Here is a 57671-nt window from a genome sequence, read left to right on the forward strand (position 1 = left end):
AATGCCTAAGTACCCTATTTACACGAACTTACTAAGTGATGAGGCTCAAGGAGTTATAGGTCATGTGCATGATAAAACCAAGCCTGCACTTAGACTCCTTCAAAAAGAAGGATTTGAGCATAGAGGTTATGTTGATCTGTTCGATGCTGGCCCAACAATCGAGGCAAAGTTAAACAATATCAGAACGGTACAAGAGTCTTATATTGTCCCTGTAAATATTGTCGACTCTGTTAACGGTGAACAAACCTATGCTATTTCAAATCAAAAACTCACTAATTTCAAAGCCGTGTTTACAGATAACGTATTGTTAGACAAACAAGCGCTATCACTCACGATTGCGCGTGAAGAAGCTGAAGCTCTTAGCCTAAAAAATGGCGATACAGTAAGAATTTTTGCGCTATAAAACGCAAACAATTAATTAAAATTGGTATGAGATTATGTGTCGTGCTTAATCGATACATAAACTGAGCGGCTAAGCCGTCAAATTAAGGAACCATTATGCACAACAATGTTGACACACTATTTGATAACCTTTGGTCTAACTATTTAGAAGTTACACCTTCAGCAATTAAAGTTCATGACCTACTAGGCTCTACACAACAGTCTGACGTTATCAATGATCATATTGCTCTTCGTACTTTCAACATAGAAAAAGTAGGTTTAGAAAAGCTAGCGGCACATTTTCTAGCGGTTGGTTACAAAGAATGTGGTGAATACCATTTCGAAGCAAAAAAACTATACGCAAAACACTTCGAGCATACTGATCCAACTAAACCTAAAGTATTTATCTCTGAATTACTTGTTGAAAAGTGTTCTGAGTCTTTACAGAAAATTGTTAAAGAAATGGTCGACCAAATTGATGAAGATGCAGTAACTGCAGACAATTTCTTATACTCAGGTACACATTGGCAAGTAAGTAATGAAATTTACAAAGCTTTACTTGAAGAAAGTGAATATGCTGCATGGATGTCTGCATGGGGCTATCGTGCTAATCACTTCACTGTAAGCATTAATCATTTAGCGAACTTTGAGACTATTGAAGCGGTAAATACATCTTTAAAAGATGCTGGTTTTGAATTGAATGCTTCAGGTGGCGAAATCAAAGGTTCTCCAGAAGTACTGTTAGAGCAATCATCTACATTGGCCGATCACGCAAATGTTGTATTCACTGATGGTGAGTTTGCAATTCCAAGCTGTTTCTATGAGTTTGCACTACGTTACAACAAACCAGATGGTGAAATATATACTGGATTTGTAGCTGCATCTGCTGACAAAATCTTCGAAAGCACAAACGCTCGTTAATTCGTTGAGTTTAGTGGGAACTTAATGATAAATTGAGTTCCCTTTCCAACAATACTCGAACAATTAATCGTCCCGTTTAATTGCTGAGAAATAATGTTATAGACCAAGTGCATACCTAAACCACTTCCACCATTTTCTCTATTCGTAGTAAAAAACGGATCAAAAATACACTCTAGCACATCACTAGGCATACCTTTTCCATTGTCTGAAATCAAAATACTGACTTCATTGCCTGATTGAGACAGTAAAACATTAACTTCACCAGACTCATGTTTCCCAAATGCATGAACTAGCGCGTTTTCTATAATATTTGTAATAACTTGCGCTATCGCACCTGGGCTACAAAGCACTTCTATTTCAACCGGGTTAGGTTCAAGGTGAACCTTATGCGACGAGTTTTTAATCCTTGGCTTTAAAGTACGGATCACATCTTCTAAATAGGCATTCAGCTCTATCTTGCGTAGCAATTCAGAAGATTGGTCTACAGAGACTTGTTTAAAGCTGGCAACCAATTCAGCAGTTCTATGTAAATTACTTTTAAGAATAAAACAGCCTTCTTTGAAATCAGAAATAACTTTAATCAATTGGTGTTTTGTTAACTGACATGATTGCAACTTCTCTTCGAGATGTACCACTTCATCTTCAACAAATGAAGCGGCTGTGATGGCAACGCCAACGGGAGTATTAATTTCATGGGCTATCCCAGCAACTAATCGTCCGAGTGACGCATGCTTTTCTTGTTCAATCAATTTTTTCTGTATCGTTTGCAATTCAGAAAGCGCCTTTAACGCTTCTTCAGTTTTGTAATTAAGCTCATCTGTACGCGTTTTGACTTTAAGCTCTAGGTCTATGTTGAGCTTATCTAACTCACTCTGTGTCTTAGTAAGCGCAGTATTAGCTTGATTAATTTCTGCTATATGTGTGTTGACTTGCTGATAGACAAAATTTAGCTCAGTAATTATTGGCGTGAATTCGTTTTGCTCGTCATAAACAATGTTTTGAACGGTTACTTTTTCGTTATCAGTATGCTTTATAGAGCCTTTAATCTGACTAAGCACTAAATCAAAAGGCTTGAAAAGATGCTTCATGATAAAAATAATCAAGACAATGAAAGTGATACCTATAATTGCACCTCCCAATAAAGTGACTTGAGATACCGCTCTCACTTCTTTATCAATGTCTTTATGTGGGCTGAAAAAGCCCAATATAAAACCGCTTTTTGTCTCTAGAAAATACAAGTCATACAGCTTACCGTTTATTGGTAAGCTTTTAAAAGTATTGAACTTAGTATTTGATGAGCTACTATACAGTGGCTTAACCCATGCTTCATCGGGTGTCGTTTGCATCACCAACTCTGATTTTAAAGGAAAGCTGATAATTCTATTTGATGCTTTATGGATTAACAGTGGTGAAGAGTTATCAGTAATCTTCACTGTTTCTAAAAATGCAGTAAGTGCAGCCAATGACCAATCTACTGTTGCCATACCAATCATATCGCCATTGGTTAAAATAATAGGCGCGTCGACTGTCATCATCGGAGCCAAGCTACCTGCTTCGTCAACATAAGGATGAGTCCAGACAACTGGAAGCGCATTTTCTGCAGCTTGTTTTCCTAACTGATACCAATCTTGACTATGGTAATCATATTGCTCACCACTTAACTCCCAGCTAAATACTATTTGGTTATTATCTCGATATACATAAGGTCCGAAATATTGTGTATCTTTGAACATTTGCATAGGTTCAAACCAAACACCACCACCTAAGGCAAGTTCAAAAAATGAAAAGTGCTGTTCTAAAATGGTACTAAACTTCTGCTTTAATTCTGCTTTTTCAAATTGCGACTTATTGTGCTCAAGATAAAGAGAGAGGCCGTGTTGTGCTAGGTTGTAGGCGCTTTGTTCCATCAATGAGATTGTGTGGTCTATTTTATTAGCGCTAGATTTAAAGGTTTGTATGATTTCTTGTTCTTTTACATTAGATAGCGCTCTGCTGTAGTAAACGTTACTAAAAAGTACAATTGACGAATAGGCCAATATTTCAAAAATTACCACAAACAGTAAAATACGTGTTTTGATATTTAAAGTAGGCATATTCACTAAACGAGATTGTATCTGTTTTAAGCATATATCAAAGTGAAAGATGCGCTATTAATATAGCCAAATTATTATTTCTCTAAATGCAATTTTATTTTCTCTATTGAAAAAGTAAAAAAATCTTCTGCAAGAATTAAATTATCACAATAGTATTGCTTAGCTTCACGCCTTAAACTTTCAAGTCCATGCTCTCCATGATATCGGACACTAAAATGAGTTAGAATTAGCGTTGGGATTTGCTGAAGCTGCGCAAATTCTGCAACTCTTTTCGCATCTGAATGGCCTGTATGAAAACCCACCTTGTGAAGGTCACTATGTGTAAAAGTTGACTCATGCACTAACACATCAATATCAGAACACCAATCTGCGACAAGAGCCGGTCTTTCATTATCTCCGCAAACAATGACTCGACGCGTTTGCCAGCTTTGAAATGTGTAATCTTTACTTAAAAGTAGCTCTGAACCCACTACAACATCGTCTCCTTTTTGCAATTTATTGTAATGTGGGCCACTTTCAATGCCTTCTCTTGTCAACTTTTCAATTTTAAGTTTTTTTGGGATCAGTTTTTCAGAAACCTTAAAACCAAAGCTGGAAACTCTGTGCTTTAAGGGGATGACTTCAATATCACAAAAATTGAAATCAGATGAACCTGCCATTTCACTAATATCATGCGTAATTAAATCAAAGGAGAGTCTGGTATCCGACATCTGAAAAGTTGCGTGCAACCATTCAATAACTTCTTTGGGAGCGATTAGGTGAACAGCAGATTTTTTGCCATTCATCGCCATAGACGACAATAATCCGGGCAAACCATAGCAATGATCACCGTGTACATGGCTAATACAGATCACATCTAAATGAAAAAAAGAGAGAGAAGACTTTAAGAGTTGATGCTGTGTTGCCTCGCCACAATCAACCATAACCCATGATTTTGTTTTATCAAATGAAATAGCTGTGGACGATGTGTTTCTAGTTTGACTAGGTACACCTGATGAAGTGCCGAGAAAGTGAATATGCATATTAAAGACGGTAAACGTTTAGTTGAGCCTATATTGCCAAATTGTCAGGTTTTCGTCATGGTGTTTGTCCTGTTTTTACTGTGAATTAACGGTAAAAAAATGATTTCAAATTAAAAAAGTGATAGGTTATGCGGCAATTTTAGTATTGAGTATTTTTCATTATGTCGAACGCAGTTGAGACAAAGCCTGAAAATCAACAATCAACAGAACAAAAACCACAGGGTTTGTTTAATCGCTTTTTAGCAACTGTTGAATTTTTAGGTAATTTGTTACCCCACCCTATCACGCTATTTGCTATGTTTTGTATTGCCATTGTTATTTTCAGTGGTATAGCAGATTGGTTTGGCTTAAGTGCCATTGACCCTCGCCCTGAAGGTGCTAAAGGACGTGATCCTGATGGGGTCATCGAAGTTGTCAGTCTGTTAAGTGCTGAAGGTCTTCAGCGCATCGTTACAGGGCTTGTAACTAACTTTACAGGCTTCGCACCGTTAGGCACTGTGTTGGTTGCACTTCTGGGTGTAAGTGTTGCAGAACACTCAGGTATGCTTTCTGCTGCAATGCGCGGTATGGTGATGGGTGCTTCAAAGCGCCTAGTTACTTTCATGGTTGTTTTCGCCGCAATCTTGTCAAATACAGCATCTGAATTAGGCTATGTTGTTTTAATTCCGCTTGCTGCAATGATTTTCCATAGCCTGGGTCGTCACCCGCTTGCGGGTTTAGCTGCGGCATTTGCCGGTGTTTCAGGTGGCTATAGTGCAAACCTTCTACTTGGTACAATCGATCCCTTACTTGCCGGTATTACAACACCTGCTGCACAGATGATTGACCCAACTTATGAAGTCGGCCCTGAGGCGAACTGGTACTTCATGATGATTTCAGTTTTTCTAATTGCCACTGTTGGTACATTGGTTACAGAGAAGATTGTTGAACCGCGTCTTGGCAAATACAACCCTGACGAAGCAAGCATCGACTTAAGTGAAAACAATATTGAAAAATTAAGTGCGAAAGAAAAGTCTGGTTTGAAGTGGGCTGGTGTATCACTTCTTATAGTGTCTGCGCTTCTTGCATTAACCATCGTGCCTGAAAATGGTATTCTACGTCACCCTGAAACTGGTGAAGTAGCAGGTTCTCCATTCCTAAAAGGTATCGTAGTATTCATCTTTGTTACCTTTGCAATCCCTGGCTTCGTATATGGCCGTGTTGTTGGTACCATGAAGAATGACCGTGACGTCATTGACGCAATGAGTAAGTCAATGGGCTCTATGGGTATGTACATTGTACTTGTATTCTTTGCGGCTCAGTTCGTTGCTTTCTTTAAATGGACGAACCTTGGTACTATTTTAGCAATTAATGGCGCAGCACTTCTTCAAGCGCTTAATTTAACTGGCCCTGAAGTATTTGTACTGTTTATTTTTATGTGTGCATTAGTAAACTTAAGCTTAGGCTCATCTTCTGCTCAGTGGGCTGTGACGGCTCCTATCTTCGTACCAATGTTAATGTTAATTGGTTATGCGCCAGAAACTATCCAAGCCGCTTACCGTATTGGTGACTCAGTAACTAACTTGATCACGCCTATGATGAGTTACTTTGGTCTGATACTCGCAGTTGCGACTAAGTACAAAAAAGATATGGGTATCGGTACGCTAGTAGCGACCATGCTTCCGTACAGTATGTTCTTCTTTGTTGGTTGGGTTGCACTATTCTACATCTGGGTATTTGGCTTTGGCTTACCTGTAGGCCCTAACTCGCCGATTTACTATACGCCCTAGTCGTTAGCTAAATCAAAATTTTATACTACTAAACGGCAACTCAGGTTGCCGTTTTTGTTTGTAATGTGAAGCATTTTCTTGATTAAACTGATTATCTCACCTAGGTTTTTCAAGTACCATTTACTGAAAGGACACTGCTATCGAAAAACTCTAACTATTTAGGTGAAGTATGTATACTCTGTTTTACTACCCTTGTAATGCCAGTCTTGCCCCTCATTTTGTATTAACAGCAATTAATGCGCCATATCAACTAGAGCTTGTAGACAGAAAAAAACTGGCTCAAAAGTCAGCCCAATATTTATCAATCAACCCGACAGGACGGATCCCAACTTTGGTTGATGATGAATTTGTTCTATTTGAAAGCGCAGCAATTTGCTTATACCTTGCAGAAAAACACCCCGAAGCATCTCTTATTCCTGCAGATATAAAACAAAAGGCTATTTTCAATCAGTGGTTGATGTATTTAACTAGTACACTTCAAACTGAACTGATGACTTACTTTTATCCAGAAAGACACACACAAAACGCATTAATTTACGATGACATTGTTAGAACACAACAAACAAGATTAAAAGATGTATTACAGATCATTGATAAACAACTCAACGACAATACCTATTTAGTTGGTGAATCAATTACAGTCTGTGATTACGTTTTATTTATGCTATGTATTTGGGCCGACGAAATTCAAAATCCCCCATTGAGCTTTAATAATCTAAATAGATATTTAAAAACCATGGCAAGAGATGATGCAATACAGCAAGCATGTAAAATTGAAGAGATAAGCCTCTCGGCATATGCTATTTGATCATTGAAGAGAAAACTAAAAAAGGTTGCACTTGGCAACCTTTTGAATATTTTACTTAAAAAGAATTTATTTACTCAACTTTAAAGACTTACCTTTAATCTGCTTTCTTACATTCGCGATACGCGCTCTGTTTTTCGCTCTCGCTTCACCACTTGCCTGATTACTAGGGCGGTTAGTTTTTGGCTTTCTACGTTGATGTGAAGGTTTTTTAGTTAAGTTTTTAATCAGACTTTCACGGCTACTTACTTCATAACCAGGTAAATAATAGCGCTTAATTTGCTGCCCAATTAATTCTTCAATATGTAGTAATACTTGCTCTTCTTCACGTGCAACGAATGAAATTGCTTGGCCCTGCTGACCCGCACGACCTGTTCTACCAATACGGTGAACGTAATCTTCTGCAAGATAAGGAAGATCATAGTTAACCACGCGAGGCAGACCTTCAATATCAATTCCGCGCGCAGCAACTTCAGTGGCAACTAATACGCGAACCTTGCCTTCTTTAAACTCACGTAAAGCACGACGTCTAGCACCTTGCTTTTTATCGCCATGACACACAGTGGCAGGAATACCATCAAGGTTTAGCTCTTTAACAATATCGTCAGCAACATCTTTCATGTTCACAAATACAAGAACTTGTTGCCAATTCTTTTTACCAATCAACTCAGAAAGCAGCTCTTGCTTTCTACCTTGTTCAACGGGATAAACAATATGCCTTACCGTTTCTGCTGTCGTGTTTTCAGGTGTGACTTGCACAAACTTAGGGTGCTTTAAAACTTGACGTGCAAACTGTTTCATTGCCGTTGGGAAAGTTGCCGAGAAGAATAATTGTTGTTTATCTTCATGACATAGCTCTATTACTTTTTGGATGTCAGTAATAAAGCCCATATCGAGTAGTCTGTCTGCTTCATCTAACACTAAATGCTTTACCTGAGACAGATTTACACTCCCCAGACGTAAGTGATCAAGAAGCCTGCCTGGTGTTGCAACCAAAATATCACAGCCAGCGTTCAATTGTTCTTCTTGACCAGCAGTATTCACACCACCAAATAAAGCAACCACATTAAGGTCAGTATATTTTGCAAATTGCTTGCAGTTATTTGCAATTTGTTCTGCTAACTCACGAGTTGGCGCTATGATCAAAGCTCTAGGGTGTTGTTCAGCATGTTCAAAAATATTCTGTATGATTGGCAAACTAAAAGCGGCTGTTTTACCTGTACCAGTTTGAGCTGTAGCAAGTACATCATCCCCTTTTCTTACAACAGGGATAGCAGCTTGCTGAATTGGTGTAAGGGTGTGAAATTCTAATTCGTCTAGTGCTTGCAGAATAAGCGGAGAAAAACTAAAAGATTTGAAATTCATAACAAAAACCTGCGGCCAATCATTAAAAGGCCGCAGATTATACGTCAATTAGTGAGTTCTAACAAAGAATAATTGACTCAGAGTCTAGTAAACTTGGTGAATTACCAACATAACTACCCGTTGCTAGTTCAGAAATTAACTGTAAGCCTTGTTGTTGTTGAGATGTACTTAATGGTACGTAAGGCAATCTGAAGATAGGCTTTACTGCACCTGTCATCATAAGCGCCGTGTTTATTGCGATCGGGTTAGGTTCACAGAATAACCAAGAGATTAGTGGTTGCAATGACTGGTTCAGATCGTCATTTCGTTCATTCATCAAACTTCTAAACTGCTTAGGCACAATATTAGAAGTAACTGAAATGACACCATGTGCACCATGTAAATGTCTTGCATCGTGTGCTTCATCGTCATTACCTGACCAGCATGCAATACCTTGTTGTTCATAGTGAGCAATACGCTCATTACCCGCACACTCTTTAACACCAATAAAATTGTCATGCTTCGAAAGAGGCTCAATGATATCTGGTGTTAAGTCCTGCCCCGTTCTTCCAGGTACGTTGTAAATAAACGCTGGGCCAATCTCGAGCACTTTTTCGAAGTGTTTAACAACACCTTCAACTGAAGTGCGACCATAGTAAGGGTTTATCTGTAATGCAGCATCCATTCCCGTTGCAAAACCATATTCTGTTGCTTTAACAGCTTCACGGGTATTATTACTGCCCGTATTACCGATCACTAAAATTTGTTGGTTGTACTTACTTACAGTGTGCGCAATTAACATTAGGTGCTCTTCCCAATTCATTAATTGGCCTTCACCAGTTGTACCACCTACGATAATACCGTCGACACCCGCTTCAATTTGTTGCTCGACTAATTTGTCGTAGGCAAGTAAATCGATTTCGCCAGATTCTAAGTAAGGAGTTTTTATCGCGGTGATCAAGCTTGCTTGTTGTAGTTTTTCGTTAATCTGCATGTTTACAAGTTTTCTTATTCCAAGTGCCAATATTCTTACATAAAACAGTAGCAGTTCCGAGCTTTCTTTAGACTGAATGACTTGTAAATTGGTTGTATTACTGATTAAATACAAACACTGTATATTAAACCAGTATCACTATGAGCTTACTTAATCATTTCAATGAGAATTTTTATCAAAGTATAGAAATATGCCAGTCTGCGAGAGTCAATGAAGATATCTTATTTGAGTGGCAAGAGTCAGGTTTGTTTCCAGCGAGTAGTTTCGTTATAGAAAATAAACTTCAAGTCAATTCTTACTTAGGGATCACAGAGCATACAGAGCAGATTGAATATTACCCGAGAGGATACCTAGCTTGGGCTCAAATACTTATTAAGCATAATATAGAGTCTTCAAGCCAAGCATTCATGTACTTTGGGAATCTGTATCAGCAAGCTTTGACTCAATTAGTACATGGCTTGCCTGAAGCACTTATCGGATCATTTACAGAAGATCTTGAAGAATCGATACAAACAAGTTGGCAATATTTCTTAGTAGGAAAATACGGCGCAATCTGTTTAACAGGAAAGATAGAAGAAATCGTTGCTATTGATCTATTTAAGTATGTTATTTCATTTTTAACTGAAGATTTTAGCTTAGACATACTCGATGAGGAGAGACGAAAAATCCTTCATGTTGCACTCAGACAACTTAATAACTCAGTTGCTCTAGACAATCCACTATTACCAAAACAGCTTATTCGACAGCGTTATATTGAGCGGTTAATAAAGCAATATGATTTATCGGTAAGATGAGCTCACGACTCTAAGTGAGCTCTCATAATTTCAAATGCCTTTAATACTTTTAATTTATCTTCGCAAAGACCGTCGTACCAAGCATCAAAGCTTTCATCATCTTGTTCAGCTAACACAACATATTCTGCAAGTAACTCAATGATGTCACTATGAGAACAACTCAACTGATCAAGCTGTTTGTTAATGCCACTGTGATCTTTATTTTTGAGCGAATCAATCACGGTGTTATCCAAGTTATTATTTAGCTCTTCCATTGTTGCTTCCCTTTAAAACTTACACCTTATTTATAACAGGCCTACAACGAATAGCTAGAGACAAGGTGTTTGTTTGCGCAACAAACCATCAAAATCGACAAATTTACCTAAAACCCATTTGCAAATAGTTTTCATTTAGAATAACATGCGAGATATTATAACAAAACAAAAGAGCATTTTATGAAACCTAATATTCACCCTGATTACGAACAAGTGGCATTTCACGATACTTCTATCGATAAATACTTCATTGTTGGTTCGACAATCAAATCTGATAGAACAGTCGAAATTGATGGCGTAACTTACCCATATGTACCGATTGATGTTTCAAGTGAATCACATCCTTTCTATACAGGTAAGCAAAAAATTACAGCCTCTGATGGTCGTGTTGCTCAATTCAATCGTCGCTTCAAAAATCTTGCAAGCAAAAAATAAAAGGAAAACTTATGAAAGTACTCAGCTCTTTAAAGAGTGCAAAAAATCGTCCAGGCTGCCAAGTTGTTAAACGTCGTGGTCGAGTGTTCGTAATTTGTAAAACAAACCCTCGCTTCAAAGCCGTTCAAGGTATGAAGAAAAAGAAAAAATAAAAAAGCGGCATTTATGCCGCTTTTCTCTATCCAAATAATAGCTCCCAAACACTTGGTGGCTCGTGTAGCTCATGATATTTCTCTCGAAGTACATCAACTTTCTTTAATTTCGACTTAGCTTTAGCAATTTCACCCTTTTCTATAAAGCGCTTTGATTCTTGTAATACTGTGATGACCTTATCTAATCCTTCGATTGATTGTTCTTTTAAATCAGCTTTGAAATTAGCCTTTTTACTTTTTTGAATCAAAATAATCATTTCATCTATTTGACTGATTATTTCTTTATCGTCAGTTGAACGAACTGCCTTTTTATAAGCATGGCCTATGTTTTTCATTGTTACAGATAAATCGCTTGTCTGTGCAGAAGAACTAAAACTGAACATACTGACTGACAAAAGCAATAGAACTAAATACTTCATATAAACTCCGAATAATCGAGTGGACATTATAAGTTTTCTAGAAAAATAAAAAAGCGGTATGTAAAGCCCCTTTACATGAATAAATAAGTTGCAGACAAAACTAAGCAAACACCCGTTATTTGCTTGCGAGACAGAGTTTCTTGATAAAATACGCGACCGATAATCACAGCGAGTACAATACCAATTCCGCGTTTAATGGCCTCTACAACACCAGGGTTTAGATATTCAAGCGCAGCAAATTGAAGAAATACAGCACCAAAAAAAACCATTACAGCAATAAGCCACCACTTAAAGTTTTTAAGTAAAGTCCACCATTGATAATCAATTCGTAAACTAATAGACAAAACAGCAATAATTATGGATGTCAGAAACATGCCATGGAACGAGCTTGAGCCAAAGGTTAACGCTTGTTTATCGAAAACAATACAGGTGCCCCATGCAATTGCAGTTATTAATGCATACAAGCTTGATTTGTCACGTGTATTAATTGATGTGCCAGCAAGGAGCATGGTTGCAAGCACAACTAACACAATGCCTAACCACTCGAATTGAGAGAGTAGTTCGTCAAAGAAAAAGAATGAGAACACAGCTGAGATAAACGGTGTACAAGCAGTAATCGATAATACAATTGCAAGTTTGCCTTTTGATATAGCTAACATAAAACAAACACTGCCTATTGCAGCGAGAACACCACTTATCGTTGCAGGAAAATAATAAGAGTTGCTCGGCAATTGAAACCCTTGAAATCCCCACAATAAGAAGAACAAAGGCAGAACACTGACACTCATTGCAAGGGACAAGAACTTTGGATTAACATGCTGGGCTAGCTCTTTTCTTGCAATATCAAATAAAGACCAGCAAAGCGCACTTAGAAAAGAAAAAATCATATCTTGTTTAGAACTTCTGAAAACTTATTTTGCATGAATGGCGTTATTTTTTTATGTTCAGGTTTCCAGCCATTTAAAAAACGATAGAAATCAGACCATACTATTGGCCATAGAGTACGCCATTCACGCTCTAAAAGTTCATACTCTTTTTTGCTCATGGTATTAGAGAGTGCTTTGTTTAGGCTTTGAAAGTATAAATTGAGAATAGATATTTCATACTTTTCACACGCTTCACCATTAAACACACTGGTCATAAATAACATGACATCTTGTAACCCAATACCAGAGCCGACATATTGGAAATCATAGCCAAGTACATTGTAATTTTTATCAAATGCATAGTTTGCTAACTTAGAATCGCCATGTATTAACGTCTTATAGCTAGCCTTATAAAGTGAGTCTGCCAAATAAATTGCCTGATATTTTAAATCAATGAATGCCATCTTTTCAAACTCATCAGGTCTTGTTTCAAGATGCCAATATCCGCCTAATGGAAATGGTTCTGATTTGATAAGGGTAAGCCCTTGAGCGTGAAACTGGGCTAACCAATTAACAACTGCATAGATATGTTCAAGTTTATGATCATCTATATTTTGAAAACTCTTTGATTTAAAATCTTCTAAAATCAAAACATTTAAAGCCCCTATTCTCTTGGCAAAGTAACAATAGGGTCTTACTTTCTCAAAAGCTGTATGACATGTCGGGTCGTTGTAAAAATTGATTTCGTTCAGATAAGACTTATCTTTTCTCTTTTTGGCAAAATCAGTTTGTGAAATGACTTGGTGATTTATGTTTTCAGGAATTTCACTGAGTTTAACTATCACTGGCTGTGAATTAAAGAAACCTGATTGAATTTGTCCACAACCACTCCAAAGTGAAATAGATAAATCTGTGAGCTTAAGCTCAGGTATGTACCTTTCTAAATGACGTGTACGCAAAGCAATAACTTTTAAAATACTATTAAACTTAGTTTATTGTACGCGCCTAAAATAAAAACGCCCAGCTAATTGCTGGGCGTTGTACTCCACGATTGTTAACTGGCCTGCTGAATCTCAGCATTCAACGGACAATCATCAATAAGGTTTAAGTCGAAATCAAACTCATCAACTCGAATCGCTTTTTCACGTTTCTTGTTGTAATCAATTAACTTGGCATATTGCTCGCTAGTAATGACATTTGCGGCTAAAGCATTATCTAATGTGTCAGCAAAACGCACACCTGGTTTTACTTGTTTCGAACGAAGTGATTTTTTAAGCACTTTAAGTAAATCAAGACAAGCCATTTTCGCCTTATATGCCTGCTCATTAATGTCGTGACCATCACCAGCAGTTGGTTTAACTAACTTAGTGATTTGTGACTTAAACGCTGTGTCTTGTTGTGCGGCTGCCGCTAGCTCACGAATTAAATTATCATCAATCTTTGCCATTCTGTGGCTAAATTGTAATGTTGCCACACGTAAGAACTTACGAGCAAAACTTGCAGGGAAGTTATCTAAGAATTTATGCAATGCGTTTTCAGCATTTTGTAATGCCCAGCGCGTTGCATAATGGAAATAAGGGGCAGCTTGTGCACGCTCTGACTCAGATACTTTCTGCTCATAGTACTTAATTGAAGCCATAGCTGCGTAAAGGTAACTCATTACGTCACCAAGACGCGCAGACAACATTTCAGCTTGTTTTAACTTTCCGCCTAGTACCAATAATGAGAAATCAGCAAACAGAGCTAAACGAGATGATAATTGCATAACCGCTTTTTCATATGGCTTAACTTCAGACAATGAACTCTGACTGCCGGCCATAAATGGCATTAAACCTAAGCCGAATGCACGTAAGCCATTCGAAATACCGTAACCCACAGTTTGACGGAATTTCTTATTAAATTTCTTATCGGCATCAGCTTCTTCGCTATGAATAGCTTCAACCATTTCTTGAAGATGCGGGTGACAACGCATAACACCCTGGCCAAAGATCATAAGGTTGCGAGTTAGAATGTTTGCGCCTTCAACAGTGATTGCGATTGGTTGAGCAACATATCCGCTTGCTAGTGTATTCTGAGGACCGTTTTGTATAGCTTTACCAGCAAGAATATCCATTGCAGAGTCAAGCACATCACGACCAATTTCAGTCATATGATATTTTGCGATTGCAGTAACAACTGATGGTTTCAGGCCCATGCCTAAACCTTCCGTGGTTAACACACGCATAGACTCTTGAAGGTAGGTTTTACCCGCAATGTCAGCAAGCTTTTCTTGAATACCTTCAAATTGACCGATTGATAAACCAAACTGCTCACGAACAGCGGCATATTCTGAAGCTGACTTAAGTGCTACCTGGCTTGTTGAAACACCTAAAGCTGGTAGCGAGATACCACGACCGGCGCCAAGACAACTAACAAGCATCTGCCAACCACGACCAATGTTTTTCTGTCCACCAATGATGTATTCCATTGGAATGAACACTTTGTTACCGCGTGTTGTACCATTGTAAAAACGGATACCCATAGGGTCGTGACGATTACCAAGCTCGACACCTGGGTGTGATTTTGGAATTAATGCACACGTAATACCAAGCTCTTCTTTACCACCTAATAGACCTTCAGGATCAAATACTTTGAATGCAAGACCTAGTACTGTCGCAATAGGGGCTAAAGTGATGTAACGCTTGTCCCAAGTGATCTCTAAACCCAGAACTTCCTCACCATTATGCGTACCCTTAGTGACGATACCTTGATCTGGTATACCACCGGCATCAGAACCTGCTTCAGGGCTGGTAAGTGCAAAACACGGGATGTCAGTACCATTCGCTAAACGTGGTAAGTAATGAGCACGCTGCTCTTCAGTACCATAATGCATTAATAACTCGCCCGGGCCTAATGAATTAGGCACCATAACAGTTACAGCTACAGCTGAAGATTTAGTCGCGATTGTACCTACGATGGTTGAATTAGCATAAGGGCTAAACTCACGGCCACCGTAAGATTTTGGAATGATCAAAGAGAAGAAGCGTTCTTTCTTTAAGAAATCTAAAATATGTTCAGGTAGATGCTTACTGTTCTGAATAACAGAATCATCAATCATAGCCATTAACTCTTTCACTGGACCATCAATGAAAGCTTGCTCTTCTGCCGAAAGTGTCGCCTCAGGTACTGCACGAAGTGCACTAAAGTCAGGCTTACCTTGGTAGATTGAACCTTCTAACCAAACATCACCTGCGTCTAGCGCTTCTTGTTCTGTAATTGAGATACTTGGTAATACTTTTCTAAATTGTGTTCTTAAACTCATAACTAACTCATCAGACCAGTTGAATATACCTACATTACGGCACAAAAAACGCGTTAGATCAATTACTCTATGCAATAATTTAACAAGAAAATTACTATGCCTTTGCATATGGTAGTTTAAGTCATTGAAATAGTTAAGCTTACACGTGTAAGCCTAACTTAGAAAATTTTTGAATATAAATATTTGAACTTACAAATTTTGGTTATTAAAACAACAAAAAAATTAAACCAAATAGGAGATAGAAACTTTATCTTAAATTTTAGTCTATAAAATCAGTCACTCCTCATTTTAAGAGCTAAAACATATAATTTTAGGTACTTATCTATTGACGTTAGATTTTCAAAAAAAGCTAGAATTGATTTCCAACATAACATGACTGTTTACTTGAACAATGGCGTTTTAGTATTAGACTAAAGTCTAATACTTATGAAAAAAGAGGTGTCAAATGTGGCTTAAATCAAAGCTTAAATTACTCACCCTTTTCATAGGCATGCTGACGGTTACTTCTGCTTTTAGTTTCATGAATGACGAGTATGTCACATGGCGAGATGCAATGGCCTGTGAGGCTAAATGCCAATTGTTTGGTTGTAAATCAGGAAATTTATTTGGTCAAAAGGATGGTCAATCACAAGCATGTAGATGTGAGGGTGAACAAGACTATCTATTAATTTTAGATTAGAAAAGAAAAACGGCGCTACGCGCCGTTTTTGGTTCAACAAATTTTACTTTGTTAAGTCATCGAAGAACTTCTTAACACCATCAAAGAAGCCTTGTGCTTTCGGTCTGTTTTTACCGTTGTCTGCACCCATACTCTCTTCTAACTCTTTTAACAGCTCTTTTTGTCTGTCATTTAAGTTTACTGGTGTTTCAATTACTACTTTACAAATTAGGTCTCCAACTGAGCCGCTGCGTACAGATTTTACACCTTTGCCACGCATGCGGAACATCTTACCTGTTTGGCTTTCAGCTGGAATTTTAAGGTTAGCCCGGCCATCTAAAGTTGGTACTTCAATTTCGCCACCAATAGCTGCTGTAGTGAAACTAATAGGAACTTCACAATACAAGTTATTGCCATCACGTGTGAAAATCGGATGTTCGCGCACAGAAACCTGGACATATAAGTCACCAGATGGCGCGCCATGCATGCCTGCTTCACCTTCACCGGTAAGGCGAATACGGTCTCCAGTATCAACGCCAGCTGGAATTTTTACTGATAACGTCTTCGTCTTTTCAACACGCCCTTGGCCATGACAGCTATTACAAGGATCTGAAATAACAGAGCCCGTACCTTGACACGTTGGACATGTTTGCTGAACAGCAAAGAAGCCTTGGCGCATTTGCACTTGACCCGCACCATGACAAGTAGGACAAGTCTTAGGTTTAGAGCCCGCTTTAGCACCACTTCCGTCACATGGTTCACAACTTACCCAAGTTGGCACCTTGATTTCAACTTCTTTACCACGAACAGCCTCTTCAAGGCTAAGTTCCATATTGTAACGAAGGTCTGAACCACGTTGTTGACGTGATTGACGACGACCGCCGCCACCAAAAATATCACCGAATACGTCACCGAAAATATCACCAAAGTCACCATGGCCTCCGCCAAAGCCACCATGGCCGCCACCACCATTTTGATCAAACGCTGCGTGGCCGTATTGGTCATACATCTGACGTTTTTGACTGTCTGTGAGTACTTCGTACGCTTCTTTTACTTCTTTAAACTTGGCTTCTAAATCCGCATCACCCTCAGTTCTATCTGGGTGATACTTCATTGCTAAGCGTTTATAAGCTTTTTTTATGTCACGTTCACTGGCGTCTTTTGCAACACCTAACACTTCATAATAATCACGTTTAGACATAGTTTTGTTACTCAGTTAAGGGTAGTTTTAACTACCAGAACATTTATTATTACAGATTTTGAATAGACTAAGGGCGCATTTTAAATGCGCCCTTGAAGTTCAACAATTACTTGTTGTCTTTTACTTCTTCAAACTCTGCATCAACTACGTCGTCATCTTGTTTAGCTGAACCTTGCGGCTGTGCACCCGCGTCAGCGCCTTGTGCTTGTTGCGCCTGTGCATTTGCTTGAGCAATCTCCATAAGCTTCTGAGATTTCTCTGCTAGCGCTTGAACTTTAGCATCGATTTCTTCTTTGCTTTCGCCTTTAATTGCAGTTTCTAGTTCAGAAAGTGCGGCTTCGATTGCAGTTTTGTCTTCTGCTGGTAATGCGTCACCTGCTTCTTCGATTTGCTTACGAGTACCGTGAACCATTGCATCAGCTTGGTTACGTGAAGCAACAAGTTCTTCGAACTTCTTATCTTCTTCAGCATTCGCTTCAGCATCACGAACCATTTGCTCAATCTCATCGTCGTTTAGACCAGATGAAGCTTGGATAGTGATCTTTTGCTCTTTACCAGTGTCTTTATCTTTCGCTGATACATGTAAGATACCATCAGCATCAACGTCAAAAGTAACTTCAATCTGTGGAACACCACGCTGCGCAGGACGAATACCTTCAAGGTTGAATTGACCAAGAGACTTGTTGTCACTTGAACGCTTACGCTCACCCTGTAACACATGAATTGTTACTGCAGATTGGTTGTCTTCTGCAGTTGAGAACGTTTGCGACTTCTTAGTAGGAATAGTCGTGTTCTTCTCAATTAGTGCAGTCATTACCTGACCCATAGTCTCAATACCAAGTGATAAAGGACAAACGTCTAGTAGTAATACATCTTTTACGTCACCCGCTAATACACCACCTTGAACTGCAGCACCTACAGCAACCGCTTCATCAGGGTTTACGTCTTTACGAGGCTCTTTACCGAAGAATTCAGTTACTGTCTTCTGAACTAATGGCATACGTGTTTGACCACCAACAAGGATGATGTCGTTTACGTCGCTAACAGAAAGATCTGCATCAGCAAGTGCACGCTTTAATGGCTCAATTGATTGAGTTACTAAATCTTCTACTAAAGACTCAAGCTTAGCGCGAGTTAGTTTTACGTTCATGTGCTTAGGACCAGTCGCGTTTGCTGTCACATAAGGTAAGTTAACTTCAGTTTGCTGTGCACTTGAAAGTTCAATCTTCGCTTTTTCTGCAGCTTCTTTAACACGCTGCATTGCAAGCGGGTCATTCTTAAGGTCAATACCTTGATCTTTTTGGAATTCAGCTACTAGGTAGTTAATAACACGGTTATCGAAGTCTTCACCACCTAAGTGCGTGTCACCATTTGTAGCAAGTACTTCAAACGTGTGCTCGCCATCTACTTCATCGATTTCAATGATTGAGATATCGAATGTACCACCACCAAGGTCATAAACAGCAACAACATTGTCGCCTTGTTTTTTGTCCATACCGTATGCAAGTGCTGCAGCAGTTGGCTCATTGATGATACGCTTAACTTCAAGACCCGCGATACGGCCAGCATCTTTTGTCGCTTGACGCTGAGAATCGTTGAAATAAGCTGGTACTGTGATTACAGCTTCAGTTACTTCTTCACCTAAGAAGTCTTCCGCTGTCTTTTTCATTTTCTTAAGCACTTCAGCTGAAATCTGAGGTGCAGCACGTTTTTCACCACGTACTTCTACCCATGCATCACCATTGTCTGCTTTAGTAATAGTGAAAGGCATGATGCCAATGTCACGTTGTACTTCTTCGTCTTCAAAGCGACGACCAATTAAACGCTTGATTGCAAATAGTGTGTTTTTAGGGTTTGTAACCGCTTGGCGTTTAGCTGGCTGACCTACTAATGTTTCACCTTCTTCAGTGAAAGCAATGATTGACGGGGTTGTACGATCACCCTCAGCATTTTCAATAACGCGTGCGCTATCACCATCTAGTACTGCAACACAAGAGTTAGTAGTACCTAAATCGATTCCAATAATTTTACCCATGAATCTTCTCCGACTTCAAAATTCGTTGTTCGTTTCGATGACTAGTAAATAGGGGCAGTGTTTTTGAATTCAAGCGTAAAAATAAAAAAAAATGCATTTTTTTGAAATTATTTTTCTTTTGCCTGTTTTGTAGGCACTTTTTCTTCTTTAAATACCAAATAACGCAATTACCTTGCTTTGTTTATTGCTGTAAATCAAACTCAGTAGATACTTAAATAGAATAAAACTTGCTATATATGATCCTCGCCTGCAAACATTGTGACTCATTAGTTCGTGTGTCTTCACTTGGAGAACATCAGCGTGCAATTTGTCCTTGTTGTAAAAATGAGATAGTCAGTTATCAAGCTAATCAACAACAATGGTTGATTGCATTCAGCCTTACCAGTTTATTATTCCTGTTTTCTAGTCTTTATCCCTCTTTTGTAAGCTTCAGCCAACATGGACTAGTTCAAGATATAAGTTTATGGCAGGCCTTTAGTTTGCTCGCAGATAAATATAGTGTCGTTCTTTCTGGTATTTTCGTGTTCAGTACATTTTTAATCCCACTGTTTGTATGCTTACTTGTACTATTAACTAATAGCCATTATTGGCAAGACCTTAATCCTCATAATGCACGATACCTAGCACGTTTACTCAATAAGACAAAAACGCTTAATCTCGCCGATATATTCCTAGTAGCCGTTTTAGTCAGTGTTTTTAAATTAATGTCACTCGCTGATATTGGGTTTGGTCTTGGCTTTTGGGCTTATATTTTATTTGTAGTGTGTTTTATAGAGACGTTGTCTCTTATAAATGAAACTGAATTATGGGAGAGGCAGCAGATGCTGTTTCAACCCGCACTGCTTCATGATGGTAAAAGCGCGAGAGCACAAGCGCTCAAACAATGTTTAACTTGCTCTCAGCTTACCAGAGAAACCCATTGCCCGCGGTGTTATACTAAAACTTATTTCAGAAAGCCAAACTCAGCGCAAAGAGCAATTGTTTGGATGTTAACTGCAACGGTCTTTTTAATCCCAGCAAACCTGCTGCCCATTATGAATACCGTTAACCTAGGCAATGAAACACCGGCTACCATTTTCTCTGGCGTAGTTGTTATGTGGCAATCAGGCTCCTACCCAGTCGCTATACTAATATTCTTAGCCAGTGTTTGTATTCCGATTATTAAAGCTGTGGCATTGTTCTACTTAATAATACAATCGAGAAAGTGTACCGACCCGAAACGAGCAAGCACAATTTATCGTTGGTTGGAAATAATGGGTAAATGGTCAATGATTGATGTTTTCGTCGTGATTATTTTGGTTTCTTTGGTACAACTTGGTACTGTGCTCAGTGTTGAACCACAGATTGGTATCGTATTTTTTACTATCATGGTGTTATGTCAGATCGTTGCCGTGAATAGTTTTGACCCTCGGATCTTATGGGACAAGTTTCACAATCATGAATGAACATGCTTATATTGAGTCAAAACCAAAATTTACTGTGATTTGGATTATTCCAATCATCGCACTGCTGATAACAGCTTGGATGTTATTTAAATACCAAGCAGATCAAGGTCATACAATTTATGTGAAAATGACTACTGCAGATGGGATCACAGCAGGTAAAACAGAAGTTAAAGTAAGAAATGTTAAGGTCGGTTTAGTCAAAGGACTTGAATTGGATCTATCTCAAAATGGTGTGTTAGCTAAAGTACAAATCGACAATCAATATGGTGACTTACTGACTGAAGATGCCAAATTCTGGGTTGTTAAACCACGCATAGACCAATCAGGCATATCAGGTATGAACACCTTACTCTCAGGGGCTTATTTAGAGTTAGAGCCAGGACAAAGCCAGAGCCTGTCATATTTATTCACTCTACAAGATGAACCTGCTTTAATAAGTAATGATATAGAAGGTAAGAGATTCAAATTAACCGCGAGCTCAGCAGAAGTTCTTGATGTTGGAACTTCTATCTATTTTAGAGGCTACCGAATAGGTCAGATTGAATCCGGTCGATTTGATGTTGATACCTTGTCTATGCATTACGGCATCTTTGTCTTTTCTCCATATGATAAACTGATCACTAACAACACTATTTTCTGGGTTAGTTCAGGCGTTGATTTCAGCCTCAATACATCCGGCGTACAATTTTCAACTGGAAGTTTATCAAAGTTAATCAAAGGCGGTATATCTGTTGATTACCCTCCAGAACAAAAGCCTAATGATATTGCAGTCGCGAATAAAACTTATGCTTTGCATAAAAACTATTCTCAAGCACTAGAAAAACGCTTTGATGATTTCGACTTTTATATTGTCGAATTTGAACAGTCAATTCGTGGTCTGAATGCAGGTGCACCTGTGGAATACAGGGGAATGAGGATTGGCACTGTTGAACAAGCACCGGCCCAAATAGAGAAAGATGGAGAACCCATATACTTTGAGCAAGACAATACACAAGTGCCGGTTCTGATAAAAATTGAATATGGCAGAATTTATAAAAATGAGCAGTTAGCAAAACAATATTGGCAACAAAATATAGACAAATGGATTAATTCTGGATTAAGAGCATCACTAAAAAGTGGCAATTTGTTAACCGGTGCGGTATATATAGATTTTGATTTTTATAATAATGCTAATGAGATGAGTTATGTCACTAAAACTGACATATACCCTGTTCTTCCAAGCATATCGAGTGGTTTTACTGCTTTATCGGAACAAATGACAGCCTTAGTTAACAAATTAAATAAGCTGCCATTCGAACAAACCACCAACACATTAAACAATACATTAGTGGCATACCAATCTCTTGCCGAAGAATTAAAGGTAATGATCCACGAACTAAATAACAACGAGACTGCAGATAAAGTGGCTAAAAATTTAACACAATTAGAGACAACACTTACTCAACTAACTAGTAGCTTGAAACAATTTGAATCCACATTATCTAGCTACCAACAAGAGTCTGGAGTTGTTGATCAGTTAACAAATACATTACAAGAGCTAGAAAATTTATCAAATACACTTAAACCTCTTTCCAAGGGGTTAAATGAGCAACCAACTATGCTGATATTTGATAAAAACATTCCAAATGACCCAATTCCAGAGAAGCGATAATGCGTAATTTAACTATTCTATTGGTACTACTGACGTTAACAGCTTGCTCGTCAGGCCCGAACATTCAGTTAAAATATTATGACTTTGCGTATCAGCTAGAAGATGGATTAACGAGTTCTGATCTGACGAAAGCTAAATATCTACATATCAATCAAGTAAAGATCCAAGGCGTTGCAGATCAACAGCCTCTTATACAGATACTAAGAGACAACTCAGTCAATATTGCCAACTATCACTTTTGGTCTCAGCATCCAAAATATACTTTGACCGACTCCTTGACACGTGGCTTAGTCAAGAAAACGTCAGCTTACACTGTAATTCCTGCCGGAAAAACAACGCCTCAAGATGGTGAGTTTATGCTCCAAGTGAAAGTAACGAAACTTGCTGGCCACTATGAGTTTGGTTCATTGATTGAAGGCCAGTGGTTTATTTATCAGTCTAATGCTGATGGAAAGAAATTATTAAATTCTGAGTTATTCTCAATTTCAACCCCACTAGAAAATTCAGGATTTGATGCGCTCATCAAAGCACATCAATTTAGCTGGGAAAAGCTTACTGATAAAATATCTGAAATCATTCTATCGAAATCTATTTAAGTGTAAGTTGATACAGATTACTCACACCCTGTTCTTCGTTTAAAATAACTTGTGTTTCAAAGTTGAACTTACATTTTTTTAGTAAGTTTGTGCTTGCCCTGTTTTCAGGATCAGTGAGTGCACAGAGATATTTAAGTCCTAGCGTATTGAGCGAGTAATCAATGACACATCTTGCCGCTTCGAGCGCATAACCAAAGCCAGTAAACTGATCTAAAAACGCATAACCAATATCTGGGTAATGTAATGCTGGTCTTTTGTATAAGCCACATACACCAATTTGCCTGAAATCTTTATCGTTGCTTTTAAGACACACAATATAAGGTGAAAAAGTATCTAACTTATAAGGTGTTAAAAAAGCGGTTTCAATGTAATGTTCTGCATCTTTATGAGTTTTAATGCTTTTATCAGCTATATTCTTTTTAAAACTATCTTGATTCAATAATTTAAAAATAAAACCGGCATCATTTAAAGTTGCCTCTCTTAGCAATAATCTTTCTGTATTCAATTTCACGATAAAACCCTATTCCTTTACTCTTGGATATGCCAAATCAAAACTGTATACAATCTACAGCAAATACTATTAGTTAAACAACTAATTATCTAATGTAGATAGTATTTCTTAAAACTACCGGTTATTAAAATTAACCTTTCTGTAACGTTTTGTTCTTTTATTTTAATCTGAGTTTGATAGGATGCAGTGGCTATAAAAACAACAGAACAGGTTAAGTAATGAATACTGAATCACCTATTTGTGATTTCGGCCTTCATCAAGGCGAGAAATACACTAGTTTGCCTGCAAGCTTTTTAAACTGGATGGTTGAAATTGACCATGAGAAATGTGCATTTGCAAAACAAGAATTGCTAAGAAGAGAAACTGCTGCGCTTAAAAGTTGCTCAAAAAGAAATTAGTGCCCACCTGTAGCGCTTTAGAGCATATAGTTTAAACTAAGCGCGTAATTACTTCACACGGGTTTATTATGCGCAAATTATTAGCTCTCTCGGTAGCTATCGCACTTTCAGGGTGTGCTACCTATACAGATCAGCAATCAAAAGCTGAATATCTTACTATCCTTCATACTAACGATAACCATGGACGTTTTTGGCAAAACGAAAAAGGTGAATATGGCATGTCAGCAAGAAAAACACTTGTTGACAGGCTTAGAAATAAAGCCGAAAAAAATGGTCATGCCGTGTTATTACTTTCAGGTGGCGACATAAATACGGGGGTTCCAGAGTCTGACCTTCAATATGCAGAACCTGATTTCAAAGGTATGCGTTTACTTGGCTATGATGCTATGGCAATCGGCAACCATGAATTTGATAATCCATTACATATCCTTGATAAACAAATTGAATGGGCTCAATTCCCTATTTTATCGGCGAATATTCTAAATAAAAGTGATGCGTCTCATGCATATCAACCATATTCAATTATAGAAAAAAATGGTCTTAAAATTGGTGTTATAGGACTTACCACTGTCGATACTGTCAAGATTGCCAATCCCGAGTATGTAGGCCATTTGGACTTTATCAAACCGAGTATCGCTGCAAAAAAAGTTCTGAACAATATTAATAATAAATATGACGATATCGACGTTACCATTGCAGTTACACACATGGGTCATTACCACGACGCAAAATATGGTATTAATGCACCCGGCGACGTCACTTTAGCAAGAGAGTTGCCAAAAGGCGCGCTAGATATGGTCATTGGCGGACACTCTCAAGAACCCGTTTGCGTAGATACACTAGGTAACCCAGATAAAGGTTTTGCACCAGGAAAAGCTTGTAAGCCAGATAATCAGAATGGCACTTGGATCATGCAAGCCCATGAGTGGGGAAAATATGTTGGTAAAGCAGAATTTAAAATCGAAGGTGAAAAAATTACGCTCGAGAATTATCAGCTAATTCCTGTCAATTTAAGAAATGATACTGGTGAAGTGATCGGGGAATATATTCCAGAAAATCAAGACATGTTAGATCTATTAAGGCCATTCCAAAAAATAGGAAAAGGTCAGCTTGATTTACCTATCGGTTTTACTGATGCATATTTAGATGGTAAACGAGATACTGTGCGATTTAAGCAAAGCCCATTAGCACGCCTAATTATTAAAGCACAAAAAGAATCAGTAAAAGCAGATTTTGGCCTGATCAGTGGCGGGGGTATACGTCACAGTATTGAAGCTGGCGAGATCAGTTATAAAGACGTTTTAAAAGTTCATCCTTTTAAGAACAGAATTACGGCAATGAATTGGATAGGTAAAGATCTTATTGATTACCTTGAAGTCGTTACTTCTTTCCCGATTGATGCTGGTGCTTATTTACAATATGAAGGTTTAAGTTTTGACAGAAAAGATGGAAAGTTAATTAATGTGAAAATTAACGGTCAAGATTTAGAGCCTAACAAAACCTATAGAATGAGTATAAACAGTTACAATGCAGCAGGAGGTGATGGATATCCAGTACTTGTCGGACGAGAAGGGTTTGTTCCCTCAGAGCGAACTGATGCTGAAGTATTAAAAGCCTATATCGAAAAGTACTCTCCTATTAAGGTAAACGAACTATAAGTTCTAGACGTCTTGTATATCAATCAATGGATGCCAGAACATATCTGGCATCTTCAACAAATTACTTACCCCTTATCTCATAATCACTATCTAACAAGTCCTTAAGACCGTAGCTATGTAACTTTGAGCGTGACCCTTCACCATGAGCTTTAGGCGGATAAAGTTTTGCTTTTAATTCAGGGCTCTCTCTTAAAATTTCGTCAAGTGCCGCTCTAATTTCGCTCAGGGTTTTTTCTAAGCTATTAGAGAAATTTGGCCTTTTTCTAACTGTATGTCCTAGAACGGATAGTCTATGAAAATACTTTTCAGCAATAGTAAGCAACTCAACTGGCACGTCCTTATTTAAATGAAGATTTAAATCAGGGTAAGCATGGCTGAATTCGATCATTGCCAGATAAAAGCAAAGTGGCTTATTGGCTAATTGGCTTTGAATATCACTAGTACCCTCTATAAATAATGACTTTGAATATAAATCAACTACTAACTTCGGTTTTATAGTTTCTACCGAAGCAACTCGTTTTTTCACTCTGTTTTCAATGTGTTTTCTAAATACTTTGCGGTAAAGTAATGCGTTAGCAAAGGTAAGTAACATCACTATAATGTATGTGTATTTAACATGGCTTGTATCAGCAATTAAAACCAAATAGATAGTTTTGTAATTTGCAAACAATTCCAAAAACGTTTTATTACTTGGCTTAACAGTAGATATAGATTCAACTTTTACTCTAGAATCAAGCAAATCGAGTTGTAGATTCAATTGCTCAATATAAATATCGACTTCTTGCTGATTGCCTGCATAGTTAAAAAGTGGTTCAGCTAATGGTAGGCTGCTGACATCGAGTGAGACACGCTTAGCTACTTGTTCGCTTTGCAGTTCAACCGCTTGTGCTATTTTATTCTCTTGGCCCAAATAAAATAGCAAGCTTAACAAAACAAAAACGGCTGCTGTGAAAATATAAATTGGTTTTATGTTTATCATTATTTTTCACCAATAAATTTGTAAGGTGAAAGATCGCACTGCCAGAACTTTTCTAAAGATTCAAAATAGGCACTGCCTACTGATTGCGCTATTTGTGTTGTGATTGTTTGAACGGCACAGGCGAGATCTGTATTGTTTTCTGTCAATTTAAGGTACCAACGGCTGCCAGTAATATTATCACCAATGGGAATAATATAGTTATGAGAAAACTTTTCGTCATCAGTCTTATCATTCCAATAAGACGCGATAATATCTACTTCATTATTTGCAAGCTTTTCTCTTAATGCGGTGTGAGAGCTAACATAGGTAATATCTAGGTTTTTTATATCTAAATCTAATTGCTTAAATGCCTTCTTTGGCAAAATATGGCCAGATCTACTGGTTGGATAATCAAGCAAACCAATACGTTTATCAAGGAAATACGCTTTTTCAAGTTTAGGTTTTTCTTTATTAGAGATAAAAAATGCAGAGTAACTTGAATAACCAATAATCGGTGTGTAATTATGTGTCGCATCGGCACGAAGTGCTTGCATAATACTGTCTTTGCTCAATATGAGATCTGCGATACCTTTACCAAAAAACTCGATTTGTTCAGCTAAACTTCCCCCCCAAAAAGCTTCAACATGGCCAAATTGACGTTTTACAACACTGTTTTGACAAAGCGCCGGAAGTATTTGCTCAGCAAGTTGTTTTGTGGGTACTTTTACTCTAAATACAGCTTGGTTTTCACTTGATGAAGTTAGGCACTCGAATTTATGTTGCTGTATAGGCACCAGATGTATAGATGTATCAGTAATAACCAATTGTGATAATAGCCAAACTAACCAAGTGCTTGCGATAACAGACAGGAACAAGATAGTTTTTAACGATAATTTATATTTTTTTAACAAAACAAAAAGTAAGTTTATTGATAACCTGGCCATTAGAGCAAGTTTACTTACTCATTACAATAGGTAAAATTATTTAAATTTCATAAACTATTGATTTAGCTACTTTGTTAACAAGTAATGATGAATAAACTTGAGTCCTTTATTCAATCTATAAAAACACGGACAATTGACCTTAATAAGATTACGATTTACACGGGCTAACCATGTTAAATTTGACAACAGTAACTAAAACACTTGCTTTATCACTGACAATGTTAACAGCACTTAGTTCACACAAAGTAATAGCTTGGGGCCAAAACGGTCACAGAGTGATTGGTGAAATAGCTGATATGCATTTAACTGACAGCACTAAATCTGCCCTACAGCCTTTACTAGCAGGTAGTTCGCTTGCACAAATTTCAACATGGCCTGATGAAATGCGCTCTAATCCGGAGCACTTCTGGCGAAAAGAATCCGGCAAATGGCATTACATTAATATTAAAGATGCAAAAAAAATGCATCAATATGTAAACACTTCTATTGACTCCAGAGATAAAGTTGCACATATTTTAGACGGAATTTATTATTCTATTAATATTTTAAAGAGCAATAAGAGCGACTTAGAATCTAGAAAGTTTGCTTTAAGCTTTCTAGTGCATTTGGTAGGTGATAGCCATCAGCCTTTCCACGCTGGACGCTCTGAAGACCGTGGAGGTAACTTAATTAAGGTATCTTTCTTCGGTAAAGAAACAAACTTGCATAGCACGTGGGATACGCATCTTATTGAAAATGAAAATTTATCTTTCACTGAGTTTGCAGATTTCATAAAAACGTCAAATAAAAAGACTATAAAGGCATACTTAAATAGCCAACCTGCTGATTGGTTGGTTGAATCGAACAAAATATCTCACCGCGTATACGGTGAAAACGAAACAAAGCTCAGTTATGGCTATGTATACAAACATATGCCTGTTGTCAAAAAGCGCTTATCACAAGGTGGTATTCGTTTAGCCGGGCTTCTTAATCAAATTTTTGACAGTAACGCAAAGCCGCTAACTGAAGCGCTTATTAAAAAGCGTAGTTAGTGGCATGCAAAAAAGTAAGTTAAATAATCTCAACACGGGAAACAATAAAATGAAAACTCAACTACGCAAAACGGCACTATCGCTTGCAGTTATTGCTGGCATCGGTGCAAGTGGCGCTGCGTTTGCTAACGAAACCTCTTCTGCAGTGAAAGGTCAGATCGTTGGTCCTCAAGGTAATCCAGCTGCTGGTACAACAGTAACTATCATGCACTTACCTTCTGGTTCAACTAAAGTGGCAACTGTAAATGATGCAGGTTACTTCTCAGCAAAGGGTTTACGTGTAGGTGGTCCTTACCAAATCATCGTTGATTCAACGACTTTTGAAGATCAGCTTATCGAAAACGTATATCTTTCTCTTGGTTCTGACTACCCAGTAAACGTTCAGTTGAAAGCTCCTTCAGATATCGAGCAAATCGTTGTAACAGGTCGCCCAATTAGCCAGATGTCTGGTGGTACAGGTCCAGCTGCGACTTTCACACTTGAAAACCTTCAAGAAGCACCAGCTATTAACCGTGACCTTCGTGATATCGTTCGTGCAGATCCACGTGTTTACGTAGATGAGAGCCGTGGTGCTATCCAATGTGGTGGTGGTAACCCTCGCTTTAACAGCCTTACACTTGACGGCGTTCGTATGAACGACAACTTTGGTCTAAGTTCAAACGGCTACCCTACTGTTCGTGCACCTTTCTCTTTTGATTCAATCGACCAAGTTGCTGTTGAACTAGCACCTTTCGACGTTCAATACGGTGGTTTCACTTCTTGTAACATCAACGCGGTTACAAAGTCTGGTGGTAACGATATCAGTGGTGGTATGTTCTACGACTACACAAATGACTCTATGAAGGGTGATAAGGTAGAAGGCGTAGACATCGACAACGGTGATTACTCTGAAAAGCGTTACGGCTTCCACGTTGGTATGCCTCTGATCGAAGATTCATTATTCCTATTTACTTCTTACGAGAAGTTAGAAGGTGTTGAGCAATTTAGCTACAGTGCTTTAAACAATACTGTAAGCCAGTCTGACCTTGACCGTATTATTGCAATTACAAAAGACAAGTATAACTATGACCCGGGTACAATGGTTCCTAGTATGCCTGTTGAAGATGAAAAACTTCTAGTCAAGCTTGATTGGAACATTAACGACAGCCACCGTGCTAACGTTGTTTACAACTGGAATGATGGTTTCCGTTTATCTCAGTCTGACCAAGCAAGTGATGAGCTACCGCTAAGCAACCACTTCTACGAGCAAGGCGCAGAGATGACGTCAATCGTAGCGTCACTATACTCAGACTGGACTGATGAACTTTCAACTGAAGTACGCATCGGTAAAACTGATTTAGATGGTCGCCAAGCATCACTAGATGCTGCATCTGGTTTTGGTGAATTCCAAATCACAACCGAAGACGAAGGTACAGTTTACATTGGTCCTGATGATTCTCGTCAATCAAATGATCTAGACTGGGATAACTTCACGCTTAAATTAGCGGGTACTTATTACCTTGATGAGCACACTATCACTGCTGGTTACGAGTTCGAAGAATTAAATGTATTCAACCTATTCATGCAGCATACGCAAGGTGAATTCCGTTTCAGCTCTATTGAAGATTATGAGAACGGTGCTGCATTCACTTTCTACAACAACTCAGCTGGTACTAACAACCCTAACGATGTAGCTGCTTCATTCTCTTATGCGCAGCATACTTTCTACGTTCAAGATGAATACGCATTCTCTGATATCGATGCAACACTAACGTTCGGTCTACGTTATGACCGTTACACAAGTGATGACAGTCCAACAGAAAACAAGCGCTTTGAAGAACGTTATGGTTTCATGAACACTAAAAACCTTGATGGCGTTGACTTACTTCAACCACGTGTAGGTTTCAACTGGTATGTTGATGACGCGTTAGAAGTACGTGGTGGTATTGGTCTATATTCTGGTGGTAACCCGAATGTATGGCTATCTAACTCATACTCAAATGATGGTGTAACTCAAATTGGTAAGCGTGGTTTCTATGCTAACTTATTTGAAACTGAGTTAACGAACATCCACGGTGGTACACCAGGTTATGATGTTCCTAAAGACATGTTCGACGCTATCGGTAACACTGCTATCGGTGATGGCGACGGTGCTGTAAACTCAACGGCGCCTAACTTCGAAATTCCTTCAGAGTGGAAAATCGCTTTAGGTGCAACTTACACAACTGAAGACGAGTATGTGTTCAGCGTAGATTACCTATACACAGATAAGCAAAACTCAGCGCTTGTAAAAGATATTGCACTTCAGACGACTGGTAAAACAGCACCTGATGGTCGCCCTCTAATTGAAGAGCGTGAAGATGGTCGTGATGGCGACTACATGTTAACTAACGTATCTGGTCCAGACGCTAAGTCACACATCATCTCTGCTGCAATGAGCAAGCGTTTCGATAATGGTATTGACTTAACTTTATCTTATGCATTCACTGACTCTCAAGATGTAAACCCAATGACAAGCTCTACAGCTGGTTCGAACTACGGTAACATCGCGACATTCAACCCGACTGCACCAAGCTTATCTACGTCTGATTATGAAGTGCCGCATCGCTTTACTTTACAACTTGGTTATAAAGTAGAACTAATTGACGGCTTCAAGACTAAGTTCAACCTATTCGGTCAGGCAAGTAAAGGTCAGCCGTACAGCTACCTATTCTCTGGCAGTGACCGCGCATTTGGTGATGCAAGCTGGAACTCACGCAGCGGTCGTCAGCTAATGTATGTTCCTGAAATCAATGATGACAAAGTAACTTACAACATGTCAGCTGCTGAAATCGAAGATTTCCATAACTGGATTTCTGAGCAAGGTTTAGATCGTGGTCAAATCGCAGCACGTAATAGCCAAAATGCTGATTGGTTCAAAAAGCTAGACTTCAAGATCACTCAAGAAGTACCTGGATTTATGGATGGTCACAAAGGTGAAGTATTCTTCGTTATCGACAACTTAACAAACATGTTAAACGATGACTGGGGTGTAATGCGCAAGGGTAACTTCGTTGGTAACCGTGTAGTTAAAGCATCAATCGCTGATGGCAAGTATGTTTACTCTGACTTCAACCCAAATGCTGCTAACCAATCAGTTCAAAAAGATGTATCAGTTTGGGAAGTTCGCTTCGGTGTGAAGTACACTTTCTAATCTAAATTAGGTTTATTTAGGCCAACGCATGTTGGCCTTTTTTATATGTGTTCATTAAGTTTATGTAACACTGCTTTCAATATCACTCGTTCTTCTTCTGACAGATTCTTCAACATCGATTTTTCCCAAGCTGTAGCAGAAACTGACAGTTTTTTATAAATTTCACGCCCTTCTTTTGTTAAAAACAGTACTTTGCTCCGCTTATCTTTTTCATCGGCTCTTAGTTCTACTAGGCCTCTTGATTCTAATTGTTTAATTGCTCTTGATATTGTTGATTTATCTATTCGCGCAAGTTCAATCAACTGTTTTGCAGTAAAGCTCGATTGTGCAAGATGTGCCATAACCCGCCATTGAGGTGTGGTTAAATCGGCTTGCTCTTTATATACATTCGCAAAGTCGTCACTTACTTTATTGGCTAAATGTACAAGCTGGTAAGGTAAAAACTCTGTAATATCTAACATAAACTGTCTTTTAATTTCTGCATCTTATTGCCTTTGTAAACTAAATTATACAGGCAAAGTTTGTTATTTGATTTGAATATAGTCTCACATGAGAGTATCTTAATTGCAAACATCAAAGGAGCAAGTTCTATGAGCACAGAATTTCAGTACTTAACAGGTTTTGGAAACGAATTTGAAACCGAAGCTTTACCAGGCGCATTACCAATAGGTCAATTCTCACCACAAAAAGTAAAATACGACCTATATGCAGAACAATTTAATGTAACCGCGTTCACTGCACCACGTGCTGACAATCGCCGTAATTGGTTCTACCGTATTCGTCCTTCAGTTGTTCAGGGGGACTATACGTCGATGGACAATGGTTTATTAAGAACAGCGCCAATTACTGAAGTGCCAACGCCCCCTACTATGTTACGCTGGAACCCTATCGACATCCCAAGTGAAGCAACAGACTTTGTTGACGGCCTAGTAACCATGGCAGCAAATGGCAGTGCAAATGGTCAAGTGGGTATTGGTATCCACGTCTATGTAGCTAATAAATCAATGCAAGGTCGTTATTTTTATAATGCCGATGGTGAATTGCTATTCGTTCCTCAACAAGGTGAAATGGTTTTACATACTGAGTGCGGTAAACTTGCAGTTAAGCCGGGCGAAATTGCAGTAATTCCTCGTGGTATCAAGTTCTCAGTTGAAGTAATTGGCGACAGTATTCGTGGCTATATCTGTGAAAACTACGGCCACCCTTACATTCTGCCTGAGCGTGGTCCTGTAGGCGCTAACGGTTATACTAATGAGCGTGACTTCCAATATCCTGTAGCAGCGTTCGAAGATCTTGAAGGTGACTTTGAGCTTGTGTCTAAGTTTAACGGTAACCTATTCCGCTGTGACATTGGTCATTCACCACTAGACGTTGTGGCTTGGACAGGAAATAGCGCGCCATACAAATATGATCTTTCGCGTTTCAATGTGATGAACACCGTCAGCTTTGACCACCCAGATCCATCAATTTTTACAGTCTTGACGTCTCCATCTGGTACTGCCGGCGTTGCCAATGTCGACTTTGTGATCTTCCCCCCACGTTGGATGGTTGCAGAAGATACTTTCCGCCCACCATATTATCACCGTAACATCATGAGTGAGTTTATGGGCTTAATTGAAGGTGTGTATGACGCTAAAGAACATGGTTTTGTTCCTGGTGGTATGAGTTTACATAACTGTATGTCACCACATGGTCCTGAAGCCGATGTATTCGAAAAAGCTTCAAATGCAGAGCTTGAGCCGCAAAGATATGAAAACACTTTAGCTTTCATGTTTGAGTCTCGTTATGTGATCTCGCCAACAAAATATGCACTTGAAGGCAAAGAAAGGCAACAAAATTACCTTGATTGTTGGAAAGGTATCAAAAAGTACTTCAAGGGTGCTTAAGCTTTCTATAATGTTATAAATATTAGGCACGCAATTGCGTGCCTTTGTCGTGATTAAGGATCTGAATATGAAACTTTATACCTATTTTCGCTCTTCTGCAGCGTATAGAGTACGCATTGCATTGAATTTAAAAGGTATTGCGCATGAAATGTCTGCAGTTAATCTTTTGAAATCAGAACAAACTGGTGAAGAGTACACCCATAAAAATAGCCAAGGTTTATTGCCTGCGTTAGAAACTGAGCAGGGTGTTTTAGGACAATCTCTAGCAATTCTTGAATGGTTAGAAGAAACACATGTCGACACGCCTCTACTTCCGAGTGATCCATGGCAGAAAGCTCAAATAAGAAATTTTTGCTACGCCATAGCGTGTGACATACACCCAATCGATAACTTGCGTGTACTAAAATATTTATCAAATGAACTGAATGTTGATGATGAACAAAAGAACACTTGGTACAGACATTGGGTTATTGAAGGGTTTAAGAAGCTTGAAACTATGCTAGCCGGTGATAAGTTTTGTTTTGGAGATAATCCGACTATTGCCGATGCCTGCTTGGTACCTCAAGTCTTTAATGCGTTAAGATTTAAAGTAGATATGAGTCAATTCCCAAAAATTGAAGCTATTTATAATCACTGTAATACGCATAAAGCATTTATTGATGCAGCGCCTGAAAATCAATTCGACGCTGCTTAATCTTTCATTCATTGTGCGCTTACTGAAGCGCACAATGCACTTGGTCTAAGTGTCCGATTAAATCTAAGCCTAAGTCCGTCAAATATCCCCCATCAGGACTATCAATAACACCTTTCTTGTAGAGCCTCTCAGCTGCCGCAATCAAATTAGGGTCGGCGTCTTTATGGATTTTAATCCCCATTTGCATACTTGAGCGTGGAAACTTTGCTAAAAGTGTTAACTCAGCCATAAAATTGCTATCTATAGCCATAACCTCTCCCATTAATTTATTGTTGTTGTGGTAATATAGGTTCAAATTTTCATGAACTAAGCTAAGGTTAGCTAAAAATAGGAGTTATGCCATGACATACAACAAATTTAGTTTTATTAGCCTTGTAATAACTTCTTTATTTATCTCAGGTTATGGTTACGCTAACCCCAAGTTAAACAAAACTAATTTATTTTTAGACAATCTTACTCCTGTTTGTTGGTATAAAGATGCTAAATACAGTGAGGGTGCATTGATTGTCATGGCTGATAAGTTATTTGTTTGCTCCAACAAGTTCGATAACCAAACAAATAGTCAACTAATATGGCGAATTGCAGATGAAAACGGGCAACCGCTCCCACATAAGCCAAAGAAATCCATTCGCATTAACTAAACAAGAAGTCATTATTTATGGAACAACCTAATAACCCACTTCATGGTGTAAAACTAGAAGAGATATTAATTAAGCTTGAAGCAGAGCTTGGTTGGGAAGAAATGGGAAATATTGTCAATATTCGTTGCTTTACCCACGACCCAAGTATCAAATCGAGTCTAAAATTCTTGCGAAAAACACCTTGGGCAAGAGACAAAGTCGAACAGCTTTATTTAGATACATTTCATGGGTTTAAGTGGTCATCTATTAAGAAGTAATTGCGGATACAAACTTTTAGATGAACTATGCAATTTATCTAAAATAAAATCAGGAACTGACTTATTACAAGCAAAATATAACTGATTGTTAATATTATCGAGTTTCAATGAAGGTTCTAGGTGCTGCATGAGTTTATTATCTTTCGATGCATCTTGAACCTGGCTATCCCCCAAAACGACCAAGTCTAACTGATTCTTTCTTGTTTCTAGAATTTCTAACACTTTGCTGAAACTAGATATAACAACTAATTGCTCTTGTTCATTAAACCCATGCTCTTTAAGGTATTGATGGCTGAAGTTATTTCTAATAACCGCTGTTCTATATTTTAATGCATCCTCTAATACAGAGAGTTTTAAATTGCGGCTTTTGAGCGCATAAAAAGAACTAGTAAACTGACCAACAGGGAACACCCAATTAAACATATTTTCACGTTGGTTGTTTCTACCTATAGAAAAGATACATGTGTTAGGATCTCTTTTAACAGCACTGTATGCCACATGCCAAGGCTCAACTGAAAGGTTGTAGTCAATATCAGCATCTGCCAAGATATTTCTTACTTTAGTTACAGTTGGGCCTACCAAGTTACCTTGATTATCTAGATATTGATAAGTCGGGAATAACTCTGTGACGATATTCAATGTATAAGCAAATGTTTTTGTTGATAACAAAAAGAGGAAAAAGAACAACGCTGATTTCATATCGCTCCCTATAATAAAAAGGTGATGGTTTTAAAACCATCACCTAATACTATAGCTTAACTTCTATTAATCGCATCTAGAAGAAATGCTGATATTTTCGCGCCTTCGCGTAAAGTTGTCTCAGAACTTGATTGACCGACTAATGAGCTGTCAGTAAATGGAGCGATTTCCATCATATCTGCGCCTGTGATTGGGAAACGTTCAGACAATGCTTTCAAAATAACCATGGCTTCATTAGGCGTCATACCATTGCCTTCAGGCGTACCAGTTGCAGATGCCCACTGCTCATCTAAGGCATCGATATCAAAACTAACGTATAACTCATCAACATTGTCTGCTTGAAGTTGTGCGATAACATCATCTACGATTGCCTGAGCACCACGCTCTCTGATTTCATGTGCCCAGTGTTGCTTAACACCAAACGTTGACTCCCAATGCGACTTATCTTTACCACTCGAGCGAATACCAAACTGAATTAAATGATGCGGAGCTGGCAAGAATTCAAGAATATGCGTACACCAAGAGCCAAAACATAAATCAATACCTAAACGCTCTACTAACAAGTCTGTATGTGCATCGAAATGAATAATAGCAGTTCGCTTACCCGCATCTCTTTTCGCTTTCAAGTACGATTTTGTTAATGGATAACTAATCGAGTGGTCACCGCCAATACCGAAGATCCCTTTGTTAGGATAATGCTGATAGAAACCATCACATACATCTTCAGTAATAGAGAGAGGTGATACGTGGTAGCCTTCTTCAGTACTTTGATAAAGCGCCTTTTGACAATTCTCTATGGTGCCTTCATTAAGGTATTTATCATGAAGTAGGTGTGGAATAACACGAACATCGCCTAAATCAAACGCATCGATATGAGGCTGCTGCTCAATTAAAGTGCTTCTTAGAAATAATGGTCCCCAGTTAGCGCCTCTTAAAATACCGCCGCCGCAGTCTGAGCTGATACCTAAAATTGCCGCTTTATGCTCTGACTCTTCAATCTTCAGTAGTGACTCTTTCCAGATCTGCTCAATACCTTCCGTTTGCCCATAAAGCTTTGTGCGCAGTGCATCTTTTCTTTCTTTTGCAGTATTAACAGTAAATACACCATCTCCCGGAGGACATAAACACTGGGTCATTTTATTGTAAAATTGTTCTTTGCTAATACTCATAGAAACCTCTGCTTGCTTTGCATATTCATGCTAAAACTTTGTTAAGAAAAAATATCTCACCTAATACTGTGCTCACTAAAGCGCACAGTAAAACACGTTCAAAAAGACAAAAACATTTTTATATATTCATTGAAATACAATGTCTTAAGCTTAATTAGACGTTAAATGGTAAAACAGAATTTTTGTTTGTGGGCAGAGATATAGCACGCTGTCGTTTTATGTCAACAAGGGCCGTTTTATTGCAAAACAGCCCATGGTTTAATATTCAGTTTAAATGAATATTTTACTCATAACCTCTTGGTTTCTTGGTCTTTATAATAGCAATATAGCCATGCCAACTGGCGTAACTAAGTAATGGCATAATCACTATAAAGGCCGTGCCACCTGTGGCAAAACCAAACAATACTAAAAACAATATGATGAATGCCCATACTATCATAGCTGAAGCATTGTTCTTAACCGCATTTATAGACGACACAACTGCAGTCATAATATCAACTCGGCGTTCCATCATGATCTGTGGTGTAAATGCTGATATTGCAAACACACTCATTAATAAGATACCGCCAATTAAACTGCCTAACGCTAAAAATGATTGTAGTTGCTCAAATGTCGGATTCGGTACGTTCGGATATAGTGCGTGTACAAGCGCCGCTAAACGCATCCAAACAATCATTATGACCATGAGAAGTATCGCAAACCCCCACTCTCCTGCAGGGTTTCTGAACATAGATTTCAAACTATGTCCTAGCGTTGGTGTATGGCCTTTTTCTAACTCCCAAGCGACATCATAAAGCCCTGCTGCGAATGCAGGACCAATCAGCGCAAATGCAACTGCGGCAGGCAGAATAACCAGGTGTGTATCTAATTGGTAAATTAAATATAAGATAGTGACGGGTATGGCAGTAAATACTAACCCATAGATTAAACTTAACATTGGTGCTCTCACCATATCGGCAATCGCAAGCGATAGCCAGTGAAACGGTGCTAGTGAACTAATTCTGTTACTTTCGAGACAGCGAGCAAATTCTGTATTTTTATCGATTGGTGGTGAAGCTGGCATAATAACCCCTTTTTTGTTGCGGCTATATTAATGTGTAGAAGAACAACGCCAATCTTGCAAGGAATTGCATGATCGTGCACAAAGACAATCGGACATCTGTCCTGTACTTTATACGTTAATCTTTCAAACTACGGTTTTATAATAAATAAGGTTTACTATGGATAAGGTATTTCATTTGGGCCTAAGCACCGAGCAACTAAAAGGTGCTAATTTAGCAATTGTTCCTGGCGATCCTGAAAGAGCTGAGCGTATTGCTAACAAACTCGATAACAGTATTTGCTTAGCAAAAACTCGCGAATTTCACGTCTATTTGGCAGAACTAAAACAACAACCTGTCGTGATCTGCTCAACTGGGATCGGTGGTCCTTCTACGTCAATTGCAGTTGAAGAGCTCGCTCAACTCGGTGTCAAAACATTTTTAAGAATTGGTACTACCGGCGCTATTCAACCTCATATCAATGAAGGTGATATCTTAGTAAGCACGGCGTCAGTGAGACTTGATGGTGCTAGCCAGCATTTTGCTCCTCTATCTTACCCTGCTGTCTCTGACTTCCACTCAACTGCTGCAATGGTGCAAGCCTGTGAAGAAGTCGGTGTAACGTATCATGCAGGCATAACGGCATCGAGTGATACATTTTATCCAGGTCAAGAGCGTTACGATACATACTCTGGTTATGTGAATAAGGCGTTCCAAGGCAGTTGTGAAGAGTGGCAAAAACTGAATGTCATGAACTATGAAATGGAGTCTGCAACTTTATTTACAATGTGTGCAGCTTTAGGTTTAAAAGCGGCTTGTATCGCGGGTGTGTTAGTGAATAGAACACGTCAAGAGATCCCAAATGTGGATCATCAAGAGATTGAACAAAAAGCAATTACTGTAGTTTTAAAAGCGGCAGAAATCGTGTTAGAAAAGTAATTTCTAAGATTTTGAAAAAGCGTATGCAAGTCTAGCTCACATACGCTTTTTTTATTTCATAATTACCAGTAAAACTGTCTAATACTACATCAGCGACACCGGATTGATTTTTATATTGCTCAGTTTCAACTAACGTAATTTCAACCACTTCAACTTCATCAAGACTCAGACCTGATAGTGCCATTTGACTCAGTGCACTTTGTAATGGTGAGAGACTCGGGTTGTACGCCACGTTTTCAGCATAGCGACCATAATAATTTCCATACTGTGCAGTTTTAATTTCTACTGCTGATTTGTTACCTGAATATGGCGCATATGAAGCCTGGTAATGTTTAAGCAATTCAGGTGAAATAGGGAGTTTTGAATCAAGGGTATGTAGCTCTGATATATCAAGAAGGCGTGTTTCATTACCTAGATCTGCCGGACCGAAAGAGTGAGGTAACAACTCTGGTAATGAAGTATTAGTATTTGGTAAAAGTATTTCTATCTGTTCTGATAGCTTCACTTCATTGATAAACTGTCTGCAATGGCCACAAGGCGCATCGGTGATGGCAATGTGTGAGATATGTGTTTCACCATTTAACCAAGCTGTATTAATAGCAGATTGTTCAGCATGAACCACTAAACACAATGCGGCGTGATTAAATTCTAAGTTTGACCCTATATATGCAGTACCAGAGGCGCTGCTGTAAGCAATCGCACCGACATTAAAGTTAGAAATCGGCGCTATTGAAAATCTTGCAGCAATTGGTAGTAGGCTTTGCAAAAGAGGTTTGATTTCTACATCAAAGCTAGCCAATAACGAATCAAGTAGTGTTTTAGGAATGACACCACCATTAGATTGAATTTTTTGTTGTAATTCTTGTTCTAGTTCTTTTGGGATCGTTAGCATAAAAATGCCACACGTTATGAAAAAGGCCGAATAGTTTATCCCTTTATCATGAGTTAGACAACCAATGCTTAGCACTCTTGAAACAATCGAAGTTCTCTACCGTGATCCCAAATCGTTTCGCTTTCTGCAAAAATAAATCATGCATGTAGCCATCAAAACTCACTACTCGTGCCAATTTTATATTCTGCAAAGCATTTGCCACTTTAGGCATTAAAGAAACGATATCAATAGCAGCGAAGTTATGTTCAAGCTCAGTCACATCTATCAGCAATTTTGAAGACTTATAATCTTGTGCATAATTGTTCGCTCTTTGATACGTCTTTATTACGTCCTCAGCGGTCACAACACCTCTGAGTGTCATCATAACAAGCGAAGTTGATTCATCGTAAGTAATACTGGTAGATAGCGTTTGCATAGAACCTCAAATAACGTGTTAACTCTAAAACGCCATCTCCTTTACCCTAAGATCCCATATGTGTTTAACGATATTCGATTTGATGCGTGTACTTATCATACACAATAAGCGTTTTCTTATAATAAAATGCGCTTATTCGAATGACGGGGGCATAGACGTCGGATGAGATTCTATGTATACAATCTAAACAGTCAATAAAATTAATACAAAAAAACCAACTAAAGATTAAAAAATAGCAAAAAGTATGAGTTTTTACTCATGCTTTTTGCTAACGAGTTAACATTTGATCAAAAATCATCACTTTAATTAACGCGGTATTTATCCTGAATTTCTCATTCCTGCAGCAACGCCTGTCATAGTGACCATAAGTGCCTGATCAATTTGTTCATTTTCATGCTCTCTGGTGCGCTTTAACAGCTCTACCTGAAGTAAATTAAGTGGATCAATATAAGGGTTTCTTAATTGCAGAGATTGTCTTAGCCAAGGTTGCTCTAATAATAAGGTATTTCCTGGCGCTAATTCTGTTATCAGTGCTTGAGCTGATTTTAGGTCTTGTCTAAGCTGCGCACCAAGCGCTTTAGCATCCTTTGTCATCAATACTTTTTCATAATGCTCAGATAGCCAATTGTCTGTTTTGCAAAACACCATTTCTAACATTTCTAATCGTGTTCTAAAAAACGGCCATTGTTCACGCATTTCATGTAATATCTCAACGCCGTATTTATCAATTGCAGCTTGTAAGCCTTGATAAACGCCAAGCCAAGCTGGCAGCATTAATCGGTTTTGACTCCAAGCAAATATCCATGGAATGGCCCTTAAACTCTCAACGCCACCATTCGGATTACGTTTTGATGGTCGAGAACCAAGAGGTAACTTGGCCAATTCCAACTCAGGAGTGACTTGTCTGAAATAAGCCACAAAATCTGGATTTTCTCTGACGATTTGTCGGTAATATTTACATGAGCTTTGGGCAATGAGCTCAACTACTTCAATCCAATGAGATTCAGGTGATGGGACTGGGGTTAAGTTCGCTTCAATAATTGCACTGGTATAAATCGAAAAGCTTTGCACCGCGACTTTCGGTAATCCATATTTAAAGCGGATCATTTCACCCTGCTCGGTAACCCGCAACCCATTACTTAAACTGCCAGGAGGCTGTGATTGTAAAGCCTGAGCCGCTGGTGCTCCACCACGACCCACTGTGCCACCACGACCATGAAATAATACCAGCTCAACGCCAAAATCTTTCGCAGCTTTTAGTAGTTTGTCCATAGCTTGATATTGTGCCCAACCAGCGGCCATCATACCCGCATCTTTCGCTGAGTCAGAATAGCCAATCATCACGTATTGCTTATGGTTGATATGAGTTCGATACCAATCACAGGATAACAATTGGCTTATAACATCAGCCCCCCTATTTAAATCATCCAAAGTTTCGAATAACGGCGCAACGGGTAAATTGAAACGACAACCCGTTTCTTTTAAAAGCAATTTAACAGCGAGCACATCAGAAGCATATTGCGCCATTGAAATAATATAAATGCCTAGCCTATCAGTGGTTTGCTGACTCACTAAATTGCAAGTTTTTAAAACTTCTTCAACTTCATCAGACGCTGAGAAATTTTTTGGCAATAGTGGCCTTTTTGACGCTAATTCTTCAATCAAAAACTGCTGCTTCTGTGCTTCACTCCAAGCGTTATAGTCGCCCAGTTCTAAGTGCTCGACAATGGTTCCTATCGCATCAGCGTGTCGAGCAGAGTCCTGACGGATATCTAAGCTGCAGAGATTAATACCAAAGCACTCTAATCTAAGTAACGTATCGAGTAGCAGTCCATCTGCAATTTGAGACATATTACAGTTATGCAGCGAGTTATAAATGAGTGTAAGGGGTGATTTTACTTGCTCAATCTGTGTGATCACTTCTTGCTCTGAGCCTACCTCACCTTTTATTTTATTCTCGAGCGCTTGAATGGTTTCATCAAGTTCGCTTTTCAACTGCTTCAATAAATAACGATACGGTTCATGTTGCTTTCCTATCAATGATTGCACATACTCATCTGCTTGATACATAGATAACTCGCTACTGAGCATATCAATGTCACGAGAGATTAAATCAATCGCCATCCAGCGGCCGTGATCTAACACTGATTGAGTCACTTCAGAGGTCACAAATGGATTTCCGTCTCTATCGCCCCCCATCCATGAGGTAAATCGGATTGGGCTATGAATTTTCTTTAACTGAATACCTAATTTTTCTTGAGTAACTTGGTTGAAGTAACGAATAAACTGAGGCACGGCATGCCATAAACTATTTTCAATAACTGCATAACCCCATTTCGCCTCATCAAGCGGAGTTGGGCGTTTAGCACGTATATCATTGGTATGCCAAGCTTGACTGATCAATTGCTCAATACGGCTAATAATGACTTTACGTTCGTCTACATCTAGACACTGTAATTCAAGGGCAGATAAACAGTCACTCAGCTGTACGTGTTTGTTAATAATGGTTCTACGAGTCACTTCAGTAGGGTGAGCTGTAAGTACTAAATCGATGTCTAACCCTGCGAGCACAGACTCAACTTGCTCATGGTTTAATTCGTCGTTTGCTAACATATTCGAAAGCTTTTCGACTTGCTCATTTAATGCTTTGTAAATACCTTCGGGTGCACCTGTCACCGAAATTGTATGAAATTGTTCTGCTACATTCGCTAGATTCAAAAAATGGTTAAATGCACGTGCAACGGGCAGTAATTCTTGATCCGTGAGGCTATGTAAAGTATCGAGCAATGTGGCTCGAGCATCGGTATCACCTTGGCGAGATGACTTAGCTAGAAGACGAATCTGTTCAATCTTTTCTAACATCCCCTCACCCAATGTTTGCTGGATGATACGACCAAGACAGCCACCTAACTGGCTCACATTCGCTCTGAGGCTTTCGTACTGCTCTCCCATAACGACTCCTTTTAATTATTATTTCTCAAAAAAAACTGCTTAAAACACCACTTGTTAAAAACACTAATTGTTCAATAATCACTCTCTACTATACAGAGAATTAAAGGTAGATCGAGTGATCTCAATATGAATTTTAAGCGTAATTTTAACTACTTAATTACCAAGCAGCATAAAGCCAATGCAACTACTCTATGACGGCCAGTGCCCTTTGTGTGCCAAAGAAATGATAAAAATCAAGCAGTTCGACCTTGAGAATAAGCTCACTTTGATCAATGTGCATGATATTCATGAACTCGATTTCAAACGACTTTATCCAAACATAACTAAATCAGATACGCTGAAAATATTACATGGTTACTCTGATGATGGCAGATTATTGCTTGGCTTAGATGCAAACGTACAAGCTTGGCAAACCGTTGGTAAATATCCGTTTTTGAGACTGTTAAGAGTACAACCAATAAAGTGGTTCGCTGACAAGGGCTATTTATTTTTTGCCAAGCATAGATTGAAGATTTCACGGTTTTTAGTAAAAGACGGATGTAACAATGGACAATGCCAAAGATAAATCACTGCATCTTGTTATCGGTGCGAGCAGTAAAATTGCTATAGCTTTTATTAATAAACTGACCGAGCAAAATCCTGATGACTTAGTGGTGAGTTTTAGTCAGAACACATTAAATTTTGACTCTGAAAACATTCATCACTTCACCACAAATTACACTGACGAATCAATTTCTGACTCTGTATCGATTTTTCAAACTGCTTACTTATCTGAATTTGTAAAAATAAAAACCATCACATTTTTTAATGGTCAATTACATTCAGACTTGCATGGCCCAGAAAAGAGCATTCGACAATTTGATCCTGCTTACGCACAGTCGCTGTTCAATTCGAATGTTATCACTCCCATGCTTTGGCTTAAGCATCTCGTTAAATTGCTCAAGCGCTCTGATAAATGCGTTGTTACTGCACTGTCAGCGCGTGTGGGCAGCATCGAAGACAACGGACTCGGTGGTTGGTACAGCTATCGAAGCTCAAAGTCAGCCCTTAATATGATGATGAAAAGCTTTGCAATTGAACTAAAACGTCAAAGCCCTCAAAGTACGGTGTTACTCTTCCATCCAGGGACCACTGACACCCCCCTGTCGAAACCTTTTCAAAAAAATGTACCGGTAGGCAAATTGTTTGAACCCGAGTTTGTCGCTAAGTGCTTATTTAACCAAATCGTTGAATCGAACAGTAACGATTTAATTAATTATCTCGATTGGCAAGGCCAGTCTATACAATGGTGAATTATGTTTTTTAATACCCAGTCTCTCAATGAATTAGAACAAAGATACCGTGCTCATTTGATTAATAGTTTGTCAGGTTTCAAAAGTGCAAATTTATTAGGCACGGTTGATAAAAATGGTCAAGAAAACCTATCTATTGTCAGCTCTGTTTTTCACTTAGGCGCTAATCCAGCCTTATTTGGTATGATCATTCGCCCGCATTCAGTACCAAGACATTCTTTTGAAAACCTATTAGAAACGGGTTTCTATACCCTTAACCATGTGAACGAAGATATAGTCACACAAGCGCACCAAACGTCAGCTCGTTACGAAAAAGAACAATCAGAATTTACTGAAACAGGTTTAACTCCAGAATATTTGAATAACTTTAAAGCGCCGTTCGTCAAAGAGTCTAAAATTAAGATGGGTCTAAAGCTTGTAAGTGAACAGGTAATTGAGCTAAACCAAACTCACTTAGTGATTGGTGAAATGATTTCGCTTCACTGTCCTGATTCAGTCATACAGCCAGATGGTTTTATCGACATAGAAGCGGCAAACACAGTAGCAATAACTGGATTGGACAGTTATCACACTACATGCAAAATCAATCGTTTAAGCTACGCCAAACCTGATTCAAAGCCTAAGTCATTAGTTACACTTTAAGGATTGTTTTTTCTTTGGGTTGCTTTAAACTCAAAAAACCGACCATCAAAGAGAATAACCATGTGGCGTAATAACTTAAAGAAGTTTGCACTCGTCGGCTTAATGAGCGTGTGTTTTACTGCAACTGCAGGATTAGAAGAAGGCATTGAAGCTGCAAATGCAGGTGATTTTGAAAGGGCTTTACAGGAATTTCAGTATTTATCTGATATGAATTATGCCCCTGGCATTTATGAGTTAGCTAAATTACATGAAGGCGGTCATGGTGTTATTAAGAACCCACGTAAAGCAGCAGAGTTATTTCAAAAAGCTGTAAAACTGGGTAGTGCTGATGCTATGTTTTCATTGGCGGTCATGCATGAAGAAGGTCGTGGTGTGAAGCAAGATAAGCAACGTGCTATTGAGTTGTTCACTCAGGCTGCAAACAAAAATCTAGCTGCCGCGCAATTCAACCTTGGTGTGATGTATACCAATGGTGATGGCGTGTTAAAAGACTACGCTGTCGCGATGGACTGGTACGAAAAGGCCGCTGCGAGCAACTACACTTTGGCCATGTTTAATCTCGCCTTAATGTACTATGAAGGTTTAGGTGTTGAGAAAAACATCGAAAAGTCGTTCATCTGGAATACATTGGCTGAATACAATGGCAACCACCAAGCGATGAAAAGCCGAGAGCTTGATGAACAACAGCTTTCCCCTTCTCAGGTTGAAAAAGCGATTGAAAAAGCCAACAAACTTTATTGGCGTATTCAAGAAAAAACCTATTTTCCAGGTTCTAAAATTGACTAATAAAAAAGCGCTAAGGCGCTTTTTTTATATCTACATTATTTCTGCAAGGTTTTCACAAACCATGTAAGCAGTTTTGACCGTGACAGTAGTAATTGCATTCTTGGTTTACCTAAACTGCCGCTTTTAAAAACACTTTTTGCATGGCTAAAAGTCAAAACGCCTTCTTTACCGTGATATTGCCCCATACCTGAAGCGCCTACACCACCAAAAGGTAAATCTTCAACCGCTACATGCAGAAGCACATCATTAATCACTAAACCGCCACACTGTAGCTCTCGCTCAGCACGCTTAATGAGTGACTTATCTTCGGAGAATAAATATGACGCGAGTGGATTTGGGTTTTCTTTAATAACCTTTAAAGCCTCACTAAAACTAGACACTGTTTTTATTGGCAATAGTGGGCCAAAAATTTCTTCACTATTTACCCGAGCTTGATTAGAGGCTTTATCGATGAGATGTAAGCCTAGTTTTCGAGTTTCACTATTCTCACTGTGCGGTTCGCTCCAAACCTCAGCGCCGTTATGCAGTGCATCGCCAATTAATTCGATGAGTCGCTCATACTGTTGCTGATTAATAATTGAGGTTAAAATCTCTGACTTTGCGCCGAGTTTAAATTGTTTTTTATAGTGCTTTTTAATCTCTGCTATCAACTCGGCCTTACATTTCTCGTGAACAAGCAAATAATCAGGTGCAACGCAGATCTGTCCTGCATTGGCGGTTTTACCAAAAACAATACTTTTAGCCGCGTGTTTGATGTCTGCATCGTCCATCACGATAATTGGAGATTTCCCCCCTAGCTCTAAGGTAACTGGCACTAAATTATTTGCGGCGGCACGCATCACATGCTTGCCAATCTCAGTACTTCCTGTAAAAAACAAATGATCAAAAGGGATTGCACTGAAGCTTTTGGCAACCGCAGGCCCCCCTTCCACAACACAGCAATGTTCTGAAAAAGGCTCTAGAACAGTTTTGATAACTTGATTTGTCGCAGGCGTATATTCACTGAGCTTTAACATGACTCGATTACCCGCCGCCAAGGCAGTGAGTACCGGCATCAGAGCTAGCTGTATCGGGTAGTTCCAAGGAGAGATAACACCCACGACACCTTTTGGCACATATTCAACATGGGCTTTTGAAGGCGCAAACTGAATACCGACTTTACGTTTGCTGGGCTTGAGCCAAGATTTTAGATGCTTAATTATATGATCTAGCCCGCCAATCACTGGCATAAAATCCGCCATTTGTGTATCAAACGTGCAGCGATTTCCAAAGTCTTTGTTAGAGGCCGCAATAAAGTCATGCTCGGCTGTAACAAGCTGAGTTCTTATTTTCTTTAATAAAGAAATGCGTGTTTCTACGGATGAATTAGGATGATGCATAAAAGCAACTTTGAGAGATTCAAGTTGCTTTGTCAGTTGGGGATCTATCTCGTATTGCACAACATGGCTCATTTATCGATATTTGAATAAATACACTATAAATGAGCCTGTTAGTTGTTTCAAATTAGAAAGAAAGGACGCTTCTTGCAACGGTCAGTGTTAGTACAGTAATAAGTACAATCGCGACAATATTCAACACAAAGCCTGCACGGATCATATCGCGCATTTTTATCTCGCCAGAGCCAAATACTATGGCATTGGGTGGCGTGGCAACAGGCATCATAAAGGCACAACTCGCTGCTATGGCGGCAGGGATAACCCATACTAATGGCGTGCCCGTAATAGACTCTGCGACAGGACCTAGTAAGGGTAAAAAGCCTGCAGCCGTTGCTGTATTCGACGTGATCTCGGTTAAGAAAGTAATTAACCCAGCCACCAGCAATACACTTACTACCAATGGGATGGTGTCAGCTGAAACCAACAGATTAGCAATGTAAGTCGCCAAACCCGATGATTTAATTTGTGAAGCCAATGTCAAACCACCACCAAACAGTAGTAAAATGCCCCAAGGTACTTTTGCCGCACTATCCCAATCCAAGATACGCTCACCGGTTTTTTTATCAGCGGTGATCACAAACAACAATAGCGCTGCTGCAATCGCAATTGACGTATCTGAGATCTTAAGGCCAGTCCAATCACCCAGTAACGGTCTTAAGATCCAACTTAAGGCAGCGAAAATAAATACTACTAAAACGCCTTTTTCCGCGCGTGACATCTCACCTAATTTATCTAGCTGTTTTTTAAACAGCGATTTGGTATCGACTTCTGCGTCCGAGTTATCAACTTTATAACTGACTTTGGTTAACCAAAACCAAGTAATGAATAACATGGTGACAGATAAAGGTAAGCCTACCGCCATCCAAGTCGCAAAACCAATTTCGATTTGATAACTGTCAGCTAGATAAGCTGCCATCAATGCATTTGGAGGCGTACCTATCAAGGTAGCAATACCACCAATACTCGCTCCATAAGCTATCGAAAGCAGCAGCGCTTTACCAAACGCCTCATTGCTGCTGTCACGCTCCTTAACAAGATGAATAACCGATAATGCAATCGGTAACATCATCACCGCAGTGGCCGTGTTCGACATCCACATAGATAAGAATGCCGTCACTAACATCATAGCTAGAATTTGTACACTTGGCTTCGAGCCCGCATAAAGCATGGTTTTTAAGGCTATACGTTTATGCAAGCCCCATCTTTCCATTGCAATAGAAATTAAAAAGCCACCTAAGAATAAGAAAATAAGCGGGTGCGCATAAGGTGCTGCGACCGATTTAATTGGCGCGATGCCAGCAAGTGGTGATACCACCAAAGGTAACAAAGATGCCGCAGGAATAGGCACGACTTCGCTTACCCACCAAGATGCCAGCCAAAAGGCCAAACCTGCTGTTCGCCAAGCTTCGACACTCATGCCCTCGGGTGGAGACACAAGGCAAGTAAGTAACATTGCCAGTGGTCCTAAAAACAACATGGCATATTTTATTGGATGTGCAGATGAATAATCAGACATACTTTAACCCTTAAAACTTGTACTTCATGCCAACAGCGATTGATGTGTCATCATCTGACTCAAGGTCGAGTTGCGTCACTAATGCATATAAATTGGTTTGCTTATCGAGAATGTAGTCTGTACCAAGTGTCCATTGTGTGGCTTCTTCGGCATGGCGTAACTTACTGCTATCTTTACCTAATTGAATTTTAGGCACCCAACTTCCCGTTTTATAACTTGCACTGACCAAATAGCCTGTGCCAGATTTACTACCATCTAGGTTTTCACTGTCTTGAACAATTGCGCCAAGTTGGAATGCATCAAACTTATACGCCGCAACTACACGTGTCGCAACCAAATTATTCAAGCTATCAGTGTGGCTTAATGAGATATAATAAGGTTTTGCTTTTAAAGCTCGGTCGCCATAAATTGCGGTCGCAGCAAACCCAGTCTCTTCATTTGAAGCATCATCTTTAGGTGCATAGGTGAAAGAGAATGACAGGTCATTATAAGTTTTACTGCTATAAGTGAGGGTATCTCCCAGTCGGTCTTGACCCGGTAAGATTTGTGCAATATCACCTTGGGTTTCGTTAAATTGGTCAACTTTACCTTCGCTATATTTAAAGCGCGTATCGTTACGGCCAACCACCAAGGTTCCCCAGTTGCCTGCCAGACCTACATAGGTGTTACGGGATGAAAATGGCGATTTAGTGTCATCATTTTCAAAGCCTTTTACTTGTACTTCGTATTTAAACACCACTTTAAGAGAATCACTTAATTTGTGATCGCCTTTAATGCCGATACGTGAAAATGGCGCGTCAATTTGCGTGCCTGCTTTGGTATAACGCATTAGCCCTTTATCCGTATCTGCAATTTGAACTTCAGCTTTGCCATACACATTGTAATCGGCTGCAAAAGCGGTGCTTGAAAATGTGGCCATCACACCGAGTGCGATTAGAGTTTTACTTGCTGTCATCTTGTTTTACCTTTGTTATGCTTATTCTCTATTGTTACAAGATGGTTGCCAAAAAGATAAAGGCAATTATTTTCAGACACTTATTAAATTACTCAACAATAAAACTCAAAATAATGTGCGGATTTTCACACACACTTTTACTGCACTTGTCACCAAAGCCACACACTCATTCTGTTTCGGTAAACATAGTACGGGTTAGACCATACTTTGCCATTTTGTCGTATAAGGTTTTACGCGGCAATTGCAACAACGCCATGGCTTCTTTGATACTGCCTTGTGATTGAGAGAGGGCTTCTTCAATTAATGATTGCTCAAAGTAACTGACCTTTTCTTGTAAGCTCAGTGACTCATCAGTTTGCGAGACTTGCTCTAAATCTTTAAGAGCCAATGCTTTACCCAATAAAACCGTTCTTTCAGCGTGGTTTCTAAGCTCTCGTACATTGCCCGGCCAAGGCTTTTCTCTGAGAAGTAAGGCTTGCTCGGGTGTAATAGGTTCAAATGTCTTATGAAAACGGGTCGCCGCAATGGAGCAAAAATGCTTATACAACAGTGGAATATCTGCTTTTCTTTGACGCAGTGCAGGTATGGGCACTTTAAGTAAATTCAAACGGTAATAGAGGTCGGCCCTGAATTGCTGCGTATCAACTAAAGTTTGTAGGTCTACTTTTGTCGCTGCAATGACTCTGACATCTAAATCAATTGGCGTATTTTCACCAACGGGTGTGACTTTACGCTCTTCTAACACCCGTAATAACTTAACTTGTAAGCTAGGCGACATAGCTTCAATTTCATCTAAAAATACAGTGCCACCCTGCGCATATTCAAACTTACCAATACGCGAACTATGTGCTCCCGTATAAGCACCACTTTTTGCACCAAACAATTCACTTTCAATCAGCTCTTCTGGAATGGCACCACAGTTAATGGCAACAAAGTTATGTTTACTGCGATTACTGTGCTCATGAAGGTAACGTGCCACCAGCTCCTTACCTGTGCCAGTTTCTCCCTCAATTAATACATCAGTTGGGGTATCTAACACTGCATCAAGCAATTGCAGCATGTCTTGCATGACTTGAGTCTGACCTAAAATTCGCACCCCAGGCCCCGAATGTTGTTTAACACTTTGCTTTAGCTCGCGGTTTTCAAGCACCAAAGCGCGCTTTTCAGAGGCTCTGGCAATACAATCTAACAACTTGTCGGTAATTGGTTTTTCAAATAAGTCATAGGCACCTAGGTGCATGGCCTTAACCGCAATGTTCACATCAGCAAACCCCGTTAAGAAAATAACCGGTAACTCGCTGTCGAATTGCTTAACTTGTTCTATAAATTCAAGGCCGTTGAGTTTAGGCATATTGATGTCACTTAACACCACACCATTAAAACGGCGGCTTAATTTACTCAGCGCGGCATTGGCATCGCCATAGCAAAATACCTCATAGCCTTCTAATTCTAGTAGTTGCTTTAAAGCATCACGAATGCTCTTTTCATCATCAATAACAATGACGCTGGAATGACTCATTTAAATTCTCTTCTCATTCGAAAGTGGCTCTGAACCGATTGATGTTTGCAGTGTAAGGATAAAGCTCGCGCCTATATCTGAATTATTTTCAGCGCTCAGCTCACCTTTGAAGGAGTGTATAATTTGTTTAGAAATAGACAAACCTAAGCCCAAACCATTACCCGATTTAGTGGTGAAGAAAGGCTCAAAAATACTCTCAAGGGTATGCGACTCAATACCTGTGCCTGTATCAGATATCTTAATTGATAATTGACCTGCATCGGTATAGTTAGAGATTGTTAGTTTTTTTACTTCAACGTCTTGCATCGCATGACACGCATTTGAAAGCAGGTTTACGATCACTTGTTCACATAAAATTGGGTCAACCCATACGGCTATGTCGTCTAATTCAAGGCTCAACTTTATATCATGTTTTTTAAGCTCAGGACCTATGATAATTAACGCATTAGCAAATAAGTCCTTAAGTTTATGCAGTGCCAATTTTGGTTTTTGAGATTTACTAAAATGCTTAAGTTGCGCAACGATTGTATGGGTACGTTTTATTAGCGCTTCAATCAACAATAAGTTTTCTTGGACTTTTTCAAACTGACCTTTGAGCAATAAACGCTTGCTACTGGCCAAATAGGCACTCATCGCCGTAAGCGGTTGACTGATCTCATGGTTAATTCCGGCACTGAGTTGACCTATGGTTGCCAATTTCGTAGCGCGCAGCAAAGCTTGTTGTGTTTCAAGTAGCTGCTCAGAGCGGGCATTAATTTGCGCTTCCAAACTTCTTTGAGTAAAGAGTAGCTGTTTGTAGCCTGCCAGCTTAACTAAAATGATTTCAAAGATTATAAGCAATGCCAGCAATAGTACTGAGCTTAGTGCCAAGCGGCTCCATTGATTGGCTGTCACATCATCAATAGCAGAAAATAAATATAATGACGCATTAAGTGAATCAAGGGGCTTTTTAGCATACACAAAGTGTTTGGCTAAACGCCCCTCTGTCGAAATTTGTAACTGTTCTGTTTGCTCGTCAAAACGCCAAGGCTGCGTGTTGATGTCACGTCCTGAGAATTGCCGTGAAGCATCAAATTCGGCAATGTCAGTTTGGCTTAACGGCTTAGTTGAGATTAATCGCCATTTTTCTTGATCGGACATCAATACAATGCCTGATTTATCCATCAAGATAAAACTATGCTGATGCCCAGTATCTAGGCTGTCACGAACATCTTCAAAATGACTGGCGTTAACCTTAACGACAATAACGCCTTTCACCTCACCTTTTTGCTCTATTACCTGAGAAATATAAATGCCTCGTGCACCTGAGCGCAGCCCAACTGCAAAATCTATCGCACTATCCTTTTCAAGCGCTTCATAAAAGTATTTTCGAAATGCAAAGTTACTCCCTATGTAACTATGCGGTGTTTGCCAGTTACTACTGGCAGTCACCCATCCTTGCTCATTCAACACATACACATCTGACGCGCCACTGGCAATTTGAATATCTGCAAGGTATTCATTGAGCGGCTTTAAATCATGACTTGTTTTGTTATCTAGTAAATCCAACATATGCGTGTTTTGTCGCACTAAATTTGGAATTGAAGTAAAACGCGCAAGTTCTGAGGTGAAATATTGATGAAGCTTTTCTAGATTTTCAGTGCTGTTTTGACGAGTCTGTTTGAGATCGTATTGCACGCCAACATGATAGATGGCGCACAACCCGATAATTAACCCCAAAAAATAGACACAAAGTTTAGTCGAAAGTTTTTGCTGCAAAAGTCTGCCTGTTTTAGTAACCAAATACCCAAGAGCCGAGGGTCATAGTTAACAAGGTTATAAGCAATACTGCAATGATATTCATCATAAAGCCGGCTTTTACCATGTCTTTTATCTTTATCTCGCCGGAACCAAATACAATGGCATTTGGCGGTGTTGCTACTGGCATCATAAATGCGCAACTCGCAGCAATCGCTGCTGGTATCACCCAGATCAGTGGTGTGCCTGCAATTTGCTCTGCAACAGGGCCAAGTAAAGGCAAGAAGCCTGCGGCTGTGGCGGTATTAGATGTGATCTCAGTTAAAAAGCAAATTAATGTCGCGACCACTAACACACCTAAAATAAGCGGGATTGCAGATGCGCCAGCCAGCATATCCGCAATATATTGCGCCAGGCCAGAGCTTTTAATTTGAGCGGCAAGCGCAAGCCCCCCACCGAATAGTAGTAAAATACCCCAAGGTACAGCTTGCGCTGCGTCCCAGTCCATCACCTTGGTTTTATTATCTTTCTTTGCAGGCAAAACAAAAAGCAATAACGCCGCAATAATAGCAATACCTGTATCTGTGATATTTAATCCTGTCCAACTTGCTAAATAAGGTCTTAACACCCAGCTCACCGCAGCAAAAACAAACACAAACAGAACGTTTTTCTCGGCGAGTGTCATTCTACCAAGATCATCAACTTGTTTTTGAAACAGCGTGTTTAACTGGGCATTATTACCAACTTGTTTTACGTTAAAAGCAAATCGAGTCAGCCAATACCAACAAATAACAATCATAGTAAATACGAATGGCACAGCGAACATCATCCACTGAGCAAAGCCGATTTTGATTTGATGATTTTCCCAGAGATAAGCGGCCATCAGTGCATTTGGCGCAGTCCCTATGATGGTCCCTACTCCACCTATACTCGCACTGTAAGCAATCGCCAATAGCAGCGCCTTACCGTAATTATCACAACTACTATTGTTTTCTCGTAAAACATAGATAACTGACAAGGCAATCGGCAACATCATCAGGGTTGTTGCTGTGTTATTGATCCACATTGATAAAAAGCCACTGACCATCATCATGGCTAAGATCTGGTATTTTGGATTATTACCACTTTTCAGCATGGTGATCAGGGCAATTCGTTTATGTAAATGCCACTTTTCCATCGCAATAGAAATTAAAAAGCCGCCTAAAAATAGAAAAATAAGTGGATGAGAGTACACACTCGTCACTGATTTTATATCGTTAATACCCGCCAATGGCACAGCAATGATGGGCACTAATGAGGTCACAGGAATAGGCACAACCTCACTCACCCACCACACACCCAACCACAGTGCTAAACCTGCGGTTTTCCAAGCGACGTCAGGCATACCAGATGGCGTATCAATTAAAAAGGTTGATAAAAAAATGGCTGGTCCGAGTAATAAATAAAAATAGTGGAAGAGTGTTTTATTGTTATCTGAAATCATATTCGTACATTACTTTATTGTTATATCCGCTGTTTGGCGCTTTTTTAAACCTGAACTAAGGTTACTTAGTAATTAAGGAGTGAGTATGAATGAGAGGGTTTTGAACGACAAGACGCAACTAAAAAAAAGAGGGCTCTAAAAGAGAAAATGCGCTTTCAGTCGTTAATAACTGAAAACGCAGCAAATTTTACCTGTGCTTAAAATGAAATTTTTTAAGCTTTATAAAATTTTAAGCCATAAAACTGATCAAGTGATTATCCCATCGGATCTGATGTTGATTAATCGCATTTAACGCTTTGTCTACACCAACCAAATTACCGCGCCCTGTTGTTGCGATAAATGTAGTTTTGCTACTCGCAACGCCAGCAGTATCATCCAGCGTTAATAAAGACTTTAATTCTAGCGTGCTTCTATCCCAAATACTTACCACGCCCCCGCGAGGAGAAGTGACAGCCAGCTCATTTTGGTCATTAACCGAAAGGCTCGCAATGTACTGTTTAAAACGCATCCATTCTTTATCAGTTGCTTGCATCGGCTGGATCTGTTCACCGATTCGATGACCATAAATAAGCGGATTCACCTGATAAACAGCGCCTTGATACTGACAACCAAAGTAAACGGTATCATCATTCGCCACACACAAGTGTCTAATACTTAAATGCTTGTCGCGTAACTGGTGTTTAGCAATAAGTTCACCATTTAGCGTATTGATATAACTTAAGTTCGGTTGCATGGTGTCTAGATTCAGCTTTTCTCTCGATTTAGCTGGATGAGTATGAATGCCGCCATTAGCAATCACCAAAGTTTGATTATCACTTAACAGTGCAAGTTGATGTGGTCCTACTCCGTGACTTGAAAACTGCCGAACAATAGAAAAATCTTTAGTCTCACGAACGGTGATTAAACCATCTCGCTCTGTCATATGTTCATCGAAGTAGTTTTCTGTGGTGAACAATAAACTTTCGTCAGCATTTAATACACCATGCCCAAAAAAGTGATGCTGAGGCTGGGCATTAATTTCTTGAACCACCAACTTAGATGCGACATCAATAACGTGCAACTTAACGCCGGGCCTTCTAGCAAAGGCGATTATTCTATTTTGCGATTTAATATAGGCTAAATCGTGGGCGCGTTCAGAGATTTCAACGCGTCCATGTAGATGACCTTGCTCATCAAACCAACCAACATAATGTCGGTTGGCTTTATCTGTGAACGCACTCGCAAACAAGGTTTTCGCCGATACAGAACACGCCGATAACCATGGCATTAGTGTCGAACATGCACTTAATGCTATCGCGCCCTTTATAAAACTACGTCGATTCATAACGCCACCCTATTAGTCACCATCGTTGGTATTAAAACCAGGCGCTAAGTCGGTTACTTGTACAAAATCAGATGCCATAAGCGCACGCAACTCTGTGATCGAAGTACGAACAGCAGTCAGTTTTTCTCTGCCTGCCTCTGTTGCGATTAAATCAGCCAGAGTTTCGTTTTCAAGCGCTTCTAGGGCCGAATGAACCGCTTTGAAGTGTAAAGCAATTTCATTTTTAACGTCTTCTCGGTCATGTAACTCAACTAATAAATCGTCAAAGCCAAACTCAGTCGCACCATTAAACTGCTGCTCTAAAGCGGTGATGTTAATTTTAATGTTATTCACAGACACATGTGCGAACGGACTTTCTAATAATTCTGGGTTACCAGGTGATGATGTATCTAGCGTTGCTTTTAGTTTTTCATCATTGATAATTTCCAGGTATTCAAACCAGAAAGTTAAATACTTTTCGATAGCGCCTTTATGCCCACTAAAACTCCCCGTTCCAGCCTTGAATTGTTCGCCATACTCACCTTGCCACTGTGTAACCACTTCATCCATCAGTGTTACAGTGTTATTTGCAATCACATTTAAATATGCACAGCGTTGCCCTTGGTTTTGAGATGAAAGAAATGCATTGCCTTCATCTTGATTAAAGACCACATATTCAAATGCAGGCAGACCTTGTAGTTGGTGTTTTGAACTTGGAAAGCCATCTGTAAATGTTTCACCCTCTATCAAAATCGACTCAACATCATTGCCTAATTTAGTTGCTTCAATTGGCATATATTGAATTTGTGAGTAAATATAGGTGTCTGATATAGGCCCAAACTTAATGGTACGTGCTACCTGCCAAGCACTATTGGCTTTGCGCCAAGCGTTTTGCAAGCTAGTTAAGTCTGCTTCTGTAAATTCTGATTTTTCACACACTTCACTTGTTGTATTTTGCAGGGCTTCGCTTTCGGTCAGCATAAGTTGATAACTCGGTAAGATCACATCATCTACTAATACTGATGTTATTTTTTCAAGCGCTTGTGTTTCAGTCAAAGCATTCGAGTTATCTGTTGACCCACTTCCTTGATCTGTTGTTGGCGATGTCGTAGGTGTTTGTTCGTTTGAGCCCCCACCACCACAACCTGATAATAAAAGGCTTAGCACGACTGCAATTGTTGTTGGCATTAAAGTGTTGATTGTTTTCATTGTTTATCCGGATTAAATTTGATTTAAGAAGTACAACAGCGCTGCTCGTTGCTGCTTCGTTAATGATATGAATTTTCGTTGATGCGGCTGAGCTTCACCGCCATGCCAAAGCACCGCTTCTTCAATCGTGCGAGCACGACCATCATGTAAAAATGCAGAAAAGCCCTGAACTCTATGCTGTAAACCTATACCCCAAAGAGGCGGGGTACGCCACTCACTCCCTGACGCAAGGTTTTCAATGCCTTTATCTGCTAGACCTTCGCCCATATCATGCAAAGCTAAATCGGTATAAGGCCAAATAGTTTGCCCTGCTAACGCTTTTACCTCGTAAGAGCTATCTGTAGTAAAACTGGGGATATGACATTGCTGGCACTGCAATTTGTAAAATAGAGTTTGGCCTT

54 protein-coding genes and 1 pseudogene (2 of these 55 only partly in view) are annotated in these 57671 nt (G+C 39.2%); 24 read left to right on the plus strand and 31 right to left on the minus strand.

Annotated features, from left to right (window positions below; all coding sequences use genetic code 11):
- Positions 1-403 carry the final stretch of an arginine N-succinyltransferase gene (astA, locus tag C1E24_RS05480; RefSeq protein ID WP_138479469.1) on the plus strand. 620 nt of this gene lie to the left of the window's left edge, so the window shows 403 of its 1023 coding nt (coding positions 621-1023); its start codon lies beyond the left edge, outside the window; the stop codon is at positions 401-403.
- A gap of 95 nt (positions 404-498) precedes the next feature.
- On the plus strand, positions 499-1302 hold the full coding sequence (locus C1E24_RS05485; protein ID WP_138479471.1) for a DUF1338 domain-containing protein: 804 nt from the start codon (positions 499-501) through the stop codon (positions 1300-1302).
- Here the strand turns inward: C1E24_RS05485 and C1E24_RS05490 are convergent.
- Together C1E24_RS05490 and C1E24_RS05495 are read right to left on the minus strand one after the other, a co-directional pair.
- Positions 1299-3395, minus strand: coding sequence for a sensor histidine kinase (locus tag C1E24_RS05490; RefSeq protein WP_138479473.1), 2097 nt, complete (start codon positions 3393-3395; stop codon positions 1299-1301). The two genes, C1E24_RS05485 and C1E24_RS05490, sit on opposite strands and share 4 nt — an antisense overlap.
- 74 nt (positions 3396-3469) lie before the next feature.
- Positions 3470-4417, minus strand: coding sequence for a ribonuclease Z (locus C1E24_RS05495; protein ID WP_138479475.1), 948 nt, complete (start codon positions 4415-4417; stop codon positions 3470-3472).
- Positions 4418-4578: 161 nt separating this feature from the next.
- On the opposite strand from C1E24_RS05495, the gene C1E24_RS05500 reads away from it, so the two are divergent.
- Together C1E24_RS05500 and C1E24_RS05505 are read left to right on the plus strand one after the other, a co-directional pair.
- Positions 4579-6186 carry an AbgT family transporter gene (locus C1E24_RS05500; protein ID WP_138479477.1) on the plus strand — a complete coding sequence of 536 codons (1608 nt, stop codon included), beginning with the start codon at positions 4579-4581 and terminating at the stop codon, positions 6184-6186.
- Positions 6187-6355: 169 nt separating this feature from the next.
- A complete protein-coding gene (locus tag C1E24_RS05505) occupies positions 6356-6994 on the plus strand; it encodes a glutathione S-transferase family protein (protein WP_138479479.1) in 639 nt (212 codons plus the stop codon).
- Between the two features lie 66 nt (positions 6995-7060).
- Here the strand turns inward: C1E24_RS05505 and C1E24_RS05510 are convergent, their stop codons facing one another.
- Positions 7061-8356, minus strand: coding sequence for a DEAD/DEAH box helicase (locus C1E24_RS05510; protein ID WP_138479481.1), 1296 nt, complete (start codon positions 8354-8356; stop codon positions 7061-7063).
- 58 nt (positions 8357-8414) lie between these two features.
- The gene (gene dapA, locus C1E24_RS05515) at positions 8415-9329 is read right to left on the minus strand and encodes a 4-hydroxy-tetrahydrodipicolinate synthase (RefSeq protein WP_138479483.1); all 915 of its coding nucleotides are present in this window, start codon (positions 9327-9329) and stop codon (positions 8415-8417) included.
- 140 nt (positions 9330-9469) lie between these two features.
- Between dapA and C1E24_RS05520 the strand changes: the two genes are divergently transcribed.
- Entirely contained in the window at positions 9470-10123 is a 654-nt protein-coding gene (locus C1E24_RS05520; protein WP_138479485.1) for a DUF6058 family natural product biosynthesis protein, read from the plus strand.
- Between the two features lie 2 nt (positions 10124-10125).
- On the opposite strand, the gene C1E24_RS05525 is transcribed toward C1E24_RS05520, so the two are convergent.
- The gene (locus C1E24_RS05525; RefSeq protein ID WP_138479487.1) at positions 10126-10377 is read right to left on the minus strand and encodes a hypothetical protein; all 252 of its coding nucleotides are present in this window, start codon (positions 10375-10377) and stop codon (positions 10126-10128) included.
- Positions 10378-10557: 180 nt separating this feature from the next.
- On the opposite strand from C1E24_RS05525, the gene C1E24_RS05530 reads away from it, so the two are divergent.
- Both C1E24_RS05530 and ykgO read left to right on the plus strand, forming a co-directional pair.
- Positions 10558-10812, plus strand: a complete 255-nt coding sequence (locus tag C1E24_RS05530; RefSeq protein WP_138479489.1) for a type B 50S ribosomal protein L31 — start codon at positions 10558-10560, stop codon at positions 10810-10812.
- 11 nt (positions 10813-10823) lie between these two features.
- Entirely contained in the window at positions 10824-10964 is a 141-nt protein-coding gene (gene ykgO / locus C1E24_RS05535; RefSeq protein ID WP_138479491.1) for a type B 50S ribosomal protein L36, read from the plus strand.
- Between the two features lie 26 nt (positions 10965-10990).
- Here the strand turns inward: ykgO and C1E24_RS05540 are convergent, their stop codons facing one another.
- The 4 genes from C1E24_RS05540 to C1E24_RS05555 form a co-directional block, all read right to left on the minus strand.
- Positions 10991-11383, minus strand: coding sequence for a cytochrome b562 (locus tag C1E24_RS05540; RefSeq protein ID WP_138479493.1), 393 nt, complete (start codon positions 11381-11383; stop codon positions 10991-10993).
- A 71-nt stretch (positions 11384-11454) separates the two neighbouring features.
- A complete protein-coding gene (locus tag C1E24_RS05545) occupies positions 11455-12270 on the minus strand; it encodes an SMR family transporter (RefSeq protein ID WP_138479495.1) in 816 nt (271 codons plus the stop codon).
- Positions 12267-13208, minus strand: coding sequence for a kinase (locus C1E24_RS05550; protein WP_138479498.1), 942 nt, complete (start codon positions 13206-13208; stop codon positions 12267-12269). The genes C1E24_RS05545 and C1E24_RS05550 overlap by 4 nt, the downstream gene beginning before the upstream one ends.
- A gap of 95 nt (positions 13209-13303) precedes the next feature.
- On the minus strand, positions 13304-15550 hold the full coding sequence (locus C1E24_RS05555; RefSeq protein ID WP_138479500.1) for an acyl-CoA dehydrogenase: 2247 nt from the start codon (positions 15548-15550) through the stop codon (positions 13304-13306).
- A gap of 445 nt (positions 15551-15995) precedes the next feature.
- Here C1E24_RS05555 and C1E24_RS05560 point away from each other — a divergent pair, with 445 nt between their 5' ends.
- Positions 15996-16229, plus strand: coding sequence for a hypothetical protein (locus C1E24_RS05560; RefSeq protein ID WP_138479502.1), 234 nt, complete (start codon positions 15996-15998; stop codon positions 16227-16229).
- Between the two features lie 43 nt (positions 16230-16272).
- Here the strand turns inward: C1E24_RS05560 and dnaJ are convergent, their stop codons facing one another.
- Together dnaJ and dnaK are read right to left on the minus strand one after the other, a co-directional pair.
- A complete protein-coding gene (gene dnaJ / locus C1E24_RS05565; RefSeq protein WP_138479504.1) occupies positions 16273-17409 on the minus strand; it encodes a molecular chaperone DnaJ in 1137 nt (378 codons plus the stop codon).
- A 106-nt stretch (positions 17410-17515) separates the two neighbouring features.
- Positions 17516-19444 (minus strand): molecular chaperone DnaK, encoded by a 1929-nt coding sequence (dnaK, locus tag C1E24_RS05570; RefSeq protein ID WP_138479506.1) that lies wholly within the window; start codon positions 19442-19444, stop codon positions 17516-17518.
- Between the two features lie 236 nt (positions 19445-19680).
- Between dnaK and C1E24_RS05575 the strand changes: the two genes are divergently transcribed.
- The 3 genes from C1E24_RS05575 to C1E24_RS05585 are packed head-to-tail and all read left to right on the plus strand — an operon-like array spanning position 19681 to position 23136.
- Positions 19681-20889: a paraquat-inducible protein A gene (locus C1E24_RS05575; protein WP_138479649.1), complete on the plus strand. Its 1209-nt coding sequence runs from the start codon at positions 19681-19683 to the stop codon at positions 20887-20889.
- Complete coding sequence (gene pqiB, locus C1E24_RS05580; RefSeq protein ID WP_138479508.1) at positions 20882-22540, plus strand: intermembrane transport protein PqiB; 1659 nt, start codon at positions 20882-20884, stop codon at positions 22538-22540. Before C1E24_RS05575 ends, pqiB begins: the two co-directional genes overlap by 8 nt.
- Positions 22540-23136: a PqiC family protein gene (locus tag C1E24_RS05585; RefSeq protein WP_138479510.1), complete on the plus strand. Its 597-nt coding sequence runs from the start codon at positions 22540-22542 to the stop codon at positions 23134-23136. Before pqiB ends, C1E24_RS05585 begins: the two co-directional genes overlap by 1 nt.
- Here the strand turns inward: C1E24_RS05585 and C1E24_RS05590 are convergent.
- The gene (locus C1E24_RS05590) at positions 23129-23647 is read right to left on the minus strand and encodes a GNAT family N-acetyltransferase (RefSeq protein ID WP_240721949.1); all 519 of its coding nucleotides are present in this window, start codon (positions 23645-23647) and stop codon (positions 23129-23131) included. The two genes, C1E24_RS05585 and C1E24_RS05590, sit on opposite strands and share 8 nt — an antisense overlap.
- A gap of 218 nt (positions 23648-23865) precedes the next feature.
- Between C1E24_RS05590 and C1E24_RS05595 the strand changes: the two genes are divergently transcribed.
- A complete protein-coding gene (locus C1E24_RS05595) occupies positions 23866-24045 on the plus strand; it encodes a hypothetical protein (protein ID WP_138479514.1) in 180 nt (59 codons plus the stop codon).
- A 68-nt stretch (positions 24046-24113) separates the two neighbouring features.
- On the plus strand, positions 24114-25703 hold the full coding sequence (gene ushA, locus C1E24_RS05600; RefSeq protein ID WP_138479516.1) for a bifunctional UDP-sugar hydrolase/5'-nucleotidase UshA: 1590 nt from the start codon (positions 24114-24116) through the stop codon (positions 25701-25703).
- Between the two features lie 61 nt (positions 25704-25764).
- Here the strand turns inward: ushA and C1E24_RS05605 are convergent, their stop codons facing one another.
- On the minus strand, positions 25765-26682 hold the full coding sequence (locus tag C1E24_RS05605; RefSeq protein ID WP_138479518.1) for a hypothetical protein: 918 nt from the start codon (positions 26680-26682) through the stop codon (positions 25765-25767).
- Positions 26682-27536 (minus strand): PhnD/SsuA/transferrin family substrate-binding protein, encoded by an 855-nt coding sequence (locus tag C1E24_RS05610; protein ID WP_240721950.1) that lies wholly within the window; start codon positions 27534-27536, stop codon positions 26682-26684. The genes C1E24_RS05605 and C1E24_RS05610 overlap by 1 nt, the downstream gene beginning before the upstream one ends.
- 239 nt (positions 27537-27775) lie before the next feature.
- Between C1E24_RS05610 and C1E24_RS05615 the strand changes: the two genes are divergently transcribed.
- Positions 27776-28636 carry a S1/P1 nuclease gene (locus C1E24_RS05615; RefSeq protein WP_138479522.1) on the plus strand — a complete coding sequence of 287 codons (861 nt, stop codon included), beginning with the start codon at positions 27776-27778 and terminating at the stop codon, positions 28634-28636.
- A gap of 49 nt (positions 28637-28685) precedes the next feature.
- Positions 28686-31808, plus strand: coding sequence for a TonB-dependent receptor (locus C1E24_RS05620; RefSeq protein ID WP_138479523.1), 3123 nt, complete (start codon positions 28686-28688; stop codon positions 31806-31808).
- Between the two features lie 41 nt (positions 31809-31849).
- On the opposite strand, the gene C1E24_RS05625 is transcribed toward C1E24_RS05620, so the two are convergent.
- Positions 31850-32269: a MarR family winged helix-turn-helix transcriptional regulator gene (locus C1E24_RS05625; RefSeq protein WP_138479525.1), complete on the minus strand. Its 420-nt coding sequence runs from the start codon at positions 32267-32269 to the stop codon at positions 31850-31852.
- Positions 32270-32398: 129 nt separating this feature from the next.
- Here C1E24_RS05625 and hmgA point away from each other — a divergent pair, with 129 nt between their 5' ends.
- The gene (gene hmgA / locus C1E24_RS05630; protein ID WP_138479527.1) at positions 32399-33694 is read left to right on the plus strand and encodes a homogentisate 1,2-dioxygenase; all 1296 of its coding nucleotides are present in this window, start codon (positions 32399-32401) and stop codon (positions 33692-33694) included.
- Positions 33695-33761: 67 nt separating this feature from the next.
- Positions 33762-34388 (plus strand): maleylacetoacetate isomerase, encoded by a 627-nt coding sequence (gene maiA, locus C1E24_RS05635; protein WP_138479529.1) that lies wholly within the window; start codon positions 33762-33764, stop codon positions 34386-34388.
- Positions 34389-34407: 19 nt separating this feature from the next.
- Here maiA and C1E24_RS05640 read toward each other — a convergent pair whose 3' ends face one another.
- Positions 34408-34638, minus strand: a complete 231-nt coding sequence (locus tag C1E24_RS05640) for a TIGR02647 family protein (protein ID WP_058032440.1) — start codon at positions 34636-34638, stop codon at positions 34408-34410.
- Between the two features lie 91 nt (positions 34639-34729).
- Between C1E24_RS05640 and C1E24_RS05645 the strand changes: the two genes are divergently transcribed.
- Positions 34730-35029 carry a DUF1496 domain-containing protein gene (locus C1E24_RS05645; RefSeq protein WP_138479530.1) on the plus strand — a complete coding sequence of 100 codons (300 nt, stop codon included), beginning with the start codon at positions 34730-34732 and terminating at the stop codon, positions 35027-35029.
- A 17-nt stretch (positions 35030-35046) separates the two neighbouring features.
- Positions 35047-35244, plus strand: a pseudogene (locus C1E24_RS05650) (VF530 family DNA-binding protein); the annotation flags it as partial.
- Positions 35245-35268: 24 nt separating this feature from the next.
- Here the strand turns inward: C1E24_RS05650 and C1E24_RS05655 are convergent.
- The 3 genes from C1E24_RS05655 to C1E24_RS05665 form a co-directional block, all read right to left on the minus strand.
- Complete coding sequence (locus C1E24_RS05655; protein WP_138479534.1) at positions 35269-35985, minus strand: transporter substrate-binding domain-containing protein; 717 nt, start codon at positions 35983-35985, stop codon at positions 35269-35271.
- Between the two features lie 56 nt (positions 35986-36041).
- Positions 36042-37154, minus strand: coding sequence for an arginase family protein (locus tag C1E24_RS05660; RefSeq protein ID WP_138479536.1), 1113 nt, complete (start codon positions 37152-37154; stop codon positions 36042-36044).
- Between the two features lie 283 nt (positions 37155-37437).
- Positions 37438-38217 carry a DUF2189 domain-containing protein gene (locus tag C1E24_RS05665; RefSeq protein WP_138479538.1) on the minus strand — a complete coding sequence of 260 codons (780 nt, stop codon included), beginning with the start codon at positions 38215-38217 and terminating at the stop codon, positions 37438-37440.
- 157 nt (positions 38218-38374) lie between these two features.
- On the opposite strand from C1E24_RS05665, the gene udp reads away from it, so the two are divergent.
- Positions 38375-39133, plus strand: coding sequence for a uridine phosphorylase (gene udp / locus C1E24_RS05670; RefSeq protein WP_138479540.1), 759 nt, complete (start codon positions 38375-38377; stop codon positions 39131-39133).
- 31 nt (positions 39134-39164) lie between these two features.
- Here the strand turns inward: udp and cdd are convergent, their stop codons facing one another.
- The 3 genes from cdd to ppc form a co-directional block, all read right to left on the minus strand.
- Positions 39165-40025: a cytidine deaminase gene (cdd, locus tag C1E24_RS05675; protein ID WP_138479542.1), complete on the minus strand. Its 861-nt coding sequence runs from the start codon at positions 40023-40025 to the stop codon at positions 39165-39167.
- 46 nt (positions 40026-40071) lie between these two features.
- Positions 40072-40440, minus strand: a complete 369-nt coding sequence (locus C1E24_RS05680) for a hypothetical protein (protein WP_138479544.1) — start codon at positions 40438-40440, stop codon at positions 40072-40074.
- Between the two features lie 318 nt (positions 40441-40758).
- A complete protein-coding gene (gene ppc / locus C1E24_RS05685; RefSeq protein WP_138479546.1) occupies positions 40759-43392 on the minus strand; it encodes a phosphoenolpyruvate carboxylase in 2634 nt (877 codons plus the stop codon).
- A gap of 178 nt (positions 43393-43570) precedes the next feature.
- On the opposite strand from ppc, the gene C1E24_RS05690 reads away from it, so the two are divergent.
- The 4 genes from C1E24_RS05690 to C1E24_RS05705 are packed head-to-tail and all read left to right on the plus strand — an operon-like array spanning position 43571 to position 46112.
- Positions 43571-43957 carry a thiol-disulfide oxidoreductase DCC family protein gene (locus C1E24_RS05690; protein ID WP_138479548.1) on the plus strand — a complete coding sequence of 129 codons (387 nt, stop codon included), beginning with the start codon at positions 43571-43573 and terminating at the stop codon, positions 43955-43957.
- Positions 43938-44684: an SDR family NAD(P)-dependent oxidoreductase gene (locus tag C1E24_RS05695; RefSeq protein ID WP_138479550.1), complete on the plus strand. Its 747-nt coding sequence runs from the start codon at positions 43938-43940 to the stop codon at positions 44682-44684. The genes C1E24_RS05690 and C1E24_RS05695 overlap by 20 nt, the downstream gene beginning before the upstream one ends.
- Before the next feature lie 3 nt (positions 44685-44687).
- Positions 44688-45326 carry a flavin reductase family protein gene (locus C1E24_RS05700; RefSeq protein ID WP_138479552.1) on the plus strand — a complete coding sequence of 213 codons (639 nt, stop codon included), beginning with the start codon at positions 44688-44690 and terminating at the stop codon, positions 45324-45326.
- 60 nt (positions 45327-45386) lie between these two features.
- A complete protein-coding gene (locus tag C1E24_RS05705; RefSeq protein WP_138479553.1) occupies positions 45387-46112 on the plus strand; it encodes a tetratricopeptide repeat protein in 726 nt (241 codons plus the stop codon).
- A gap of 35 nt (positions 46113-46147) precedes the next feature.
- Here C1E24_RS05705 and C1E24_RS05710 read toward each other — a convergent pair whose 3' ends face one another.
- The 9 genes from C1E24_RS05710 to C1E24_RS05750 form a co-directional block, all read right to left on the minus strand.
- Positions 46148-47551, minus strand: coding sequence for a coniferyl aldehyde dehydrogenase (locus C1E24_RS05710; RefSeq protein ID WP_240721951.1), 1404 nt, complete (start codon positions 47549-47551; stop codon positions 46148-46150).
- 64 nt (positions 47552-47615) lie between these two features.
- On the minus strand, positions 47616-49064 hold the full coding sequence (locus C1E24_RS05715) for an SLC13 family permease (protein WP_138479557.1): 1449 nt from the start codon (positions 49062-49064) through the stop codon (positions 47616-47618).
- Positions 49065-49074: 10 nt separating this feature from the next.
- Entirely contained in the window at positions 49075-50019 is a 945-nt protein-coding gene (locus tag C1E24_RS05720; RefSeq protein ID WP_138479559.1) for a porin, read from the minus strand.
- 166 nt (positions 50020-50185) lie between these two features.
- The gene (locus tag C1E24_RS05725; RefSeq protein ID WP_138479561.1) at positions 50186-51538 is read right to left on the minus strand and encodes a sigma-54-dependent transcriptional regulator; all 1353 of its coding nucleotides are present in this window, start codon (positions 51536-51538) and stop codon (positions 50186-50188) included.
- Positions 51539-53296 carry a sensor histidine kinase gene (locus tag C1E24_RS05730; protein ID WP_171040799.1) on the minus strand — a complete coding sequence of 586 codons (1758 nt, stop codon included), beginning with the start codon at positions 53294-53296 and terminating at the stop codon, positions 51539-51541.
- Between the two features lie 13 nt (positions 53297-53309).
- On the minus strand, positions 53310-54758 hold the full coding sequence (locus tag C1E24_RS05735; RefSeq protein WP_138479565.1) for an SLC13 family permease: 1449 nt from the start codon (positions 54756-54758) through the stop codon (positions 53310-53312).
- A 229-nt stretch (positions 54759-54987) separates the two neighbouring features.
- Positions 54988-56082 (minus strand): DUF1513 domain-containing protein, encoded by a 1095-nt coding sequence (locus tag C1E24_RS05740; protein ID WP_138479567.1) that lies wholly within the window; start codon positions 56080-56082, stop codon positions 54988-54990.
- A gap of 12 nt (positions 56083-56094) precedes the next feature.
- Positions 56095-57270, minus strand: a complete 1176-nt coding sequence (locus C1E24_RS05745; protein WP_138479569.1) for an imelysin family protein — start codon at positions 57268-57270, stop codon at positions 56095-56097.
- A gap of 12 nt (positions 57271-57282) precedes the next feature.
- Positions 57283-57671, minus strand: the 3' end of a protein-coding gene (locus C1E24_RS05750) for a di-heme oxidoredictase family protein (protein WP_138479571.1). Its footprint extends 1018 nt past the window's final position; only the last 389 of its 1407 coding nucleotides appear in the window; its start codon lies off the right edge, out of view — the gene reads right to left on this strand; the stop codon is at positions 57283-57285.

This window comes from Pseudoalteromonas phenolica (assembly GCF_005876835.1).
GTDB lineage: Bacteria > Pseudomonadota > Gammaproteobacteria > Enterobacterales > Alteromonadaceae > Pseudoalteromonas > Pseudoalteromonas phenolica_B.

What these genes read in the sequence shown, in the direction of transcription:
- C1E24_RS05605 (WP_138479518.1), bottom strand. Translation starts at nt 26,682, where the DNA reads ATGATAAACATAAAACCAATTTATATTTTCACAGCAGCCGTTTTTGTT.
- C1E24_RS05665 (WP_138479538.1), bottom strand. Translation starts at nt 38,217, where the DNA reads ATGCCAGCTTCACCACCAATCGATAAAAATACAGAATTTGCTCGCTGT.
- C1E24_RS05500 (WP_138479477.1), top strand. Translation starts at nt 4,579, where the DNA reads ATGTCGAACGCAGTTGAGACAAAGCCTGAAAATCAACAATCAACAGAA.
- C1E24_RS05555 (WP_138479500.1), bottom strand. Translation starts at nt 15,550, where the DNA reads ATGAGTTTAAGAACACAATTTAGAAAAGTATTACCAAGTATCTCAATT.
- C1E24_RS05530 (WP_138479489.1), top strand. Translation starts at nt 10,558, where the DNA reads ATGAAACCTAATATTCACCCTGATTACGAACAAGTGGCATTTCACGAT.
- C1E24_RS05520 (WP_138479485.1), top strand. Translation starts at nt 9,470, where the DNA reads ATGAGCTTACTTAATCATTTCAATGAGAATTTTTATCAAAGTATAGAA.
- C1E24_RS05660 (WP_138479536.1), bottom strand. Translation starts at nt 37,154, where the DNA reads ATGAGTATTAGCAAAGAACAATTTTACAATAAAATGACCCAGTGTTTA.
- C1E24_RS05700 (WP_138479552.1), top strand. Translation starts at nt 44,688, where the DNA reads ATGTTTTTTAATACCCAGTCTCTCAATGAATTAGAACAAAGATACCGT.
- C1E24_RS05490 (WP_138479473.1), bottom strand. Translation starts at nt 3,395, where the DNA reads ATGCCTACTTTAAATATCAAAACACGTATTTTACTGTTTGTGGTAATT.
- udp (WP_138479540.1), top strand. Translation starts at nt 38,375, where the DNA reads ATGGATAAGGTATTTCATTTGGGCCTAAGCACCGAGCAACTAAAAGGT.
- C1E24_RS05705 (WP_138479553.1), top strand. Translation starts at nt 45,387, where the DNA reads ATGTGGCGTAATAACTTAAAGAAGTTTGCACTCGTCGGCTTAATGAGC.
- C1E24_RS05560 (WP_138479502.1), top strand. Translation starts at nt 15,996, where the DNA reads ATGTGGCTTAAATCAAAGCTTAAATTACTCACCCTTTTCATAGGCATG.
- C1E24_RS05585 (WP_138479510.1), top strand. Translation starts at nt 22,540, where the DNA reads ATGCGTAATTTAACTATTCTATTGGTACTACTGACGTTAACAGCTTGC.
- C1E24_RS05735 (WP_138479565.1), bottom strand. Translation starts at nt 54,758, where the DNA reads ATGATTTCAGATAACAATAAAACACTCTTCCACTATTTTTATTTATTA.
- C1E24_RS05695 (WP_138479550.1), top strand. Translation starts at nt 43,938, where the DNA reads ATGGACAATGCCAAAGATAAATCACTGCATCTTGTTATCGGTGCGAGC.
- C1E24_RS05740 (WP_138479567.1), bottom strand. Translation starts at nt 56,082, where the DNA reads ATGAATCGACGTAGTTTTATAAAGGGCGCGATAGCATTAAGTGCATGT.
- C1E24_RS05545 (WP_138479495.1), bottom strand. Translation starts at nt 12,270, where the DNA reads ATGATTTTTTCTTTTCTAAGTGCGCTTTGCTGGTCTTTATTTGATATT.
- C1E24_RS05645 (WP_138479530.1), top strand. Translation starts at nt 34,730, where the DNA reads ATGACATACAACAAATTTAGTTTTATTAGCCTTGTAATAACTTCTTTA.
- C1E24_RS05745 (WP_138479569.1), bottom strand. Translation starts at nt 57,270, where the DNA reads ATGAAAACAATCAACACTTTAATGCCAACAACAATTGCAGTCGTGCTA.
- C1E24_RS05595 (WP_138479514.1), top strand. Translation starts at nt 23,866, where the DNA reads ATGAATACTGAATCACCTATTTGTGATTTCGGCCTTCATCAAGGCGAG.
- C1E24_RS05620 (WP_138479523.1), top strand. Translation starts at nt 28,686, where the DNA reads ATGAAAACTCAACTACGCAAAACGGCACTATCGCTTGCAGTTATTGCT.
- dapA (WP_138479483.1), bottom strand. Translation starts at nt 9,329, where the DNA reads ATGCAGATTAACGAAAAACTACAACAAGCAAGCTTGATCACCGCGATA.
- ykgO (WP_138479491.1), top strand. Translation starts at nt 10,824, where the DNA reads ATGAAAGTACTCAGCTCTTTAAAGAGTGCAAAAAATCGTCCAGGCTGC.
- cdd (WP_138479542.1), bottom strand. Translation starts at nt 40,025, where the DNA reads ATGCTAACGATCCCAAAAGAACTAGAACAAGAATTACAACAAAAAATT.
- dnaK (WP_138479506.1), bottom strand. Translation starts at nt 19,444, where the DNA reads ATGGGTAAAATTATTGGAATCGATTTAGGTACTACTAACTCTTGTGTT.
- C1E24_RS05540 (WP_138479493.1), bottom strand. Translation starts at nt 11,383, where the DNA reads ATGAAGTATTTAGTTCTATTGCTTTTGTCAGTCAGTATGTTCAGTTTT.
- maiA (WP_138479529.1), top strand. Translation starts at nt 33,762, where the DNA reads ATGAAACTTTATACCTATTTTCGCTCTTCTGCAGCGTATAGAGTACGC.
- C1E24_RS05495 (WP_138479475.1), bottom strand. Translation starts at nt 4,417, where the DNA reads ATGCATATTCACTTTCTCGGCACTTCATCAGGTGTACCTAGTCAAACT.
- pqiB (WP_138479508.1), top strand. Translation starts at nt 20,882, where the DNA reads ATGAATGAACATGCTTATATTGAGTCAAAACCAAAATTTACTGTGATT.
- dnaJ (WP_138479504.1), bottom strand. Translation starts at nt 17,409, where the DNA reads ATGTCTAAACGTGATTATTATGAAGTGTTAGGTGTTGCAAAAGACGCC.
- ppc (WP_138479546.1), bottom strand. Translation starts at nt 43,392, where the DNA reads ATGGGAGAGCAGTACGAAAGCCTCAGAGCGAATGTGAGCCAGTTAGGT.
- hmgA (WP_138479527.1), top strand. Translation starts at nt 32,399, where the DNA reads ATGAGCACAGAATTTCAGTACTTAACAGGTTTTGGAAACGAATTTGAA.
- C1E24_RS05525 (WP_138479487.1), bottom strand. Translation starts at nt 10,377, where the DNA reads ATGGAAGAGCTAAATAATAACTTGGATAACACCGTGATTGATTCGCTC.
- C1E24_RS05680 (WP_138479544.1), bottom strand. Translation starts at nt 40,440, where the DNA reads ATGCAAACGCTATCTACCAGTATTACTTACGATGAATCAACTTCGCTT.
- C1E24_RS05615 (WP_138479522.1), top strand. Translation starts at nt 27,776, where the DNA reads ATGTTAAATTTGACAACAGTAACTAAAACACTTGCTTTATCACTGACA.
- C1E24_RS05485 (WP_138479471.1), top strand. Translation starts at nt 499, where the DNA reads ATGCACAACAATGTTGACACACTATTTGATAACCTTTGGTCTAACTAT.
- C1E24_RS05690 (WP_138479548.1), top strand. Translation starts at nt 43,571, where the DNA reads ATGCAACTACTCTATGACGGCCAGTGCCCTTTGTGTGCCAAAGAAATG.
- C1E24_RS05725 (WP_138479561.1), bottom strand. Translation starts at nt 51,538, where the DNA reads ATGAGTCATTCCAGCGTCATTGTTATTGATGATGAAAAGAGCATTCGT.
- ushA (WP_138479516.1), top strand. Translation starts at nt 24,114, where the DNA reads ATGCGCAAATTATTAGCTCTCTCGGTAGCTATCGCACTTTCAGGGTGT.
- C1E24_RS05655 (WP_138479534.1), bottom strand. Translation starts at nt 35,985, where the DNA reads ATGAAATCAGCGTTGTTCTTTTTCCTCTTTTTGTTATCAACAAAAACA.
- C1E24_RS05720 (WP_138479559.1), bottom strand. Translation starts at nt 50,019, where the DNA reads ATGACAGCAAGTAAAACTCTAATCGCACTCGGTGTGATGGCCACATTT.
- C1E24_RS05625 (WP_138479525.1), bottom strand. Translation starts at nt 32,269, where the DNA reads ATGTTAGATATTACAGAGTTTTTACCTTACCAGCTTGTACATTTAGCC.
- C1E24_RS05575 (WP_138479649.1), top strand. Translation starts at nt 19,681, where the DNA reads ATGATCCTCGCCTGCAAACATTGTGACTCATTAGTTCGTGTGTCTTCA.
- C1E24_RS05510 (WP_138479481.1), bottom strand. Translation starts at nt 8,356, where the DNA reads ATGAATTTCAAATCTTTTAGTTTTTCTCCGCTTATTCTGCAAGCACTA.
- C1E24_RS05505 (WP_138479479.1), top strand. Translation starts at nt 6,356, where the DNA reads ATGTATACTCTGTTTTACTACCCTTGTAATGCCAGTCTTGCCCCTCAT.
- C1E24_RS05715 (WP_138479557.1), bottom strand. Translation starts at nt 49,064, where the DNA reads ATGTCTGATTATTCATCTGCACATCCAATAAAATATGCCATGTTGTTT.
- C1E24_RS05640 (WP_058032440.1), bottom strand. Translation starts at nt 34,638, where the DNA reads ATGGCTATAGATAGCAATTTTATGGCTGAGTTAACACTTTTAGCAAAG.